This is a genomic window from Ferrigenium sp. UT5, from assembly GCF_045866295.1.
GTDB lineage: Bacteria > Pseudomonadota > Gammaproteobacteria > Burkholderiales > Gallionellaceae > Sideroxyarcus.
Genome location: NZ_BAAFRY010000019.1, coordinates 1 through 50,187, shown reverse-complemented (window position 1 = coordinate 50,187; position 50,187 = coordinate 1). Strand labels below are relative to the sequence as shown.

The 50,187-nt window shown below is 60.3% G+C and carries 54 protein-coding genes, 1 tRNA gene and 1 pseudogene; 40 read left to right on the top strand and 16 right to left on the bottom strand.

Annotated elements, in window-relative coordinates; genetic code table 11:
• Positions 1 to 523 precede the first annotated feature (523 nt).
• From ACKTSJ_RS08545 to ACKTSJ_RS08440, 22 genes are all read left to right on the top strand, one after another.
• Positions 524 to 1,180: a 4Fe-4S dicluster domain-containing protein gene (locus ACKTSJ_RS08545; RefSeq protein WP_407899295.1), complete on the top strand. Its 657-nt coding sequence runs from the start codon at positions 524 to 526 to the stop codon at positions 1,178 to 1,180.
• A gap of 11 nt (positions 1,181 to 1,191) precedes the next feature.
• Positions 1,192 to 2,049, top strand: coding sequence for an NrfD/PsrC family molybdoenzyme membrane anchor subunit (nrfD, locus tag ACKTSJ_RS08540; RefSeq protein WP_407899293.1), 858 nt, complete (start codon positions 1,192 to 1,194; stop codon positions 2,047 to 2,049).
• A gap of 16 nt (positions 2,050 to 2,065) precedes the next feature.
• Positions 2,066 to 4,699 (top strand): molybdopterin-dependent oxidoreductase, encoded by a 2,634-nt coding sequence (locus ACKTSJ_RS08535; RefSeq protein ID WP_407899291.1) that lies wholly within the window; start codon positions 2,066 to 2,068, stop codon positions 4,697 to 4,699.
• Between the two features lie 127 nt (positions 4,700 to 4,826).
• A complete protein-coding gene (locus tag ACKTSJ_RS08530; RefSeq protein WP_407899289.1) occupies positions 4,827 to 5,672 on the top strand; it encodes a molecular chaperone in 846 nt (281 codons plus the stop codon).
• 1 nt (position 5,673) lies between these two features.
• Positions 5,674 to 6,069: a DUF309 domain-containing protein gene (locus tag ACKTSJ_RS08525; protein WP_407899288.1), complete on the top strand. Its 396-nt coding sequence runs from the start codon at positions 5,674 to 5,676 to the stop codon at positions 6,067 to 6,069.
• Complete coding sequence (locus ACKTSJ_RS08520; RefSeq protein ID WP_407899286.1) at positions 6,062 to 6,748, top strand: hypothetical protein; 687 nt, start codon at positions 6,062 to 6,064, stop codon at positions 6,746 to 6,748. The genes ACKTSJ_RS08525 and ACKTSJ_RS08520 overlap by 8 nt, the downstream gene beginning before the upstream one ends.
• Positions 6,745 to 7,191: a hypothetical protein gene (locus tag ACKTSJ_RS08515; RefSeq protein WP_407899284.1), complete on the top strand. Its 447-nt coding sequence runs from the start codon at positions 6,745 to 6,747 to the stop codon at positions 7,189 to 7,191. Before ACKTSJ_RS08520 ends, ACKTSJ_RS08515 begins: the two co-directional genes overlap by 4 nt.
• On the top strand, positions 7,191 to 8,315 hold the full coding sequence (locus ACKTSJ_RS08510) for a 4Fe-4S dicluster domain-containing protein (protein WP_407899282.1): 1,125 nt from the start codon (positions 7,191 to 7,193) through the stop codon (positions 8,313 to 8,315). Before ACKTSJ_RS08515 ends, ACKTSJ_RS08510 begins: the two co-directional genes overlap by 1 nt.
• 13 nt (positions 8,316 to 8,328) lie before the next feature.
• Positions 8,329 to 8,733 carry a hypothetical protein gene (locus tag ACKTSJ_RS08505; protein WP_407899280.1) on the top strand — a complete coding sequence of 135 codons (405 nt, stop codon included), beginning with the start codon at positions 8,329 to 8,331 and terminating at the stop codon, positions 8,731 to 8,733.
• Positions 8,734 to 8,743: 10 nt separating this feature from the next.
• A complete protein-coding gene (moaC, locus tag ACKTSJ_RS08500; RefSeq protein ID WP_407899278.1) occupies positions 8,744 to 9,247 on the top strand; it encodes a cyclic pyranopterin monophosphate synthase MoaC in 504 nt (167 codons plus the stop codon).
• On the top strand, positions 9,244 to 9,483 hold the full coding sequence (locus tag ACKTSJ_RS08495) for a MoaD/ThiS family protein (RefSeq protein ID WP_407899276.1): 240 nt from the start codon (positions 9,244 to 9,246) through the stop codon (positions 9,481 to 9,483). The genes moaC and ACKTSJ_RS08495 overlap by 4 nt, the downstream gene beginning before the upstream one ends.
• Positions 9,484 to 9,909, top strand: a complete 426-nt coding sequence (locus ACKTSJ_RS08490) for a molybdenum cofactor biosynthesis protein MoaE (protein ID WP_407899274.1) — start codon at positions 9,484 to 9,486, stop codon at positions 9,907 to 9,909.
• Positions 9,906 to 10,397 carry a molybdopterin-guanine dinucleotide biosynthesis protein B gene (gene mobB, locus ACKTSJ_RS08485; protein WP_407899272.1) on the top strand — a complete coding sequence of 164 codons (492 nt, stop codon included), beginning with the start codon at positions 9,906 to 9,908 and terminating at the stop codon, positions 10,395 to 10,397. Before ACKTSJ_RS08490 ends, mobB begins: the two co-directional genes overlap by 4 nt.
• Positions 10,394 to 10,978 (top strand): molybdenum cofactor guanylyltransferase, encoded by a 585-nt coding sequence (locus ACKTSJ_RS08480; protein ID WP_407899270.1) that lies wholly within the window; start codon positions 10,394 to 10,396, stop codon positions 10,976 to 10,978. Before mobB ends, ACKTSJ_RS08480 begins: the two co-directional genes overlap by 4 nt.
• A gap of 48 nt (positions 10,979 to 11,026) precedes the next feature.
• Entirely contained in the window at positions 11,027 to 12,265 is a 1,239-nt protein-coding gene (glp, locus tag ACKTSJ_RS08475) for a gephyrin-like molybdotransferase Glp (RefSeq protein ID WP_407899268.1), read from the top strand.
• Between the two features lie 20 nt (positions 12,266 to 12,285).
• Positions 12,286 to 12,816, top strand: coding sequence for a hemerythrin domain-containing protein (locus ACKTSJ_RS08470; protein ID WP_407899266.1), 531 nt, complete (start codon positions 12,286 to 12,288; stop codon positions 12,814 to 12,816).
• Positions 12,817 to 12,947: 131 nt separating this feature from the next.
• The gene (mog, locus tag ACKTSJ_RS08465; protein ID WP_407899264.1) at positions 12,948 to 13,493 is read left to right on the top strand and encodes a molybdopterin adenylyltransferase; all 546 of its coding nucleotides are present in this window, start codon (positions 12,948 to 12,950) and stop codon (positions 13,491 to 13,493) included.
• Positions 13,494 to 14,164: 671 nt separating this feature from the next.
• The gene (gene argS / locus ACKTSJ_RS08460; RefSeq protein WP_407899262.1) at positions 14,165 to 15,841 is read left to right on the top strand and encodes an arginine--tRNA ligase; all 1,677 of its coding nucleotides are present in this window, start codon (positions 14,165 to 14,167) and stop codon (positions 15,839 to 15,841) included.
• A gap of 18 nt (positions 15,842 to 15,859) precedes the next feature.
• Positions 15,860 to 16,432 (top strand): SPOR domain-containing protein, encoded by a 573-nt coding sequence (locus ACKTSJ_RS08455; protein ID WP_407899260.1) that lies wholly within the window; start codon positions 15,860 to 15,862, stop codon positions 16,430 to 16,432.
• A gap of 13 nt (positions 16,433 to 16,445) precedes the next feature.
• Positions 16,446 to 17,075, top strand: coding sequence for a thiol:disulfide interchange protein DsbA/DsbL (locus ACKTSJ_RS08450; protein ID WP_407899258.1), 630 nt, complete (start codon positions 16,446 to 16,448; stop codon positions 17,073 to 17,075).
• On the top strand, positions 17,075 to 17,833 hold the full coding sequence (locus tag ACKTSJ_RS08445; protein ID WP_407899256.1) for an SDR family oxidoreductase: 759 nt from the start codon (positions 17,075 to 17,077) through the stop codon (positions 17,831 to 17,833). The genes ACKTSJ_RS08450 and ACKTSJ_RS08445 overlap by 1 nt, the downstream gene beginning before the upstream one ends.
• Positions 17,833 to 18,555, top strand: coding sequence for a methyltransferase domain-containing protein (locus ACKTSJ_RS08440; RefSeq protein WP_407899255.1), 723 nt, complete (start codon positions 17,833 to 17,835; stop codon positions 18,553 to 18,555). The genes ACKTSJ_RS08445 and ACKTSJ_RS08440 overlap by 1 nt, the downstream gene beginning before the upstream one ends.
• 9 nt (positions 18,556 to 18,564) lie before the next feature.
• Here ACKTSJ_RS08440 and ACKTSJ_RS08435 read toward each other — a convergent pair whose 3' ends face one another.
• Genes ACKTSJ_RS08435 through gatC form a run of 7 tightly spaced genes read right to left on the bottom strand, consistent with a single transcriptional unit; the run spans position 18,565 to position 24,548 of the window.
• Positions 18,565 to 19,434: a DNA ligase gene (locus ACKTSJ_RS08435; RefSeq protein WP_407899253.1), complete on the bottom strand. Its 870-nt coding sequence runs from the start codon at positions 19,432 to 19,434 to the stop codon at positions 18,565 to 18,567.
• 52 nt (positions 19,435 to 19,486) lie between these two features.
• Positions 19,487 to 20,938 carry an Asp-tRNA(Asn)/Glu-tRNA(Gln) amidotransferase subunit GatB gene (gene gatB, locus ACKTSJ_RS08430; protein ID WP_407899251.1) on the bottom strand — a complete coding sequence of 484 codons (1,452 nt, stop codon included), beginning with the start codon at positions 20,936 to 20,938 and terminating at the stop codon, positions 19,487 to 19,489.
• 1 nt (position 20,939) lies between these two features.
• Positions 20,940 to 21,683, bottom strand: coding sequence for a PmeII family type II restriction endonuclease (locus tag ACKTSJ_RS08425; RefSeq protein WP_407899249.1), 744 nt, complete (start codon positions 21,681 to 21,683; stop codon positions 20,940 to 20,942).
• The gene (locus ACKTSJ_RS08420) at positions 21,673 to 22,533 is read right to left on the bottom strand and encodes a DNA-methyltransferase (protein ID WP_407899247.1); all 861 of its coding nucleotides are present in this window, start codon (positions 22,531 to 22,533) and stop codon (positions 21,673 to 21,675) included. Before ACKTSJ_RS08420 ends, ACKTSJ_RS08425 begins: the two co-directional genes overlap by 11 nt.
• Positions 22,530 to 22,796 carry a hypothetical protein gene (locus ACKTSJ_RS08415; RefSeq protein WP_407899245.1) on the bottom strand — a complete coding sequence of 89 codons (267 nt, stop codon included), beginning with the start codon at positions 22,794 to 22,796 and terminating at the stop codon, positions 22,530 to 22,532. The genes ACKTSJ_RS08420 and ACKTSJ_RS08415 overlap by 4 nt, the downstream gene beginning before the upstream one ends.
• Positions 22,797 to 22,801: 5 nt before the next feature.
• Entirely contained in the window at positions 22,802 to 24,256 is a 1,455-nt protein-coding gene (gene gatA / locus ACKTSJ_RS08410; RefSeq protein WP_407899243.1) for an Asp-tRNA(Asn)/Glu-tRNA(Gln) amidotransferase subunit GatA, read from the bottom strand.
• Positions 24,257 to 24,260: 4 nt separating this feature from the next.
• Positions 24,261 to 24,548, bottom strand: a complete 288-nt coding sequence (gene gatC / locus ACKTSJ_RS08405; RefSeq protein WP_407899242.1) for an Asp-tRNA(Asn)/Glu-tRNA(Gln) amidotransferase subunit GatC — start codon at positions 24,546 to 24,548, stop codon at positions 24,261 to 24,263.
• Between the two features lie 82 nt (positions 24,549 to 24,630).
• On the opposite strand from gatC, the gene ACKTSJ_RS08400 reads away from it, so the two are divergent.
• The 7 genes from ACKTSJ_RS08400 to ACKTSJ_RS08370 all read left to right on the top strand — a co-directional run bounded on the left by ACKTSJ_RS08400 (position 24,631) and on the right by ACKTSJ_RS08370 (position 31,624).
• Positions 24,631 to 25,674, top strand: a complete 1,044-nt coding sequence (locus tag ACKTSJ_RS08400) for a rod shape-determining protein (RefSeq protein WP_407899240.1) — start codon at positions 24,631 to 24,633, stop codon at positions 25,672 to 25,674.
• 7 nt (positions 25,675 to 25,681) lie between these two features.
• Positions 25,682 to 26,599 carry a rod shape-determining protein MreC gene (gene mreC, locus ACKTSJ_RS08395; RefSeq protein WP_407899238.1) on the top strand — a complete coding sequence of 306 codons (918 nt, stop codon included), beginning with the start codon at positions 25,682 to 25,684 and terminating at the stop codon, positions 26,597 to 26,599.
• The gene (gene mreD / locus ACKTSJ_RS08390; protein ID WP_407899236.1) at positions 26,596 to 27,114 is read left to right on the top strand and encodes a rod shape-determining protein MreD; all 519 of its coding nucleotides are present in this window, start codon (positions 26,596 to 26,598) and stop codon (positions 27,112 to 27,114) included. Before mreC ends, mreD begins: the two co-directional genes overlap by 4 nt.
• Positions 27,111 to 28,997: a penicillin-binding protein 2 gene (gene mrdA, locus ACKTSJ_RS08385; RefSeq protein WP_407899234.1), complete on the top strand. Its 1,887-nt coding sequence runs from the start codon at positions 27,111 to 27,113 to the stop codon at positions 28,995 to 28,997. Before mreD ends, mrdA begins: the two co-directional genes overlap by 4 nt.
• A 171-nt stretch (positions 28,998 to 29,168) precedes the next feature.
• Positions 29,169 to 30,266 (top strand): rod shape-determining protein RodA, encoded by a 1,098-nt coding sequence (gene rodA, locus ACKTSJ_RS08380; protein WP_407899232.1) that lies wholly within the window; start codon positions 29,169 to 29,171, stop codon positions 30,264 to 30,266.
• 10 nt (positions 30,267 to 30,276) lie between these two features.
• Complete coding sequence (locus tag ACKTSJ_RS08375) at positions 30,277 to 31,164, top strand: septal ring lytic transglycosylase RlpA family protein (protein ID WP_407899230.1); 888 nt, start codon at positions 30,277 to 30,279, stop codon at positions 31,162 to 31,164.
• Between the two features lie 124 nt (positions 31,165 to 31,288).
• The gene (locus ACKTSJ_RS08370) at positions 31,289 to 31,624 is read left to right on the top strand and encodes a rhodanese-like domain-containing protein (protein ID WP_407899228.1); all 336 of its coding nucleotides are present in this window, start codon (positions 31,289 to 31,291) and stop codon (positions 31,622 to 31,624) included.
• A gap of 3 nt (positions 31,625 to 31,627) precedes the next feature.
• Here the strand turns inward: ACKTSJ_RS08370 and ACKTSJ_RS08365 are convergent, their stop codons facing one another.
• Genes ACKTSJ_RS08365 through ACKTSJ_RS08345 form a run of 5 tightly spaced genes read right to left on the bottom strand, consistent with a single transcriptional unit; the run spans position 31,628 to position 35,764 of the window.
• Entirely contained in the window at positions 31,628 to 32,968 is a 1,341-nt protein-coding gene (locus tag ACKTSJ_RS08365) for a class I SAM-dependent rRNA methyltransferase (protein ID WP_407899226.1), read from the bottom strand.
• Positions 32,965 to 33,861, bottom strand: a complete 897-nt coding sequence (xerC, locus tag ACKTSJ_RS08360) for a tyrosine recombinase XerC (RefSeq protein WP_407899224.1) — start codon at positions 33,859 to 33,861, stop codon at positions 32,965 to 32,967. Before xerC ends, ACKTSJ_RS08365 begins: the two co-directional genes overlap by 4 nt.
• On the bottom strand, positions 33,854 to 34,474 hold the full coding sequence (locus ACKTSJ_RS08355) for a DUF484 family protein (RefSeq protein ID WP_407899222.1): 621 nt from the start codon (positions 34,472 to 34,474) through the stop codon (positions 33,854 to 33,856). The genes xerC and ACKTSJ_RS08355 overlap by 8 nt, the downstream gene beginning before the upstream one ends.
• An 11-nt stretch (positions 34,475 to 34,485) precedes the next feature.
• Positions 34,486 to 35,316 (bottom strand): diaminopimelate epimerase, encoded by an 831-nt coding sequence (gene dapF / locus ACKTSJ_RS08350; RefSeq protein ID WP_407899220.1) that lies wholly within the window; start codon positions 35,314 to 35,316, stop codon positions 34,486 to 34,488.
• Positions 35,317 to 35,341: 25 nt separating this feature from the next.
• Positions 35,342 to 35,764, bottom strand: coding sequence for a CoA-binding protein (locus tag ACKTSJ_RS08345; RefSeq protein ID WP_407899219.1), 423 nt, complete (start codon positions 35,762 to 35,764; stop codon positions 35,342 to 35,344).
• A 67-nt stretch (positions 35,765 to 35,831) separates the two neighbouring features.
• Between ACKTSJ_RS08345 and ACKTSJ_RS08340 the strand changes: the two genes are divergently transcribed.
• The 5 genes from ACKTSJ_RS08340 (at position 35,832) to ACKTSJ_RS08320 (ending at position 41,048) form a co-directional block, all read left to right on the top strand.
• A complete protein-coding gene (locus tag ACKTSJ_RS08340; RefSeq protein WP_407899217.1) occupies positions 35,832 to 37,733 on the top strand; it encodes a DUF294 nucleotidyltransferase-like domain-containing protein in 1,902 nt (633 codons plus the stop codon).
• Between the two features lie 5 nt (positions 37,734 to 37,738).
• A complete protein-coding gene (locus ACKTSJ_RS08335) occupies positions 37,739 to 38,434 on the top strand; it encodes a PolC-type DNA polymerase III (RefSeq protein ID WP_407899298.1) in 696 nt (231 codons plus the stop codon).
• Between the two features lie 120 nt (positions 38,435 to 38,554).
• Positions 38,555 to 38,809 carry a DUF4212 domain-containing protein gene (locus ACKTSJ_RS08330; protein WP_407899215.1) on the top strand — a complete coding sequence of 85 codons (255 nt, stop codon included), beginning with the start codon at positions 38,555 to 38,557 and terminating at the stop codon, positions 38,807 to 38,809.
• Positions 38,810 to 38,818: 9 nt separating this feature from the next.
• On the top strand, positions 38,819 to 40,627 hold the full coding sequence (locus tag ACKTSJ_RS08325) for a sodium:solute symporter family protein (protein WP_407899213.1): 1,809 nt from the start codon (positions 38,819 to 38,821) through the stop codon (positions 40,625 to 40,627).
• A 64-nt stretch (positions 40,628 to 40,691) separates the two neighbouring features.
• The gene (locus tag ACKTSJ_RS08320; protein ID WP_407899211.1) at positions 40,692 to 41,048 is read left to right on the top strand and encodes a hypothetical protein; all 357 of its coding nucleotides are present in this window, start codon (positions 40,692 to 40,694) and stop codon (positions 41,046 to 41,048) included.
• A 14-nt stretch (positions 41,049 to 41,062) separates the two neighbouring features.
• Here the strand turns inward: ACKTSJ_RS08320 and ACKTSJ_RS08315 are convergent, their stop codons facing one another.
• Together ACKTSJ_RS08315 and ACKTSJ_RS08310 are read right to left on the bottom strand one after the other, a co-directional pair.
• The gene (locus ACKTSJ_RS08315) at positions 41,063 to 42,475 is read right to left on the bottom strand and encodes an ATP-binding protein (protein WP_407899209.1); all 1,413 of its coding nucleotides are present in this window, start codon (positions 42,473 to 42,475) and stop codon (positions 41,063 to 41,065) included.
• A gap of 24 nt (positions 42,476 to 42,499) precedes the next feature.
• Positions 42,500 to 43,183: a response regulator gene (locus ACKTSJ_RS08310; RefSeq protein ID WP_407899297.1), complete on the bottom strand. Its 684-nt coding sequence runs from the start codon at positions 43,181 to 43,183 to the stop codon at positions 42,500 to 42,502.
• 143 nt (positions 43,184 to 43,326) lie between these two features.
• Here ACKTSJ_RS08310 and ACKTSJ_RS08305 point away from each other — a divergent pair, with 143 nt between their 5' ends.
• From ACKTSJ_RS08305 to ACKTSJ_RS08285, 5 genes are all read left to right on the top strand, one after another.
• Positions 43,327 to 43,587 carry a DUF4212 domain-containing protein gene (locus ACKTSJ_RS08305; protein ID WP_407899207.1) on the top strand — a complete coding sequence of 87 codons (261 nt, stop codon included), beginning with the start codon at positions 43,327 to 43,329 and terminating at the stop codon, positions 43,585 to 43,587.
• Positions 43,587 to 44,321, top strand: a complete 735-nt coding sequence (locus ACKTSJ_RS08300) for a VC_2705 family sodium/solute symporter (RefSeq protein WP_407899205.1) — start codon at positions 43,587 to 43,589, stop codon at positions 44,319 to 44,321. The genes ACKTSJ_RS08305 and ACKTSJ_RS08300 overlap by 1 nt, the downstream gene beginning before the upstream one ends.
• A gap of 18 nt (positions 44,322 to 44,339) precedes the next feature.
• On the top strand, positions 44,340 to 45,671 hold the full coding sequence (locus tag ACKTSJ_RS08295; RefSeq protein WP_407899204.1) for a VC_2705 family sodium/solute symporter: 1,332 nt from the start codon (positions 44,340 to 44,342) through the stop codon (positions 45,669 to 45,671).
• A gap of 13 nt (positions 45,672 to 45,684) precedes the next feature.
• Positions 45,685 to 46,002 carry a hypothetical protein gene (locus tag ACKTSJ_RS08290; protein ID WP_407899203.1) on the top strand — a complete coding sequence of 106 codons (318 nt, stop codon included), beginning with the start codon at positions 45,685 to 45,687 and terminating at the stop codon, positions 46,000 to 46,002.
• 47 nt (positions 46,003 to 46,049) lie between these two features.
• Positions 46,050 to 46,126: transfer RNA gene (locus ACKTSJ_RS08285), tRNA-Arg, on the top strand.
• 235 nt (positions 46,127 to 46,361) lie between these two features.
• Here ACKTSJ_RS08285 and glyA read toward each other — a convergent pair.
• Positions 46,362 to 46,604, bottom strand: a pseudogene (glyA, locus tag ACKTSJ_RS08280) (serine hydroxymethyltransferase); the annotation flags it as partial.
• 64 nt (positions 46,605 to 46,668) lie between these two features.
• Positions 46,669 to 48,963 (bottom strand): 5-methyltetrahydropteroyltriglutamate--homocysteine S-methyltransferase, encoded by a 2,295-nt coding sequence (gene metE, locus ACKTSJ_RS08275; RefSeq protein WP_407899201.1) that lies wholly within the window; start codon positions 48,961 to 48,963, stop codon positions 46,669 to 46,671.
• 110 nt (positions 48,964 to 49,073) lie between these two features.
• On the opposite strand from metE, the gene ACKTSJ_RS08270 reads away from it, so the two are divergent.
• A complete protein-coding gene (locus tag ACKTSJ_RS08270; protein WP_407899199.1) occupies positions 49,074 to 49,976 on the top strand; it encodes a LysR family transcriptional regulator in 903 nt (300 codons plus the stop codon).
• Positions 49,977 to 50,187: the final 211 nt, after the last annotated feature.

Here is a 50,187-nt window from a genome sequence, read left to right as displayed (position 1 = left end):
GTGCGTATGGACTGCGCGATGAAGAATATCTGCGGCTGAAAATACTCACGTCCATGCTCCCGAGGCTCTAAAAAACATGAAATTTACCCACACTCTTTCACGAAGACCCAAAGTGAATTTCTAGAGATTCCCATCAGTCTGTTTCCGGTGCTCGCTTGGGATGAATCTGCTGTGCAATAACTATACCATCTGATCGAAACGCCCTGATTGCCTTGTGATTCGCAGTCAGCTCCATTTTTTGGTGCAGAGGTTTAAGTGGAGTAACCTAACGGTAACGTTCGATGTTACCGGATGGACTTACTGGGGGTGGGGTATTGCTGTGGGGCCTGCCGATTTTGTGGTTTAAGCGGGAGGTTAAAGTTGTGGCATGAATCCTGCTGAACAGATGGGGCGCTACGAAGCATGATTGCGTAGCTTCAAGGGTGGGGGAGTCCGGTTTCCGGGCTTGTTCAATTAGTCTTTCAGGGAGAGTTAGATGAGTGAATTGCGACTTTCAAATATAGAAACAAGAGGTAAGCCGGGCTTGAAGCGGTATGCCATGGTCATCGACCTGCGTCGCTGCATAGGCTGCGATGCCTGCATGACGGCGTGCAAGGCCGAGTTCGATGTGCCCTTGGGCGTGTTCCGTACCTGGGTGCCTTACAAGGTGATCGGAAAATATCCCAAGGTGCGCAAGATGTTCCTGCCGCGCCTGTGCAACCACTGCGACGATCCGCCGTGCGTGCGCGCGTGTCCGGTCGAGGCGACCTACAAGGTGGAAGACGGCGGTTTCGTGTTGCAACGCTATGACCGCTGCATCGGCTGCAAGGCCTGCATGGCATCCTGCCCCTACAACGCGCGCTTCATGCTGCCCAAGCATCGTACCTACACCGATATCACCCGCGTCGTGGACAAGTGCACCTTCTGTCACCATCGCGTCACGCAAGATCTGGTGCCGGCCTGCGTGCAGACCTGTGTCGGTCGTTCCCGCATCTTTGGCGACCTCAATGATCCGAACAGCGAAGTGTCCTATCTGGTCAGTACCCTGCCCACGCAGGTATTGCGCCCGGAAGAAGGCACCAAGCCGCACGTGTTCTACATCGGGGCCGACCGCGGCCATACCGAGATCGGTCGCAAGATTTACGATCCGCAAAGCGTCGTCGAGCTGGAGCGGAATGCGTATCTGAACAATCACAGTTAAGGAGAACCGACATGGGTGACTGGAATGCATTTCATTTGATGCCTTGGTCAGGGGCATATGCGATTTACTTTTTTCTGATCGGTATTTCTGCTGCGATGTATTTTTTTTCCGCGCTGTCGTGGTATCGGCCGGAATTTAAGGAAATGCGTCTGACATCTTTGTATATTTCGTTCGCATTGTTGGGCATCGGTGGGGTTTTGTTGATTGAGGATTTGAGCCAGCCATTGCGCTTTCTCAATATGCTCAACCCGGCATACCTTCACTTCACCTCGCCGTTGGCATGGGGGAGTCTGGCACTGTGCTCATTTGGCCTCGTATCGGTGACTTACCTTTATGTGATCTACAAGAAGCAGGATGAGGCGCTGGCGAAGAAGCTGGCGGTGATCGGCGCCTTGATTGCCTTGGGCTTGCCGATCTATACCGGTTTCGACCTGAGTGCCCACCAGAACCGTCCGGTGTGGAACACGCCGCTGATGCCGGTGCTGTTCGTGGCCTTGTCGTTGCTGTCGGCCGCTGCACTGGCCGCATTCATTGCCAAAGGTGAAGCGTTGTTGGTCATGCTGCGCAGCATCATGTTGTGGACGGCGGTCGCGGTCGCGGCGATGCTGGTCTCCATGCTGGGCACGACCGCCTACGGCGGTGTGACGTCGGAACTGACCTTCATGTTCATGACGACCGGAAGCCTGGGCATGATCTTCATCGGCCTGGGAATCCTGGTGGGGACGGTGGCGCCCATCGGCGTACTGTTGACCAATATGGGAAAACAACAGGGCGGCATGATGCTCGCCGGGGCGCTGTTGCTGGTGGGCGGATTGGCCTTGCGCTATTCCATCCTGATCGGCGGACAGATCGTCCAGACCTACTACTAATTCCAGGGAGAACGCAATGTTAGAAATGGATCGCAGAACATTCCTCAAGGCCAGCGCGGGGGCAACGGCGGTCGCCGCGGCGGCGCCCGGCATCCTCAATGCCATGGAGAACGAGCTGGGCGGGCGCGACATCGGCCCGGTCAGCATGAAGGATCGCCAGGCCATTCCCACCACCTGTCACGTGTGCAACATCCAGGACGGCGCCATCGCCTATGTCGAAGACGGCCGCATCGTCAAGCTGGAAGGCAACCCGGAACACGTCTCCACCCGCGGCCGCCTGTGCGCCAAGGGCAACGCCGGCATGTGGTACACCTACAACCCGGATCGCGTGCTGTATCCGCTCAAGCGCGTCGGCGCGCGCGGCGAAGGCAAGTGGAAGCGCATCACCTGGGACGAGGCGCTCAAGGAAGTGGCGGAAAAGGTCAACGCCGCGCTGAAGCAGGATCCGAACAGTGTCGTGCTGAAATACGGCCGCGACCGCACCGGCGGCGTTCTCGGCCGCTTCATGGACACCCTGGGATCGGGCAGCATCATCAACCATACGTCGGTGTGCGAATCTTCCAAGAAGATCGGCATGGAACCGACCTGGGGGCCGGACATCGAAACCCCCGATTTTGCGAACTCGAAATACATCCTCAACTTCGGTTCCAACGTCCTCGAGGCGGCGTATTTCCACAATCCGTATGCGCAGCGCGTGGCGGAAGGCGTGGCGGAGAACCATGCCAAGCTGGTGACGTTCGATGTGCGCCTGTCCAACACGGCGGGGCGTTCGGACGAGTGGGTGCCGGTGTTCCCCGGCACCGATGGCGCAGTGGCGCTGGCCATCGGCAATGTCATCCTGCGCGAGGATCTGCAGGACAGCGAGTTCATCGACACCTGGTGCAATGTGTCCACCACAGAGCTGAAAGCGCATTACAAGCAGTTCACGCCGGAGTGGGCGTCCAAGATTTCCGGCGTGCCGGTGGAGACCATCGAGCGCATCGCGCGCGAGTTCGCCACCACCAAGCCGGCCACGACCTACACCTATCGCGGACCGGCCAAGCACCTGTACGGGTCGTATCAGGAAAGGGCCTGCATGATGCTGTCCATCATGACCGGCAATGTGGAGAAGCGTGGCGGTTACTGCCTGCCGCGCGGCATGGGTTACAACCAGCCGCAGCCGCAGCCGCCCAAGCCGGCCAAGGCGAGCTACGTGAGCCACCATCATCACCCGAACTACCCGCTGGCCGGGCATGGCGTGTCGCACATGACACCGCTGGCCATCGCGGAAGGGCATCTGAAGTGCAATGTGTACTTCACCTACATGGACAACCCGGTCTATACCAATCCGGGCGCCCAGGCCTTGTGGGGTGAGATGTTCCGCAATGAAAAGCTGATCCCCTACTATGTTTCCATGAGCACGGTGATCGGCGAGGAAACCGCGCTGGCCGACCTGATTCTGCCGGACTGCATGTACCTGGAACGGTACGAGCCGGAATCCATGCCGAACTCGCTGTGGCCGTGGGTGGGTTTCCGCCAGCCGGTCATCAAGCCGCTCGGCGAGACGCGCGAGACGCGCATCATCCTGCGCGATCTTGTCCACACGCTGGATCCCGATGGCAAGCGCGGCATGAAGAAGTACTGGAACTTCAAGGATGGCGAGGACTACATGCGCCAGCAGTTCGACGACATTCCTGGCCTGAAAGAGGCGGGTGGTGTGAACTGGCTCAAGAAACACGGCGTGTGGCCGGTCTATGGCAAGCTCAATCCGCGTACCGGCAAGATCTCCGACAACACCGGCCGCGAGATCCAGGCAGAGTTCGGTCTGCACATGAAAGAAGTATCTGCGGGCGATATGGCGGGTGCGACGGTGAGCGGACACGGCACGATCATGAAGAACGGCAAGGCCATCGGTTTGCGCCGCAACGGCAAGAACTACGTGGGCTTCCCGACGCATGACCGCCTGATCAACATCCGCGTGGATGAGTGGGCGAAATATGGCTTCAACCCGATGCCGACCTTCAAGCAGATCCCGTGGCACAAGACCATGAAGGACGACGAGATGGTGCTGACCACCTTCAAGCTCAATGTTCATGTGCAGTCGCGCACGGCTTCCGTGAAGTGGCTGGCTGAGATCGCGCACAGCAATCCGGCCTGGATGAACCCTGAAACCGCTTCCGCCATCGGTGTCGTCACCGGCGATTTGGTGCGAGTGGAGAGCCCGGTCGGCTACATGGTGACCAAGGCCTATGTGACCGAAGGCATCCACCCCAAGGTCGTCGCCGTCTCGACCGGCTGCGGGCACTGGGAATATGGCCGTCTGGCGACGCTGACGCACAAGAGCAAGAAGGGCGGCGAATTCGGTGCACAGGACGATGCCGACTTGAACAACGTCTGGTGGGAAGACAAGGGCGTCCATCCGAACGTCGTCATCCCGGTGGTCGTTGATCCGATCGGCGGCTCGCAGGGCTGGTACGATACGGTGGTGAAGGTGACCAAGGCGGGCGCTGGCGACAAGTACGGTGACGTGCATGGCGACTGGGACAAGCACCTTGCGGCCTCCAGGGAAACCCTGCGTTACGCCTACACAGGTGACATGCATCGCAAGATGCACCCGGAAATGGCCTCCTGGGGTGGTCCGGCGTCCGTCAAGTCGGACGGACACCACTGACGCGTCCTGAATCCTTCGCTGCCGCACACAGTCGCGGCGGCGAAGGGGGAAAGTCGGTAGCACAGTAGCAGAGCGATGTAGCCCGGCACTTTCTTCCCTGCCGGGCTTTTTTTTGAGAGGATGCTTCATGACTTCAGCCATACAAGATCAGGCGCCTGCGGCATTGTCCGTGGCGGAGCAGATCGCCGAATACCGCGCGCGCGCCAACCTGCACCGCATGTTGGCGGGCGCCTTCCTGGAAGAACCGTCGCAGGCTTATCTGGCCGGCCTGCGCAGCGACGAGGCGGGCCAAACCCTGCAAGCCTTCGGGGTGGTCTTCGATGACGATTTCACCAAGGCGCCTTTGCCGGAATTGCAGGAAACCCTGGCCTGCGAATTCGCCGCACTGTTCCTGGTGTCGGGCGGCTGCCCGGCGGTCGAATCCCTGCGCATGACGGGACGTTTCCAGCAGCAGCCTTATTTCGAAACGCGCGATTTCTACGCGCGTTGCGGATTCGAACTGGCCAGCGCGCGCCATCCTGTGTTCTACGACCAGATGGGGGTGGAACTGTCGTTCATGGCGGCACTGTTGGAGCGCGCCGCCGATGCGCTGGAACAAAGCAACGAAGTGGGCCATGCGCAGCATCTGAAGGACCTCAAGCGCTTCTGGGTGCAACACACGGGGCGCTGGGTGCGCGGCTACAGCACCCTGTTGCAGCAGGCTACGGCCCATTCCTTCTTCCGTGAAATGGCCAAATTGCTGGCCGCCTATGCCGATTGGGAACTATCGCTGCTCGGGGTGAAGGTCGATGACGTGGATCAGGGTCGATTGAAAGTGCCGCAGGCCGAGATCGAATACGAATTCGATCCGGATGAGCCGGTGTGCAATGCGTGCGAGAAGGACAAGTCCGACACCACGGAGCTGGATGCGCTGTTGCAGACTGTGGACATCTCGCTGATCGAAAAACGGCTGCAGCAGAAGAAGGTGGTCTGACATGCATTACCTGTGGGACTGGGGCGAGTTGCAGCATTTGTGGAACAACGGCGATTTCGACGAAGTGCACGACTGGTTGAACGAGCGCTGGGCGACACTGGTCAGGAACAAGCAGGGGGCGGACAAGGATGCGGATGCGCGTTTCATGCAGGGTCTGGCCTTCGCGGCGATGGCCTTGCATTTCGTGCAGACCGCCAACCAGGAAGGTGCGCGCCTGCTGCTGGACGATGCCCTGATGGTGTTGCCGCAGTTTTCGCCCACCCACCTCGGCATCATGGTTGAGCCAGTGCTGGAAACCTTGCATAATCTGCGCCCCAAAATAGCGCTCTTGGGCGCGAATGATGAATTCCCCGAGCCGCACCTGGATTTCAACAAGCTGGTATTAGTGAATGATTGATGAGAAGCCGCAGGCCGAAACCCTGATTTTTGCCCAATGGGCTGATGCCCGGGCGGAAGACCTGCACTGCTTCCGCTGTCTTGAACCCGCTGATGCGGCAATTTTTCAGGTATTGCCCAATGCGGAAGCTGCCCGTGCGGAAGCTGTTTTAGCCGAGAATACATCACCCTTGCTGATCGGCGATGCGGCCGTAGCGGATGGCACTCTGATCGGTCGCCTTGCACAGGGTGCAGGCGCGGGACGCCTGGGCGTGTATGTGCGCGCGGGGCGGATGCCGGTCAGTTGGTCGCTGGACACCACTTCCAATGCCGATTTCCGTTGTGTGACGCCGTCATGGTGCAAACCGGGCTGGGAGGTGTTGCGCGCGGATGGGCGAGGGACGGGTACGGATGTTGCGTGGTGGTTGCAGGAGATGTTCTCGGCCGGCGCGGTGCGTGCGCTGATCCAGAAGGATATCGAAGACGAAGATCTGGATATGTGCGCCACCCTGAATCTGCAATTTCCCGGCAAATTATGGTTCGAGCCATCAGCCGGGTTCTCGGGGGATCTGGAGCCTTGGGTCAGATATGGCAAGGTGCGTCAACTGGTCTTGCCGGATAACGGAAAATACCCCGAGGCGGAACATGAACGTCTGCGCACGGTGGTGGCGGCGTTGGCAAAGGAGGAAGACGTGGTATGAAACGGCTCTTGTGTGGTGGGCTGCTGCTGACCCTTTCGGTTGCGGCTGCGGCGGCGGAAATGATCGGCGAACTGCGCCTGCAGTCCTTGCTGGATGAGCAGACGGACTATGTGTTGTTGGACGCCCGTTCGGATGCCGTGCGCAACACGGCACCGCTGCCGCTGGCCAAGCGTTATGCGCCGGGCATGTTCCTGCACAGCGATCTGGTGCTGGTGGTGGCGGATGACGACGCTGCTGCGCTGACGATTGCCAACAGCGTGCCTGTCGCGGCGGGACGCATAATCCATGCCGTGGCGGGCGGCGCCGAGGCCTGGCTGCGGGCGTCCCGGCAGTCCATGCAGGCGCCCAAGGCGGATTTCAATATTCCCAGCGGCACCTGCAAACCCGGCATCCCGCTGCACGAATTCAAGGAAGCGCCCGCGCCGCAACGGGAGAAGCGTTAGTGGGTCTGTCCATTCCGGCCTTTCGCGCCGAGCGTTGTGTACGCTATCGCTACGCATACAGCGCGTGCAGCCGCTGTGTGGATGTTTGTCCGCATGAGGCAATCCAGTTTTCCGGCGCCACGCAAGTCAACAATGACGTAAACGCAGACCATTACGACGGTGTGCGCATCGCGCCCGATGTGTGTCAGAGTTGTGCGCTGTGCGCGGCGGCCTGTCCCACCGAGGCGCTGGCGGTCAAGGGCGTGTCGGCAGAGGAGCTGTTGAGACAGGCGGGCAAGGCCGTTCGCTTTACCGTCTCGTGCGCGCCTGCGGCCGCGGCTGCCGATGCGGTGGTGCCGTGTTTGGGTGCGTTGAACGCGGCCATCCTCGCCGAATTCGCGCGGCGCGGGATTGCGCTGGTGTTGCGCGGGAGCGACCACTGCGTGCAATGCCCGCATGCCGCCGGCGGTGTGCCGATGATCGCCGCACAGCGCGCGGCATATGCCGATTTGCGCGCGCTGGCCGCGAGCGCTTGGGCAGAACCCGATTGGTGCGATGCCGATGAGGCGGCGCCCATCCTGGACGAGGATCACAATCCTGCACGGCGCGCCTTGTTCCGACGCGCCGTGGCGGAGGTTGAGGCGGTGGTGAGCGGCAGCAACGAGCAGGCTGCCCCGCCGTTGAAGGCGATACGCGCCGCCGCGCCATTCTTGCCAGAGCGCAAGAGCCTGCTCAATGGCTTGTTCCCGGAAGGTGCGGAAGACGTCTTGCGCGTGCCGCGCCAGGCGGCGATTGCCGCCGAAGACTGGCAGGTTGCGCACGGCTGCACCCATTGCGAAGCCTGCGCACGTGCTTGCCCAACGGGGGCCATCCAGCTGCTGGAAAGCAACACCGCTTGGCGGCTGGCGATCTTGAACGATCGTTGCGTGGCCTGTGAAGTGTGTGCGGAAGTGTGCCAACCCGGAGTGTTGCAGCACACAGCACAGGAGACGGTGATCGCGAACAAACAGAAAGGGCGTTTGCTGGTTGCAGTGGAAAAAAGCCGCTGCAGCCGCTGTGGACGCGTGTTCGTCAATGAGCAAGGCGGACAGACGTGTCCGATTTGCACCGGGGACGACGAGGATTTTGCCGAGATATTCGGTTGAACGGGAGTGGACTATGGAATGGGAATTTACCCCTGAAGAAGTCGTCAAGGGCGAGGTGGAATATGGCCTGGAGGATTTTCGCAAGGATCTGATGCAGGAAGTGCGGCACAACATGTCCGGCATGGAAAGCGTGATGCCGGAGCGGGTGTTCGAGGTAATCTATGACCTGTGCTACTGGGTGGCGACCGGCAATGAGTATGAGGATTTCCTTGACTCTGTGGACGATGAATCGTTCTTTCCGCAATTTCTGCGTTCCATCCGTGAACATCTGGAAACCAACATCGAGATGCTGGGTGCGATCCTGCAACGCCTGATCATGGATCGCGTGGACGATCAAAGCATGCCTCTGGAACTGGCGTTGAAGGAGGTGGATGCGCTGCAGCGCGAGATCGCAGCCCGTCCGCCGATGTTGAGTTGAGCCAGCAGCCATGAGCAATGACCTGACCCATTTTTCCGAATCCGGCCGGGCGCGCATGGTGGATGTCTCCACCAAGGCGGAAACAGTGCGCGTGGCGATTGCCAGCGGCGTGCTGCGCATGCAGGCTGCCACGCTGGAACGCATCCGCTCTGGCAAGATAGCCAAGGGCGATGTGCTGACGGTGGCCGATGTCGGCGCGGTGATGGCCGCCAAGCACACGCCGGACATCATCCCCATGTGCCATCCCATCATGCTGACCGGCGTGGACATCCAGTTCAGTGAAATCCTGGAGGCAGATGCGCAAGACTGCGTCGGCATCCGGGTGCTGGCCACCGCGACCTGCAGCGGGCAGACAGGGGTGGAGATGGAGGCGCTGACTGCGGCGAACGTGGCGCTGCTGACCATCTACGACATGTGCAAGGCCATCGATCGCGGCATGAGGATCGAGTGCGTGCAACTGGAAGAGAAGCGCGGCGGCAAGAGCGGTGTATGGAAACGGGGAGATGCAAAGTGATCAAGGTATTGTTCTTTGGTCCCATTGCCGCCGCTACTGGCGAACGCGAACTTGCGGTGCCCTATGCGGCAGGCATGACACTGGGCGGCCTGAAAGAAATGCTGGCCGCACAGCATCCCGAGGCGATGCGTCTGGCCACCATGCTGGCGGTGAACGGCGAGCATGCGCGCGATCTGGCATTGCCGCTCGCGGACAACAGCGAAGTGGCATTCATGGCAAAATTCTCGGGAGGCTGAATGAAAGAGGCGGTCAGAATTCAGACGGAAGACTTTTCGCAGGACGAGGAAATCGCCGCGCTCAAGGGAAGCTCCAGGCGCATGGGCGGCATCGGCACCTTTCTCGGTTGCGCGCGCGACTTCTCCGAAGGGCGCGCGGTCGAGCAGATCAGCTTCGATGCCTACGGCAGCATGGCACTGTCGGAAATGCAAAAACTGCGCACGGACGCGATAGAGAGATTTTGCCTGCTGGATGCGCGCATCGTGCATCGCGTCGGCACGGTCGGCGGCGGCGACAATATTGTGTTCATCGCGACGGGTGCCGAGCATCGCGTGGCCGCGCTGGAAGCCTGCCGCTGGATCATTGACGAACTGAAACAGCGCGTGCCGATCTGGAAGAAAGAAGTCACGCCACAGGGCGATAGCTGGGTCGTTCCTCACCCATGAATCCAAAAGTCATCAGCATCGTCGGCCATTCCGGCGCGGGCAAGACCACGCTGGTGGAAAAGCTCATTCGTGAAATCACCGCGCGCGGTGTGCGCGTCGCCACCATCAAACACGCCCATCACAAGGTGGAGCTGGACACGCCGGGCAAGGACAGCTATCGCTACAAGGAAGCGGGTGCAGTGATGAGCATGTTGCTGACGCGCGATGCGCTGCAACTGGTGGCGGATGCCCGGGAACAGCGCGAGCCGGAGCAACTGGCGCAACGTTTTCTGGGCGAAGCCGATCTGGTGCTGGCGGAAGGGTTTTCGTTGTGCGCCACGCCCAAGATCGAAGTGCTGCGCCGCGCGTGTGCCAAGCCGCCGCGTTGTGCCGTCGCAGATGGCCTGATCGCCATCGTTACCGATATGGATGAGGTCTATCCGCAACTGCCGCATTTTGGGCTGGGCGACATCGCGGGCATCAGCCAGTTCATTCTCGCCCGGCAATGATTGAAGATTGCACTGCACTGATACTGGCCGGCGGCGAATCACGCCGTATGGGGCAGGACAAGGCCAACCTGGTGCTGGACGGGCAGACGCTGCTGCAGCGCATGGTGAACATCGTGCAGCCGCTCTTCGCGGAGGTCATCGTCAGCGTGCGCCAGCCGCGCCGCGAAGTCGCACTGCCACAAGTCTGCGATAATCCCACACAGGCCGGGCCACTGGCCGGTCTGACTGCCGGGCTGGAACGCGCAAAGACACGCTGGGTGTTTGCCGTGGCCTGCGACATGCCGTTCATCACCCCCGCCTTGATCGAATATCTCGCGCGCCAACGCGCGGACTGGCAGGCGGTGGTACCCAGGGTGGGCGGTTATCCGCAACCCCTGGCGGCTTTCTACGCGGCAGCGTGTTTGCCTGCCGTGCATGACTGTCTGGAAGGCAATGGCAAGCACAGCCTGCGTGCTCTGCTCGACACCTTGCCGGTGCGTTATGTGAGTGAGGACGAGATGCGGGTAACAGATACTGAATTGGCCAGTTTCTTTGATCTGGATACGCCGCAAGATGTGAGGCAGGCGATGCGTCAAAGGTAGCTCGGGTTTCAACCCGACGTTTTTTGGGAATACACAGTAAGGAAAGCAATGGAACATCTGCATGTCAACGAGGCGCAGCGCGTCATCCTTGAATCGATCACGCAGTCTGGTGTTGAGACCGTCAAACTGGAGCAGTCATTGGGGCGCGTGCTGGCGGAGGACATTCGTGCCAACCGCGACCTGCCCCCCTACGACGTGTCGGCGATGGACGGCTTCGCGGTGCGGAGTACGGATATGGCACAGACACCCGCCGTACTGGAAATCATCGAGGACATCAAGGCAGGCGATCTGCCGACCAAGACCGTGTTGCCGGGGCAGTGTGCGCGCATCATGACCGGCGCGCCCGTGCCCGCCGGCGCGGATGCGGTGATCCGCGTCGAAGATACGCAGGCAGTCGCCGCCTCCCGCGTGCAGATCAATAAAGCCGTCCGATTCGGAAACGACGTGCGCCCGCAAGGCGAGAACATGAAGGATGGCGACGTGGTGCTGACGGCGGGAACAGAGATCACCCCGGGCGTGATCGGGGTGCTGGCGACCGTCAAGGCGGCGCAGATGAACGTCCACCGTCGTCCGCGTGTGGCGATCTTGTCCACCGGCAACGAGCTGGAAGCGATCGATGAACCCGTTGACCTGAACAAGATTCCCAACTCGAACAGTTATGCGCTGATGGCGCAGGTGCAAGCACTTGGCATAGAGCCTGTCCTGCTCGGTATCGCGCGCGACGATCCTCTTGAGCTGGAGCAATTTCTGAAGCGCGGACTGGAATACGACGTGTTGCTGGTTTCCGGCGGCACGTCGGTGGGCGTGCACGACTACGTGCGGCCCACCATCGAGAAACTGGGGGTGCAGATGAAGTTCTGGCGTGTGGCGATGAAGCCCGGACACCCGTTGGCATTCGGCCACACCGACCACACGCTGGTGTTCGGCCTGCCGGGCAATCCGGTCTCCAGCATGGTTTGCGTGGAAGAATTCGTTGCGCCCGCACTGCGCAAGATGATGGGCAACCGGGTGCTGTTCCGCCGCACCGTGAGCGCGCGCCTGGCGCACAACATCAAGCATCATGCGGGGCGAACCGAGTTCGTCCGCGTGCAACTGACGCGCGACGAAGCAGGCTACCTCGCCAGTTCCACGGGGACGCAAAGCAGCGGCGTGTTGCTGTCCATGGCGCTAGCCGATGGTCTATTGGTCGTGCCGGCGGACAGCACGGGGTTGGCGGCTGGCGCGCAGGCGACCGTGCAATTACTGGACGGAACCGCGTTCCAGGATGTGCCGGGTTTCCGCGTGTGAACGGTATTCGGAGAAACCCCATGGCGATGAATGAAGACAGTGCCGATTTCGGCCATCCCTTGCAATATCTCCATGCCTGCCACGGCAAGATCATGCAGCAGTGCGCTGCCTTGCGCGACCTGTCCGCGTATATGCAACAACACGGCGGCGATCCGCACGCACAACAGGCCGCGCAGAATATCCTTGGCTATTTCGAGACGGCCGGGGCGTTGCATCACCAGGATGAAGAGCAGGCGCTGTTTCCCGCACTGCAATCGGCGCTTACCGCCGAGACCGCCGAACCCATGGAATCCCTGATGGCGCGCGTGCTTGCAGAGCACGCTGAACTCGATGCGCTGTGGACGGAATTGCGGCCGCGCCTGCAATGCCTGGCGCAAGCCCAGCCAGCCGACTTGCCGGCTGCGCTGACGGAAAAATTCATCGAGGGTTATTTTGCGCACATCGCGCTGGAGGAACAGGAACTGCTGCCGCTGTCCGAGTATCTGCTCAAACCGGAACAGCTTGCCAGCCTGGGCGCGCGCATGGCCGCGCAGCGCAACGTAACAATCTAGCGGGCATGGAAAAGTGACCACCCCCGATGATAAAACTCGTCATGCCCGTCCCTCACCCCCGTCCCCCCTCTCCCAAAGTGAGAGGGGTACAGTTCGTCGCTACGCGAGTTTCACATTAACGGAGCAATACCATGTCAGCAGCAAAGATCGGTTTCGTCACCATCTCGGATCGTGCCAGTCGCGGCGAATATGAAGACAAGGGCGGCCCCGCCATGCGTGATTGGTTCACGCGGGTGCTGACCTCGCCCTGGGAAGCGGTGGTGCGGGTCATCCCGGATGAACAACCGTTGATCGAACAAACCCTGATCGAATTGTGCGATGTGGCGGGGTGCTCGCTGGTGGTGACCACGGGCGGCACCGGTCCTGCCTTACGCGATGTCACGCCGGAAGCGACCGAAGCGGTGTGCGAGAAGATGCTGCCGGGTTTCGGCGAACTGATGCGTACAGCCTCGCTAAAATTCGTGCCGACCGCCATTCTCTCGCGGCAGACGGCGGGGGTGCGTGGCAGGAGTCTGATTCTCAATCTGCCCGGGAAACCTTCCGCGATTGACGATTGTCTCAACGCCGTATTTCCCGCGATACCCTATTGCATTGATCTCATCGAAGGCGCGTATCTGGAGTCCGATGCGGAAAAATGCAAAGCCTTTCGCCCCGCGCATGCCAAGCCAAGAAGCTGACCCCGGCATACGAGATCACCAACGGGTCGTGCGGGTGAAGGATGAGAAGTCTGGGCAGTAACGATTAGGTTGCCGACGGCTGAATGATGAGTGTCCGCTAACGGCCATAAGTGGACATAAGCCCAGTAGCGTGGGCACAAAGTGCCCACGCTGTAGTTTTAGGTTTTGACTTTCCTTCCCCTGTGCGCCGCCGAGTAGCAGAGGCTGGTCAGGGGTAGTCCGACGAATATGTTTGAGCACGTGACCGCGTAGCGGGTCGTGCGAGTTTATGAGGAGGCCTGACCAGTCGAGCAACGCAGGGAACCCCGAAGGGGCGGCGCACCGGGGGCGACTTCTTTGGGTTGCCTTTCTTGGCAAGACAAGAAAGGTAACTAGTGTAGTGCTGCACTCTTAACGATACTTATTGCGAACCTTTGTGGGTCGGACTTCAGTCCGACATGTCGGGTTAAAACCCGACCCACAAGGGCTTCCCGCACCTTGGCATAAGTTCCAGATAGCGTGCAACACTACACTAGCTGTCGGGCTACCCCCGACGGTGTTGGTTTTGAATAAACAAACCAGCGGGCTTCGCCCATCCTTCGATACGGCTGCGCCTACTCAGGACGAACGGTCATAGGTGCCTCCAGCCCCCCCAATGCTATAATCCGCGCCTCTTTTGAAGGCGTAATGCAATGTCCGCAGTCCTGAATTTCAAAACCCATTTATCCGATCTGTTCGCGCAGGCTTTGCGTGCAGTGGCGCCCGAGCATGGCGATGCGACGGTTCTTGTTGAACGTCCCAAGCAGGCCGCGCACGGCGATTACGCCTGCAACCTGGCGATGCAACTGGCCAAGCCTTTGCGCAAATCGCCGCGCGACATTGCGCAGGCGCTGATCGCGGCGCTGCCGGAATCCGGGGTCATCGAGAAGGTGGAGATCGCGGGGGCGGGGTTCGTCAATGTGTTCATCACTACTGCGGCGAAACAGGATGTGGTGCACGGGGTGCTGATGGCGGGTGCGGGTTACGGCCATGTGCATGTCGGAGCCGGGCGCAAGGTGGGGGTGGAGTTTGTGTCGGCGAACCCGACCGGGCCGCTGCACGTCGGTCACGGGCGCGGTGCGGCGGTGGGCGATTGCCTGTGCAACGTGCTGCATGCGGCGGGCTGGAATGTGACGCGCGAGTTCTATTACAACGACGCGGGGGTGCAGATCGACAACCTGACCTTGTCGGTGCAACTGCGTTGCAAGGGCGTGACGCCGGACGATCCGGCGTGGCCCGAGTCCGGTTATCGCGGCGATTACATCCAGGATGTGGCCGATGCCTATATGGCGAAGGAGCCGGTCGAGGCGGATGACCAGCACACCATCGGCAAAGGCGACGCGGATGATGCCGAGGCGATCCGCCATTTTGCCGTGGCCTATCTGCGCCGTGAACAGGATCTGGACCTGCGCGCTTTTCAGGTGGAGTTCGATGTGTTCTCGCTGGAGTCGGCGCTCTATACCGACGGCAAGGTGGAAGAGGCGGTGCAGCGCCTGATTGCCAGCGGTCATACCTACGAGCAGGACGATGCGCTGTGGTTGCGCACCACGGATTTCGGGGACGACAAGGACCGCGTGATGCGGAAAAAGGACGGTGGCTACACCTACTTCGTGCCGGACGTGGCTTATCACCTGGACAAGTGGCGGCGCGGCTTCGAGCGCGTCATCAACGAGCAGGGTTCCGACCACCATTCCACCATCACCCGCGTGCGCGCCGGATTGCAGGCGCTGGATGCGGGCATTCCAAAGGGCTGGCCGGACTACGTGCTGCACCAGATGGTGACGGTGCTGAAGAACGGCGAAGAGGTGAAGATCTCCAAGCGTGCGGGCAGCTACGTCACGCTGCGCGACCTGATCGACGAAGTGGGTTGCGACGCCACGCGCTACTTCCTCGCCGCGCGCCATCCCGATTCGCAGCTGGTGTTCGACATCGATCTGGCGAAATCACAGAGCAACGACAATCCGGTGTATTACATCCAGTATGCCCATGCGCGTATCCATGCGGTGCTGACGCAGTGGGGCGGCGACCGCCAGGCCTTGCATCAGGCAGATGTGAGTGCACTGGAGAGCGATTCTGAAACGGTTTTGTTGCAGCGCCTGATCGATTTTCCGCAGGTGATCGAAGCGGCGGCAGAAGACCTTGCGCCGCATCTGGTTGCTTTTTACCTGAAGGAATTGGCGGCGGATTTTCATAGCTATTACAATGCCTCGCGCTTTCTGGTCGAGGACGAGAAGATCAGGCTGGCACGGCTGGCACTGATTGCGGCGGTGGCACAGGTATTGCGGAACGGATTGGCGCTGCTCGGTGTCACAGCGCCCGAGCAAATGTAGTTAGACGAAGGAATGAAGATGGCAACTGCGGGTGCAGGTCAAAAAAAATCCAAGACGGTCGCCGCGATGATCGTCGGCATCGTGCTTGGCGTGACGATTGCCGCAATCGTCGCCTGGTATACGACGCAGAAGAATCCGGCCACGTTCAAGGAGCCGCCGGTCGCGCGCGAGGCGGCCCGACCCTTGCCGCCACCGGTTGCCAATTTGCCTGCGCCGCGCGCGCCCGTGGTGAATCAACCCCAGGATTTCGAGTTCTACCGGGTGTTGCCCGACAAGGCTGAAAATCAGTCGAAAAAATCCCCGTTGCCCGCGCCCAAACCCAGCGTTGCTCCGAGTGTGAAGCCGGGTGATGCGACCCCCTATATCGTCCAGGCCGGTTCGTTCCAGAGCGCCGCTGATGCGGAAAAACTGAAAGCCCGGTTGGCCCTGGCCGGTCTGGAAGCGAGCGTGCAGAGCGTGGATCTGCCCGGCAAGGGAATCTGGCATCGCGTGCGGCTTGGCCCGTTCGCGGGCCTGACGGCGGCGAATGAAGCGATTGCTAATTTGAAGTCAAACGGGGTGGCCAATGCCGCCGCAATTCATGCGCAATAAAGAGGAGACGCAGATGAAGCTCATGCATAAGTTGATCGCGATAGTGTTGTTCCTGGTTGCCACGCACGTGCAGGCGGGCGTGGTCGAGGGCAGGGACTACACAGTGATGAGTCCGGCGCAGCCGACCAGCAGCGGGAGCAAGGTCGAAGTGCTGGAATTTTTCTTCTATGGCTGCCCGCATTGCTATCACTTGCATGGCCCCTTGAGTGTGTGGGAAAAGAAGATGCCCAAGGATGTGGAGCTGCAATCCGTACCGGTCATTTTCCGCGACACCTGGGAGCCGATGGCGCGTACCTTTTATGCGCTGGAAGCACTGGGTGAAGGTAAACGGTTGCACGATGATTTGTTCGACGCATGGAATGTGTCCAGGACCGATTTGAGCGACGAGCAAAAGATCACGGCGTTTGTCGCCAAACGCGGGGTGGATGCGGCGAAATTCGGCGCAGCCTACAACTCGTTCTCCCTTGCCGGCAAGGTCGCGCGCAGCAATCAGATGGTGCGCAGTTATGGCGTGCGCGGCACGCCAACTATCGCGGTGGACGGGAAGTACATCATCACCGGACTGGAACCGGCCGATACCATCCGCGTGCTGGACGAAGTGATTGAAATTGCACGCAAGGAGCGTCGCGCGGGCAAGCGTTGATGCGCGTCGTCATCACGGGCGCGTCGAGCGGCATCGGTCTTGCCCTGGCGCGCCATTATCTTCTGCGCGGCGCAATGGTCGCCGCCATCGCCCGCCGTGGCGAATTGCTGCAAGCGCTGGCGGCGGAATTCCCCGATAAAGTCTGTTGCTATGCGCTGGATGTGCGCGATGCGCCCGCCCTGCGCGCCGCCGCGGACGATTTCATGGCGCGCGCAGGCGTGCCGGATATTGTGATCGCCAATGCCGGCGTGAGCATCGGCACGCTGACCCAGTACGAGGATGACAACGACGTGTTCCAGCGCGTGATGGACATCAATGTGCTGGGTGCGGTGAAGACCTTTCAGCCCTTTCTGCAGCGGATGCGAGCCGTCGGTCGTGGCCGCCTGGCCGGCATTGCAAGCGTTGCTGGATTCCGCGGCTTGTCCGGTGCGGGGGCCTATTCTGCCTCCAAGGCGGCGCTGATCTCGTACATGGAAAGCCTGCGGCTGGAGATGCGCGACAGTGGCGTCAAGGTGGTTACCGTGTGTCCCGGCTACATCCGCACGCCGATGACCGATATCAACCCCTATCCGATGCCGTTTCTGCTGGAGGCCGACGACGCTGCGCGCCGCATCGCGCGGGTGATCCGGCGCGGCTATTCGTTGGCGGTGGTGCCGTGGCAGATGGCGCTGGTCGGACGCCTGCTCAAGGGGCTGCCGAACGGGCTGTACGACCGCCTGTTTGCGCATGCGCCGCGCAAGCCGAGGGCGCGGGGCTGATGGCGATTTATCGAAAATTCATCCGGGGCGGTGTGCCGGAATATCTGGCCCGCTATTACTGGTGGGCCTATCTGTGGGACAAGAGCATCTGGTTCTTCGACCATCAGCCCATCATCAACGCCATTCTGTTCGGGCAATACGATACCTTGCTCAACAAGACGCTGGCGCAGGTCGAACGCAAGCCCGGTGCCAGACTACTGCAACTCACCTGCGTCTATGGCAAGCTCACGCCATCGTTGTTGCACCATACCGACAATGAAGTGCATCTGTGCGATGTGGCGACAGGACAGTTGGCGTTGGCGCGCGGCAAGACCACTGAGGCCGCAGATCGTTGCCTGCTCGCCCGCATGAATGCCGAATCGCTGGGCTATGCCCAGGACACATTCGACCAGGTGATCCTGTTCTTTCTGTTCCATGAGATGCCGCCCCAGGCGCGACAGCATGTGTATGACGAGATCGCGCGCGTGGTGAAGCGCGGCGGCTCGGTACTCATCACCGAATACGGCAGCACCCCCGAACGTCATCTGCTTTATCGCTTTCCACTCACGCGCTGGGTATTGGGCAGGATGGAGCCGTTCCTGCCGGGATTCTGGCAAGAAGATGTTCAGGCAAAATTGAATGAGGCCTTGCTGAAACAGGGCAAGCGATTGGCGGGAGAACCGCAGGTCGAGCATTGCTTTGCCAATTTTTACCGGGTCATGCGCTTCGATCTGAACGCGTGACGCGACGCGTCAAGGTGCGCTGCAATCCCGGTCGCCGCGTGCCCGCAGGTAACGCGCAAACCTCGGGATGCCGGTCTTGGCGTTGATTCCATTGTAGCGATAGGTGATCCAGCAACCGAGCGCGGGCGGTGCCCGCCGCTCGGCATCGCTCAAGCCCGATCCGAGCCGGAAACGCTGTCCGGATTCTGCGCGCACTTCGAGCGCGCCGGTCATGCCGGCATATTTCCCCTGCCCCGGCAGATGGCCGACCACCTGCGCATCCGCATCCAGATAGGGTTTGTATTTGAGCAAGTCATCGGTGCGTTCGGCGCGGTAAAGCGCGCTGCCGCGATGCAGCATCAGACCTTCGCCGCCGCGCTTGACCACTCGCGCCAGGGCAGCCCGCAAGGCCGCGACATCCTTCACCTTGAACTGCTCGACATGCTGCACCCAGGGTTGGCGCAGGGATGCAACGATCCGCCCCAGTTCTGCATCGCGCTCGCTGAAATTGCCCGGATGCGCGGGCAGGTCAAACAGCATGAACTTGATCTCGTGCCAGGCGCGATCGTCCGGCTGAAGTTGGCGGACCGTGGAAACGGCCTGCGCGAAGTGTCCGCGTCCGGCCCATAGTTCACCATCGAGCGGTGTTGCGGGCCAGCCGGCGGTGAACCATTGCGGTGCTTGAATGTGCGCGCCGCCGCGCGTCAGCAACTGCTTGCCGTCCCAATAGCCGCGCATCCCGTCATACTTTTCACTGACCCAGTATTCGCCGAGCGGGATGTCGTCGCGGAAATGATTGGCCAGGGACAACGGGGGCGGAGCACCCTCGTCGGCTAAAAGCGCGGCTGAATGGGAAACAAAGCAAAAGGCCAACAGCAACGAAATCAGGCGAGTGCGCACGTTATCCTCCGCTGCAGCGAGAGACTGGCCCCCTATTGGGGACGCTGCCGATTTAGCCGGCGAGTTTTTGTTTCAAGATCTCGTTGAGTTGCGCCGGGTTGGCCTTGCCTTTGCTGGCCTTCATCGCCAGACCGACGAAGAAGCCGAACAGCTTGTCCTTGCCGGAACGATACTCGGCGACCTTGTCCGTGTTGGCAGCGATAATCTCGTCCACGATCTGCTCGATCGCGCCCGCATCCGAGACCTGCTTCAGGCCTTTGGCTTCGATGATGGCATCGGCTTCGCCACCCTCCGCCCACAGGGTGCGGAACACTTCCTTGGCACCGGAGTTGGACACCGTGCCGTCGGCGATGCGTTGCAGGATGCCGCCGAGTTGCCGGGCCGTGATCGGGCACTGTGCGATGTCGAGCCCGTCGCGGTTCAACTGCGCGCTGACTTCCCCGATCATCCAGTTGGCGCAGATCTTGGCTTGCGCGGGCACGACGTCCAGTGCCGCCTCGAAGAAATCTGCCATCTCGCGCGAAGCCGTGAGGAGGCTGGCATCGTAAGCCGACAGGCCCAGATCGTTCACATAACGCGCCTGTTTCGCCTGCGGCAATTCCGGCAAGGTGGCGCGCATCTGCGCGATCCACGCGGGCGAGATTTCCAGCGGCAACAGGTCGGGGTCGGGGAAGTAGCGGTAGTCGTGCGCGTCCTCCTTGCTGCGCATCATGCGCGTCTCGCCGCTGTCCGGGTCGAACAGGATGGTGGCCTGCTGCACCTTGCCGCCATTTTCGAGGGTATCGATCTGCCATTGCACTTCGTGGTCGATGGCCTGCTGCATGAACTTGAAGGAGTTCAGGTTCTTGATCTCGCGCCGGGTGCCCAGTTCGGCGCCGGGTTTGCGTACCGACACGTTCACGTCGCAGCGAAAAGATCCTTCCTGCATGTTGCCGTCGCTGATGCCGATCCACCGCACCAGCGTGTGCAACGATTTTGCATACGCCACCGCTTCGGCAGCGGAACACATGTCCGGCTCGGACACGATCTCCAGCAACGGCGTGCCGGCGCGGTTCAGGTCGATTCCGGTCATGCCGTGAAAATCGCCGTGCAGCGACTTGCCCGCGTCTTCTTCGAGGTGGGCGCGGGTGATGCGCACCGTCTTTTCGTAAGGTTTGGCGTTGCCGGACAGCGGCGCGACCTGGATGGTCAATGCGCCTTGCCCCACCACCGGCAGCTCGAACTGGCTGATCTGGTAACCCTTCGGAAGGTCTGGATAGAAATAGTTTTTGCGCGCAAACACCGAGCGAGGCGCGATGTGCGCGCCCGTTGCCAAGCCGAACTTGATCGCGCGTTCCACCGCGCCTTTGTTCAGCACGGGCAACACGCCTGGCAAGGCGATGCTCACCGCATCGGCCTGTGTGTTCGGCTCGGCGCCATACGTGGTGGAGGCGCCCGAAAATATCTTTGTGTTGGTCGAGAGCTGGGTGTGCACTTCCAGCCCGATGACGATTTCCCACTGCATGTTATTTACTCGGTTTCTTTAGTTGCGGCGCTGAGGAATTGAATCGGACAATTTTCTCCCATTCAATCTGTCCGTCAGCGGCACAAAATTCTTCAATAAATTCTTTGGTAAAGCGATTGATTACCTTGGCATACTCGATCTGGAAATCCTCATTTCTTTCCCTAGCCTTGTGCCCAATGGGTTCAATAAGTTCGAGATACAGTCCTGGTTTGTTGGTAATCAAAGTCCAGAAACGCTCACCACAGATTTTTAAATAATCGCCTTTATCCTCGACAGTCTCTTTTCCATAGCAACAGCCATTCACAGCAACAACATTGCGGACGCCACCTGTTTGTCTCAGCACAATTGTCGCCTTGCGAAAGTTGTCACGCATTTTCTTGATCTGGCTGCTGTTACCCCAATTGGGTCCAGACTTAACCGAAACGATATAGCGTACGCCGTCTAGCGTGAACTCAAGGTCTATTCCTTCTATGCCAGACTTCATACCACCAAACGCAAGTGAGCAAGCGTAAATCGCAACGTTTTCAAGGAATGCACCAAAAATAGTTTCTTCCTGTGATGATAGGTGCGCGTCCAGAATCCCTTTAACCAACTCGGATGCCGTGTTGACGTTCTTAGCCTTAAATAGATAGGGATTCTTCCGTTTAAGTACATTCTTCAGCTTTAGCCCGCTTAAACTTTCCAAGCGACGCTCGTGAAAAAGTGGAATATTTTTTTCAATGAAGCGTGCGATTTTAGTTTTCATGGGTCACCTTATATTTCGCTCGTTTTTGCAACAGTATGAGTTGACGATCTTCGAGTTTTTCACGTGCCATCTCGCAGTATTCGGGCAGCAAATCAATGCCGATTGCATTGCGCCCTAATTCTTTGGAAACTTCGATGCTGGTGCCTGATCCGGCAAACGGATCCAACACCCAATCGCCTTCGTCCGTGAATAGTTTGATGAACCATTCGGGCAGAGCGCGCGGGAAAGCCGCACTATGATTCTTGTTGCCGCACTCTGTTGCAAGGTGCAGCACGTTGGTAGGGTAGGCCATGGTGCGTTGTGCCCAGTTTGCAATGTTCTTGCCGAAACCACTGCCTACCTGGGAGTCATATCGCACGACATCATTTTTCCCAAGCGATTTTAGGCGTGTCTCCGCCCAGTCACCCATCGGTACCATTACCGATTCTTGATTCATTTTGAATTTTCGCGATTTGGTGAAATGCAAGCATCGTTCCCATGAGTCGCGAAAACGATTTGGCCATTTTCCGGGATAGCAGTTTCTTTTGTGCCAGATATACTCTTCCGTCCATAACCAACCTTGCTTACGCAGGGCAAGAATCAGTTCCAGCACATAAGTATGGCGTTCGCCATTTTCTGCCTTTTCCTTGATGTTCAGGACAAACGATCCTGCTGGTTTGAGTACGCGCAAAAATTGTTCAGAGCGAGGCAAAAACCAATCGACGTATTGCTCTGGTTTGATACCACCATAGGTTTTCGCACGGCGGTCTGCATAAGGTGGGGAAGTGATGATGAGGTCGAAGGTGCTGTCACCACACTTTTGCAATGCCTGTAAGCAATCCCCTTGAATTATTTCTGCCTTGAGCATCATGTGGCTTCCGCAACAAACCCATTCAACGCAGTGTAAACGCTCTCAGGCACTTCCTTATATCCACCCGCCTGAACGCAGACTTCACCGCTGTGAAAATAATAACAATCCCCATCTTTCTGGGAATAGTCGCCGTACCAATTTCGTGCGGTTTTTGTTAGTGCGTTGGAGGCTTCTTTCTCGGATGCCGCAGTGAAGCGCACGGGAACTTTATATTCATAATCGCCGTTGCGCTCTCCAAGTTGACCGATGAAATAGTGTGTCATTTTGTTTAGATTCCTTTCGGCATTAGTGTATGCCAGTCGGTCGCCAGTTGATATTGGTGCGCCACATTCAACATGCGCGCTTCGCCGAAATAGTTACCGATGATCTGCAGACCAACCGGCATGTCGTTGGCGCCGAAACCGCAGGGGATGGACATGCCGGGCAGGCCGGCGAGGTTCACCGCGATGGTGTAGATGTCGGACAAATACATCTGCACCGGATCGTCGCCTTTTTCGCCCAGCTTGAATGCGGTAGACGGCGAGGTGGGTCCCATGATGACATCGCATTGTTTGTAGGCTTCGGTAAAATCCTGCGCGATCAAGCGGCGGATTTTCTGCGCCTGCAAATAGTAGGCATCGTAGTAGCCGTGGCTCAACACGTAGGTGCCGATCATGATGCGGCGCTTTACTTCCTCGCCGAAGCCCTGCGCACGGCTCTTCTCGTACATGTCCGTCAGGTCGGTGTATTCCGGCGCACGGTAGCCGTAGCGCACGCCGTCGAAGCGCGATAGGTTGCTCGACGCTTCCGCCGGGGCGAGCACGTAGTACACCGGTACGGAGAGTTTCGAATTGGGCAGCGAAATATCGACGATTGTCGCGCCCAGTTTCTTGTATTCGGCGATGGCGGCTTCGACCGCCTTGGCCACGTCCGCGCCCATGCCTGCCGTGAAGAACTCCTTTGGCAGGCCGATGCGCAGGCCATTCAGCGGTTTCGCCAGATCGCGTGCGTAATCTTCCTTGTCGCGTTGCAGCGAGGTCGAATCGCGCTCGTCGAATCCGGCCATGGTGTTGAGCAACAGCGCCAGGTCTTCTGCGCTGCGTCCCATGGGCCCGGCCTGATCCAGGCTGGAGGCAAAGGCGATCATGCCGTAACGCGAACACACGCCGTAGGTCGGCTTCAGGCCGGAGATGCCGCACAGTGCCGCAGGCTGACGGATGGAGCCGCCGGTGTCGGTGCCGGTCGCCGCCGCGCACAGACGCGCAGCGACTGCGGCAGCGGTGCCGCCGGAAGAGCCGCCAGGCACACGCGCCGTGTCCCACGGGTTCTTTACCGGGCCGTAGTAGGAGGTCTCGTTGGACGAACCCATGGCGAACTCGTCCATGTTGGTCTTGCCGAGGTTGACTGCGCCCGCCCGGTTAAACAGTTCAATGACATGCGCGTCGTAGGGCGACACGAAGTTGTGCAGCATCTTCGAACCGCAGGTGGTGAGCCAGCCTTGGGCGCAGAAGATGTCTTTCTGTGCCAAGGGGATGCCGGTCAGCGCATCGGCCTGGTCCGCCGCGAGGCGCGCATCGGCGGCTTGCGCCTGTGCCAGCGACAGCTCCGGGTTCACGGTGATGAAGGCGTTGAGCTGCGGGTTCTGATGTGCGATGCGGTCGAGGTAGAGCCGCGTCAGTTCGACGCTGGAGATCTTTTTGGTGCGCAGGGCGGCGCCCAGTTGGGTCAGGCTGGAATGGATCATGGGGCTATTCGATAACTTGGGGGACGAGGTACAGACCGCCTTCGACCTGCGGGGCAATCGCCTGGAACAGCTCGCGCTGGTTGGTGTCGGTGACGACATCCTCGCGCAGGCGCTGCGCCAGGTCCTGGCTGTGCGACATGGGCTCCACGCCATCGGTGTTGACCGCCTGCATCTCGGCGATCAGGCCGAAAATGTCGGAGAGTTGGTGGCGTGCGGTTTCGACCGCTTTTTCGTCCATCGCCAGGCGGGCCAGACGGGCGACTTTTTCGACATCCTGGGTATTTAAAGACATGGCAAAGACTCTGTTCAAACAGGGCCGATAGGGTATCATACGCGGCCATTCGCGGCATCTCTTTCAGACTACAGGAATCAATATGTTCGGACTGTTCAACAATTACTTCTCCAATGACCTCGCGATCGACCTTGGCACCGCCAATACCTTGATCTGGCTGCGCGGACAGGGCATCGTGCTGAACGAGCCTTCCGTGGTGGCCATTCGCCAGGAAGGCGGGCCGAACGGCAAGAAGGTGATCCAGCAGGTCGGCCTCGCCGCCAAGCAGATGCTGGGGCGCACGCCGGGCAACATCACCGCCATCCGCCCGATGAAGGACGGCGTGATTGCCGACTTCACCGTGACCGAGCAGATGCTCAAGCAGTTCATCCGCCGCGTGCACAAGTCCAGCTTCTTCACCCCCAGCCCGCGCATCGTGATCTGCGTGCCCTGCGGCTCGACCCAGGTTGAGCGCCGCGCCATCCGCGAATCCGCATTCGGTGCCGGCGCGCGCCGCGTCGAGTTGATCGAGGAGCCGATGGCGGCGGCGATCGGCGCCGATCTGCCGGTGGAGGATGCGACCGGCTCGATGGTGGTGGACATCGGCGGCGGCACCACCGAAGTCGGAGTGATCTCGCTCGGCGGGGCGGTGTATTCCGGTTCGGTGCGCGTCGGCGGCGACAAGTTCGACGACGCCATCATCAATTACATTCGCCGCAACTACGGCATGCTGATCGGCGAGACCACCGCCGAGCAGATCAAGAAACAGATCGGCTCCGCGTTCCCCGGCAGCGAAGTGCGCGAGCTGGAAGTGAACGGCCGCAATCTGGCCGAAGGCGTGCCGCGCAGCTTCACCATCTCCAGCAACGAAATCCTCGAAGCCCTGACCGATCCGCTCAACAGCATCGTGTCTGCGGTCAAAACCGCGCTGGAACAGACCCCGCCCGAACTCGGCGCGGACATCGCCAGCAAGGGCATGGTGCTCACCGGCGGCGGTGCGCTGCTGCGCGACCTCGATCGCCTGCTGATGGAGGAAACCGGCCTGCCGGTGGTGATCGCCGACGACCCGCTGACCTGCGTGGTACGCGGTTCCGGCAAGGCGCTGGAGAGCATGGACAAATACACCAACATCTTCACCACAGATTGAATCAGTGGTGCTGGAAGACACGCGCTCGCTCCGTTTTTTCAATCGCGGCCCGAGCGCGGTCGCGCGGCTGATTTTTTTCTCGGTGCTCTCACTGTGCCTGCTGTTCGTGGACGCACACTACCGTTACCTTGAATCAACGCGCCAGGTCATTGCCGTCGTCATTTATCCTTTCCAGCGCCTGACCGCGCTGCCGGGCGATCTCTGGCACGGCGCTGCCGAGTACGTTTCCTTGCAGCGTCACCTGGTTGCGCACAACGAACAGTTGCGCCTGCAACACGATGCGGATGCGGCGCAGCTCAGGCAATTCGAGGCGATGCTGAACGAGAACGCGCAATTGCGCGGCCTGCTGGAAATAAAACAGCGCGCGGACTATACCGTGCAGGCGGCGCAGATCGTTTATCTGGAACGCGATATTTTCAAGCGCAAGTTGTTCGTGGATATCGGCGCCCAGTCCGGGGTGGAAGCGGGACGCGCAGTGGTCGATAACCAGGGGGTGGTGGGACAGGTCACGCGCACCTTTCCCTGGCTGTCCGAAGTCACGCTGGTGACGGACAAGGACAATGTTGTGCCGGTGCAGGTCGTGCGCAACGGTTTGCGCGCGGCGGTGTTCGGTTCCGGCAACATCAGCGAGATGGAATTGCGCTACCAGCCGGTCAACGCCGATGTCGAAGTGGGCGACGAGTTGGTGACCTCCGGCCTGGACGGTACCTATCCGCCCTTGTTGCCGGTGGCAAAAGTCGTCCGCATCGAGCGCGACCCGGCATACCCGTTCGCGCATATCGTTTGTGCGCCGCTGGCGGGCGTTGACCGCCATCGTACCTTGCTGATCGTGTCTGCAGTCCCGCCGTTGCCGGCGCGCCCGCCGGCGAATGCGGCAGAAGAAGGCGTGGGCAGAAAAAAATCCGGCAAGCGAGGTTACCGATGAGTTCTCACTTGACGACCGACCGCGAATTTTTGCTTCCCGCCCGCCGGCGTTTCATTTTGGCCACGTTCATCGTGGCCGTGCTGCTGGAGTGGCTGCCCTGGCAGGGCTGGGCTCTGATACTTCGCCCCGATTTCGTCGCGCTGACACTCCTTTACTGGTGCACCCACAAACCGCACCGGGTCGGGCTCGGTATCGCCTGGATCCTCGGCATTCTGGTCGATGTCGCCGACGCGAGCCTGTTTGGCCAGCATGCGCTGGCTTATACCGTGCTGGCGTTTGGCGGGGTGGTGTTGAACCGGCGCGTGCAGATGTTCAGCCTCAAGGAGCAGTCGGTGCATGTGTTCGGCCTGTTGCTGGTGAGCTATGCCGTCTATGCCCTGATCCACTGGCAGCTGCGCGGGTATGTGACGTGGGCATATTTCATCGGCAGCCTGACTTCTGCCCTGCTGTGGGCGCCGCTCACGTTGCTGATCCAGAGGCTGCGCAGTCCACGCCGGAACCCCAACGAACTATGAAGCGCAAGGTCGAGCTGAAGAACCATCAGCGCGAAATCCATTTCTTTCGCTTGCGTCTGTTCTTCGGCCTGGGTTTCGCCAGTCTGCTGATGCTGATCTTGCTGGCGCGCCTCTTCTATCTGCAGGTGCTGCAACACGGGCACTTCGACACCCTGGCGGAAAGCAACCGCATCTACGTCGTGCCCATCGTGCCGAACCGGGGCGTGATCACCGACCGCAACGGCGTGGTGCTGGCGCGCAACTATGCCGGTTACACGCTGGAGCTGACGCCCGAGAATATCCCCGACCTGAATGCCACCATCGAGGAGATCGGCAAGCTGGTCGAGATCAAACCCAAGGACCTGCGGCGCTTCAAAAAACTGATGGCGGAGCGGCGCTCCTTGCAGACCCTGCCGCTGCGTACCCGGCTGACGGACGACGAGGTGGCGCGCTTTGCCGCGCAGCGCTACCGTTTCCCCGGGGTGGAACTGAAGGCGCGCCTGTTTCGGGAATATCCCTATTACGAGATGACTTCGCACCTGCTCGGCTACATCGGGCGCGTCAACCAGCAGGAACTGGACGAGCTGGACAAGCAGGGACTCGCCACCAACTACATGGGCTCCGAATACATCGGCAAGACCGGCATCGAGCAGTATTACGAGAAGGTGCTGCACGGCACCACCGGTTTTGAGGAGGTCGAGGTGGATGCGGGGGGGCGGGCAGTGCGCATGGTGGCGCGAACCGCACCCGAGTCGGGCAAGAATCTGACCCTGACGCTCGATGCCAATTTGCAGGAAGTGGCGGTGCAGGCCTTCGGCGATTTTCGCGGCGCACTGGTCGCCATCGATCCGGCCAGCGGCGAGGTGCTGGCCTATGTCAGCAAACCGGGCTACGACCCCAATCTGTTCATCGACGGCATCGACAGCGAGAGCTGGGATGCGCTCAACAATTCCCCGGACGTGCCGCTCAACAACCGCGCCCTGCGCGGGCAATATCCGATGGGTTCCACCATCAAGCCCTTCATGGCTCTGACCGGTTTGCATTTTGGCGCGCGTTCGCCCGACTTCAGCATCAGCGATCCCGGTTACTACATGCTGCCCGGCAGCCGGCATCAGTACCGCGACTGGAAAGTGGGCGGGCATGGTCGCGTGGATATGTTCCGGTCCATCGTCGTGTCGTGCGATACCTACTATTACGGCTTGGCGACCGAGCTCGGCATCGACCGCATGGTTGATTTTCTGGGGCAGTTCGGTTTTGGCAAGCGCACCGGGATCGATCTGGAGGGCGAGGTGCCGGGGCTGTTGCCGTCGAGCGCGTGGAAGATGCAGCGCCACCAGCAGGTATGGTATCCCGGCGACACCGTGTCGGCAGGCATCGGCCAAGGTTACCAGTTGGCCACGCCCCTGCAGATGGCGCATGTGACCGCCACGCTGGCCAATGGGGGCATTGCGTATCGTCCGCATCTCACCAGGGAGGTTCAGGGAGGGGCGCCCGGCACGTCGCAGCCGGTGTTCGATCTGAAAATTCCGCCGCAGGATATCGCGCTGGTCAAGCGCGCCATGCAGGCCGTCACCCAACCTGGCGGCACCGCCGCCGGTTCGTTCTACGGCGCGAGCTATCCCGTGGCGGGCAAGACCGGCACGGCACAGGTCATTGCCATCAAGCAGGGCGAAAAATATGATGAGAAAAAAGTCTCGGAATACAACCGCGACCATGCCTGGTTCATCGCTTTCGCGCCGGCTGACCAGCCGCGTATCGCGCTGGCGGTGCTGGCGGAGAATGGCGGACACGGCAGCTCAACCGCAGCGCCGATTGCGCGCAAGGTGTTCGATTACTATCTGCTGGGCAAGCGACCGCAGCCATTAAGAAAGGCCGCCGTGAAAGAGGCGGCGGAGGGGGATTGATGAACCTGAGAAGCGCAATTGAGCCACGAATGATCACTGATGAAACACGGATGAACGACGGTTTGCCTGTCAATTGTGCGCACACCATTCAGGTGAGCCCCAACTTTCGTGTGACGCACGGTTTTATCTGTGTAAATCCGTGTTCATCTGTGGCTAACAAGGGTTTTTAGGATGAATCTGCGCCAACTCAAACAGCGTTTCGTGCTGCACCTTGACCCGCTCCTGTTGTCGGGGCTGGGCGCATTGTTGCTGGTCAGCCTGCTGATCCTGTACAGCGCCAGCGACGGAAACGGGATGCGTGTGCTGGCGCAGCTGGGCAATATCGCGGCCGGTTTCGTCGCGCTGTGCATCATCGCCAACATGCCATTGCACTGGCTGATGCGGCTGGCCGTGCCTACGTATGTGCTGGGCATGGTGTTGCTGATCGGCGTTGCCCTGTTTGGCGAAATCAGCCACGGCGCGCGCCGCTGGTTAAATCTCGGCGTGGCAAACATCCAACCCTCCGAGCTGATGAAGATCGCCGTGCCGCTGATGATGGCCTGGTATTTTGAAAAGCACGAGGCGACGCTGACCTGGCGCAACCACCTGATCGCCGCCTTGTTGCTGGTGATGCCGGTAGCGCTGATCTTGCGCCAGCCCGATCTCGGCACCTCCATCCTGATCGCCGCCAGCGGCTTCTTTGTCCTGTTTCTCGCCGGTTTGAGCTGGCGCGTCATCATTGGCTTGCTGGTGACCGCCGCCGCCAGTGCGCCGTTCCTGTGGCATGCGCTGCACGATTACCAGCGCCAGCGCATCCTGATGCTGTTCGATCCGTCACAGGATGCGCTGGGCAAGGGCTATCACACCATCCAGGGCATGATCGCGGTGGGGTCCGGCGGGGTGCTGGGCAAAGGCTACCTGGAAGGGACGCAGACCCATCTGGATTTCCTGCCCGAGCGCACCACCGATTTCATCTTTGCCGTGTGGTCGGAAGAATTCGGTTTCCTCGGCAACCTGCTGCTGCTCGGTCTGTATGTGTTCGTCATCGGACGCGGCTTCGTCATCACCGCCAACGCTTCAACCTACTTCACGCGCCTGATGGCGGGCAGCATCACCCTGACCTTTTTCATTTACACTTTCGTCAACATCGGCATGGTCACCGGCATTCTGCCGGTGGTCGGCGTGCCGCTGCCGCTGGTGAGCTATGGCGGCACGTCACTGCTGACCCTGATGCTCGGCTTCGGCGTGCTGATGAGCATCCATACCCACCAGCGTCTGGTCAAAACCTGAAAGGACATCCATGAAGCACCTGCTGATTCCGCTGACCCTCATCCTGTTGAGCGCCTGTGCCAGCGCACCCAAGGAAACGGACCAGAGTGCCGCCGCACAAAAACCGGTTGCCACACAGGGCGGAGGATACCTGGCCGGCGACGGGCCGGGGGCCGACGCGCCGGCCAACCTGGACAGCCTGCCCGATGCCGTTCCCAAGGCTGAACCGCTGCACCGCTATGCCAACCGGCCCTATTCCGCCTTGGGCAAGACCTATACCCCGCTGGCTGCGCCGGGTAACTACAGGGAACGCGGCTCTGCCTCCTGGTATGGCAGGAAATTTCACGGCCAGCGCACCTCCATCGGCGAAACCTATGACATGTACGGCATGACGGCGGCGCATCCCACGCTGCCCGTGCCGAGTTACGCCCGCGTGACCAACCTGGCCAACGGCAAGTCGGTGGTGGTGCGTGTCAATGATCGCGGCCCGTTCCTGCATGACCGTATCATGGACCTGTCCTACGCCGCCGCCTGGAAGCTGGGTTATGTCAATCAGGGCAGCGCCGAAGTCGAAGTGGAAAGCCTGTCCGTCGACGGCAACGCGCCGGTCGCGACGGCAGTTGCGCCGGCCCCAGTGGAAACCGTTGCGGCCACCACGGTGATGCCGGTCATGGCGTCTGACAGAACGGGTAAAGTGTATTTGCAGTTGGGCGCATTCCGGGAAAAACAGGGTGCGGAAAGCTTCCTCGCCAAAATGCGCGCCGAACTCGGCGACAGCGGCAAGGACATTGTGTTGCAGCAGAAAAAAGGGCTGACGCGCGTGCACATCGGGCCGTATGCCAGTGCGGATGAAGCGCGCCGTACCGCCAACATTCTGGCCGCCCGGCTGGGCTTCAAACCCTTCGTGAGCCTGCATTAACGGAAACGTTGCAGGCCGGGTGCGACACGCGCTCGCCGCTACCCGCTCCCGGGATTGCGGTAACGCCCTTGTTGAAGAATTAGAATATACTAATATACAAGCATCATCACTCAAGGAGTCAGCCATGTTTGGAATAAGCGTCAAGGAAGTCGATGCGAACCAGTTCGCACAATGGGTCGGCGACGACGGCCACAAGCTACGCGTGATCGACGTGCGTCAGATGGAAGAGATTGCGCAGGGCACCGTGCCCAAGGCTGAAGCCTTGCCGCTGCACACCCTGCCGATGAAGGTGAACGAACTGGACAAGGGCGAGAAGCTGGTCATGGTCTGCCGCAGCGGCGCGCGTTCGGCGCAGGCCTGTCTGTATTTGCAGCAGCAAGGATTCAGCAACGTGTTCAACCTGCGCGGCGGCATGATCGCCTGGGTGCAGAGCGGCTTCCAGCCTCAACGACTGGGCTGATATTTAACCCGCCACCCGCAACACCAACCCTTTCAGATAGGCCCCTTCGGGGAAGCTCAGCAGCACCGGATGATCCGCTGCTGCGTGCAGCTTCTTCACAATCTGCGCATCCACTCCGGCATCCAGCGCCGCACCGGCGATGATCTTCTGGAACAGCTCGTCATTGATGCCGCCGGAGCAGGAGTAGGTGAACAGCAGACCGCCCGGACGCAGCAGCTTGAAGCCCAGCAGGTTGATGTCCTTGTAGGCGCGCGAGGCTTTTTCGGCGAAGGCGGCGGTGGGGGCGAACTTGGGCGGGTCCAGAACGATCAGATCGAATTTTCGGTTCTGGTCGCGCAGCTTGCGCAGCCCCTCGAACACGTCGGCGCACCACCATTCACATTTTTTTCCATCCCCTCCGTTCAGCGCCACATTGCGTCGTGCCAGCTCCAGCGCGGCTTCCGAGGCGTCGATCGAGAGCACTGACTTTGCCCCGCCGCGCAATGCATAGAGAGAGAAGCCGCCGGTGTAGCAGAAGCAGTTGAGTACCTCGCGGTCGGCGGCCAGCGTGCCGGTGAAAGCGCGGTTGTCGCGCTGGTCCAGATAGAAGCCGGTCTTCTGTCCGCCCGCCACGTCCACCGCGAAACGCAGGCCGTGTTCCGTTACTGCCACGTTTTCCGGCAAGGCCCCGCGCAGCACGCCGCAGCGCTTGGGCAAGCCTTCCCGTTCGCGCCCGTCGGAGTCGGAGCGCTCGTAGATGCAGGCGGGGGCGCACAGTTCCTGTAGCGTATCGGCCAGCGTGTCGCGCCAGCGCTCCGCCCCGGCGCTGCCGAGCTGCATCACCAGTACGTCGCCATACCGGTCCACGATCAGGCCGGGCAGTCCGTCCGACTCGCCATGCACCAGGCGCATGCCGTCGCTGTTTTGCCCGAGGGACAAGGCGCGGCGCATTTCCAGTGCGGCGCCTATCCTGCGGCGGAAGAAATCGCTGTCCGGGGTTTCCCGTTCATCCCAAGACCAGGCGCGCGCGGTGATCTGCGAGTTGGGGTTGTAGGCAGCCCACGCCAGGAAACTCCCTTCCGCATCGCGTACCGCCACGGTGTCGCCGGGGGCGGGTGCACCGTCGAGGCATTCGACCGCGCCGGAGAACACCCAGGGATGGCGCCGCAACAGCGACTTTTCGCGGCCCGCCTTGAGGAAGAGGGCGGGTTGGGCGGAGGGATTGCCGGGCCGGGGTTCTGAAGGGGCTTGGGGCGTGCGCGTCGCGGTCTGTTGCTGGCCGTGTTGCATGCGCTTGCGGAAATCCCTGCCGCCTTGCGAGGGTCGATGCGGGGTCGAGGGAGATCTGTTTTTTTCTTTGCTCATGATTTCTTTTTCGCGCGCGGATGCGCGCTGTCGTAGATTTTGGCGAGGTACTGGAAATCGAGGTGGGTATAGACCTGCGTGGTGGAAATGCTGGCATGTCCCAGCATCTCCTGCACCGCGCGCAAGTCGCCGGACGATTGCAGCACGTGCGTGGCGAAAGAGTGGCGCAGCAAGTGCGGATGCACCCCGCTGGCGATGCCTTGCGTGATGCCGCGCTGATGCAGTTGCCGTTGCACGGTGCGCGGGCTGATGCGCTTGCCGTTCTTGCCGACGAAGAGGGCGTTTTCCCCCGGTTGGGCGAGCGGTTCGCGCACGGCGAGCCAGGCTTGCAGGGCGAGGATCGCGTGACTGCCCATCGGCACGATACGGGTCTTGCCGCCCTTCCCGGTCACGCTCAATTCCTGCGAGGCGAGGCTGTTGCGCATGGCTGTGCAATCCAATCCGACCAACTCCGCCAGGCGCAGACCGGAAGAATAGAGCAGCTCTAACATGGCTTTGTCGCGCACATCCAGCGCGCTAACCACCGGCATCTCCACCAGTTGCACGGCTTCATCCGGCGAGAGCGTGTGCGGCAGCGCCTTGGGCGATTTCGGCGCGCGCAGGCCGACGCAGGGATTGCTCTTGCAGCCGTGGTCGCGCATCAGGTAGCGGTAGAAACCGCGCCAGGCCGAGAGCAGGCGTGCCAGAGAACGTCCCGACAATCCGCCGCCGTGCAACTGCGCGATAAAGCGCCGGATGTGGTGGCTTTTCAGGTCGGGCAGCGCCGTGGTGGCGGCGAGCGCGAACAAACGGCGGATATCGCGTGCGTAGTTCTCGGCGGTGAGCGGGGAATAGTTGCGCTCGTTGCGCAGATAGGCAAGATAGCCCGTCAGCGTGGCAGGATCGTCAGACATGTAATCTGAACGCACTGCCCAGTGTTTCGGCGATGCGTTGCAGGAACAGCGTGCCCATCTCGGGATAGAAACGCGCCTTGTCTTCGCTGGCGAGGACAAGGAGGCCGATGGTCTGGCCGTTGGCGCGCAGGGGCAGATAAGCGAAGGAACGCAGATGCGTGCCAGTCTCGCCGAACCAGGTCAGGGTGTCGGCGATGGCATGGTGCGTGCAAACGGGTTGCGCGTGTTCGTCGGCAAAGGCCAGTGTTTCGGCGCCGGGCGGTTCGTCGCGCCACAGATGCAGGGCGCTGTGCGGCACGTCGAAGATGTCGCGCAGATTGTGCGTTACCAGCGATTGCAGCGCGGCGCGGTCGTAGGGGCCGAACAACGCGCAGTTGAACTGGTGGACCTTGAGCTGGAGCGCGTCATTCTCGCGGGCAAACGCCAGCAGCTCGCGCAACTGCTTTTCCAGCGCCTTGACCCGCTCGCGCAACGTGAGCAACTGTCGTTCAGACAGTGAGATGGTGCGGCCGCCGTGCGGATGCGGCAGATTGATGTCGGCCAGAATCGCCGCATGGTCTGCAAAGAATTGCGGGTGTTCCACCAGATAGTTTGCGACGTCTTCTGCCTTCATTTTTTGCGCCTCTATAGATTGATCTCGCCTTCGAATACCGTCACGGCTGGGCCGGTCAGCAGCACCGGCGCCTGCGCGCCTGCCCAGTGGATGGTGAGTGCTCCGCCGCGCGTGGCAACATGCACCGTTTCATCCAGCAGGCCGCGGCGGATGCCGGCCGCCACGGCGGCGCAGGCGCCGGTGCCGCAGGACAGGGTTTCGCCGGTGCCGCGTTCATACACGCGCAACTTGATGTGTGCGCGATCCACGATCTGCATGAAACCCGCGTTCACCCGTTTGGGGAAGCGCGCATGGCGCTCGATGAGCGGGCCCTGGATTTCCACGGGCGCAGTCTCCGCGTCATCCACCACTTGCACCGCATGCGGATTGCCCATCGAGACGGCGGTAATCTGCACGGTCTGGCCGGCGACCTCCAGCGGCTGCATGACCGCCTCGCTCTCGCTGGCAAAGGGAATCTGCGCCGGCGCAAAGATCGGCGCGCCCATGTTCACGGTGACGCGGCCATCGTCCTCCAGTCGGGGCGAGATCAGGCCGCTTTTGGTTTCGACCACGATTTCCTTCTTGCCGGTGAGCTTCTTCTCGTGCACGAAACGCACGAAGCAGCGTGCGCCATTGCCGCATTGCTCGACTTCGCCGCCGTCGGCATTAAAGATGCGATAGCGAAAGTCGGCATCGTCGCGCCGGGATTTTTCGACCAACAACAGCTGGTCGCAACCGACGCCGAAGTGGCGGTCGGCCATGAAGCGGATCTGCTCGGGCGATAACGCCACGGTCTGGCGCACGCCGTCAATGACCACGAAATCATTGCCGGCGCCGTGCATTTTGGTGAATTTTAGGGGCATGATGGGCTTTCGAAGATGGCGGCAATTATACGTCGGCACAGAGTTGGCGGTGGTCGCGCAACATGCAGCGGTCCATCACCACCGTGATGCCCGCCTGTTGGGCGCGCAGTGCGGCTTCTTCGTGCACCACGCTGTCCTGCAGCCACAGCTTCCTGATGCCCAGCCTGATGCAGCTATCCACGATGGCCGGCACGTGCTCTGCGGCACGAAATACATCGACGATATCCACCGGAAAGGGAACGGATTCGAGATCGGCATAAGCCGGTTCCCCCAGCACCTCACGCACCAGGGGGCGCACGGGGATGATGCGATGCCCGAACTGTTGCAATGCCCGGGCAACCTGAAAACTGGGACGCGCCGGATTGGGCGACAGACCGATGACCGCGACCGTGTGCGACTCGCGCAGCAATTTACAGATGTCATCCGGGCTGGGATTGGTGAAGGGCATGTCAGGTTGGCGCAAGATGAGAGCGCTTATAATAAACCAACGACGTGCAGAATTGAGAGGCAATACCTTGAGCGCAATCCACCCCTCCGAGCTGTCCTTCATCACCCGGCATGCGCCATTTGACAGTATGGAGCTGGAGCATGTGATGTGGATGCTGGAGCGCATGCAGCTCGCTTACTATGCCCAAGGTGAAATCATCGCCTCGCCCGAACAGGGCGAGGCAACCCGGATGTGGGTGATCAAACAGGGCCTGGTCATGGGTGAGCAGAGTGTCGCCAAGGCCTCGGATAACGACACCTGGCTGGAACTGATGGCGGGGGAATGTTTTCCGCTGGGGGCTTTGCTGGCGCGGCGGCGCGTGGCCAGCATTTACCGGGCAGGCAGCGACACCTTCTGCTATGAACTGTCCGCTGCAGACTTCCATATCCTGCTTGGGATGAGCGCGCCCTTCCGCGATTTCTGCACACGCCGCATCGCCAATCTGCTGGAACACTCGAAACAAGTCATCCAGGCGGAATTCAGCCACTCCAGCGCGGAGCAGCAATCCCTGGCCAGCCCGTTGTCGGCCATCGTCCGGCGGGCGCCGGTCACCTGTGCGCCCGAAACCACGGTGCAAGCGGCGCTGGAAATCATGCGCGAACAACGTATCGGCTCGATGGTGGCGGCAGACGGGCAGGGACGCCCGCTCGGCATCCTGACCCTGCACGATGTGCTGGAGCGGGTCGCCATCCCGCAGGTTGATACCGGGCAACCGGTCATCAACATCATGAGCACCGAACTGTCCAGCCTACCACCGCAGGCGCTGGCGCATGAGGCGGCGTTGCTCATGGCGCGGCGCGGCTTTCGCCATGTGCTGGTGGTCGAGGAGCAGAAACTGATCGGGCTGGTGTCCGAAAAAGATCTGTTCGCCCTGCAACGGGTCGGCCTGCGCCAGATCGGTTCGACCATCCGCCACGCCGATTCACCCGAGGTGTTGCAGCAGGCCGCTGCCGACATCCGGCGCATGGCACACAACATGATGGCGCAGGGGGTGGCGCCGGAACAGTTGACCCAGTTCATTTCGACCTTCAATGACCTGCTCACCGCGCGCGTGGTCGAGCTGGAATGTGCCGCAGTCTGTCCTGCAGGCGATCCCTTGCATGAAAACATCTGCTGGATGGCACTCGGTTCGGAAGGCCGTCTGGAACAGACGCTGAAGACCGACCAGGACAATGCCATCATCTTCAAGGTGCCGGCGGGACTGACCGCCGATCAGGTGCGCGAAAAATTGCTGCCGTTGGCGAGAAAGATCAATGAAACCCTGGATTTGTGCGGTTTCCCCCTGTGCAAGGGCGAGATCATGGCGAGCAATCGAAAATGGTGTCTGTCGGAGACGGAATGGCAGGAAGTATTTACAAAATGGGTGGACAGCGGCGCGCCGGAAGCGCTGCTCCATGCGTCCATATTTTTCGATTTTCGCGCGCTGTATGGCAACGAAAGCCTGGCCGAACACTTGCGCGCCTGGCTGACCGGCTATGTGCGCAGCAATCAGCGGTTCCTGCACCAGATGGCGGCGAATGCCTTGCGCAATCGTCCGCCGCTCGGCGTGGTGCGCGATTTCGTGGTGGGCAAGGGCAACACGCTTGATCTGAAAACGAATGGCATCACCCCGTTTGTCGATGCGGCGCGCATCTTCAGTCTGGCGTCCGGGGTCGGCAAAACCAACACCGTGCAGCGCTTGCGTGCCAGCGCGGCCGCCCTGCATGTCCCGCCGAACGAGGTGGAAGCGTGGATCAATGCGTTCCTCTTCATCCAGTTGTTGCGCCTGCGCCATCACTACGAAGCCAGTGCGTTGGAGGGCGGCGCGGAACGGCTGGATAACCGCCTCGATCCGGCACAGTTGAACGAACTGGACCGGCGCATCCTGAAGGAGGCTTTTCGCCAGGCGCGCAAGGTGCAGGCCAAGCTGGCGCTGGACTATCAATTGTGAAAAAAATGGTGCAACGCTGGTTCGCCGCGCCCGCCCGGCTGACCGAGCAGCAAAAAGGGCGATTGCAGGCATGGCGTGAACTGCCGCCCGCCGTCCTTTCCTCGCCTTTCGACAAGGAACGCTATGTCGTGGTCGATGTGGAGACGACAGGGCTGAACCTGATGACGGATACGCTGATTTCGATCGGGGCGGTGGCGGTCGTGGGCGGCCGCATCGCGTTTGCAGACAGCTTTGCCATCGTGCTGCAGCAGGAGCAGGCCAGCCGCAAGGAAAACATTCTGATTCACGGCATCTCGGGTTCGGTGCAGCGCGCCGGCATTCCGGCAGCGGATGCGCTGCTGGATTTTCTCGCGTATCTGGGCAAGTCGCCGCTGGTTGCCTTTCATGTGGCCTTCGACGAAACCATGATCCGGCGCGCCATGCGCCAGTATCTCAATCTGACCTTCAAACATCCGTGGCTGGATCTGGCCTACCTGATGCCGGCGCTGTATCCGGCACTGGCACGCAGCCACCGCGTGCTGGATGACTGGGCGCGCCGCTTCGAAATTCACAACGCCGCACGCCATGACGCAAGCGCCGATGCCATGGTCACCGCACAGTTGCTGCAAGTGTCCCTGACGCAGGCGCGGCGCAAACAGGCCGCGCATTTTGCCGCTTTGCGCGAACTGGAAAAAGCGCAGCGCTGGGCGCATCGCACGTAAGTTACCTGTAAGTTTCCTGCCGTAGTCTGATTCGCAGTTGTAGCGGGTCGATTGGTTGCCCGGCCCGGACGACCTGCGGATGCGGTGCTTCAACTTACACAATCAACATGGGAGAAAAGCATGGATAAAAGTGGCGAGGCCTATTGGAAGGCCACATTGGGATTGCTGACCAAGATCCTGGCAGTCTGGTTCCTGGTTTCATTCGGGGCGGGCATCCTGTTTGTGGACCTGTTCAACAAAATCAGTTTGGGCGGCTACCCGCTGGGATTCTGGTTCGCCCATCAAGGGTCTATGTATATCTTCGTGGCGCTGATTTTTATCTACGCCAAGAAGATGGGCGAGATCGATCGCAAATTCGACGTTCACGAAGAATAAGGGGATACCATGGATCTGCAAACAACAATCTATCTGGTGGTGGGGCTGAGCTTCTCGCTTTACATCGGCATCGCCTTCTGGGCGCGCGCGGGTTCGACCTCCGAATTTTATGTCGCCGGCGGTGGTGTGGGGCCGCGCATCAACGGCATGGCAACGGCAGCGGACTGGATGTCTGCGGCGTCGTTCATCTCCATGGCGGGGTTGATCTCCAACATGGGCTACGGCGGCGGTCTGTTCCTGATGGGCTGGACCGGCGGCTATGTCTTGCTGGCCTTGTTGCTGGCACCGTATCTGCGCAAGTTCGGCAAATTCACCGTGCCGCAATTCATCGGTGACCGCTACTATTCCAAGTCGGCTTCGACAGTCGCCGTGATCTGTCTGCTGACCGCATCGTTGACTTATGTGATCGGCCAGATGACTGGTGTGGGGGTTGCGTTCTCTCGCTTCCTCGGCGTGTCCAGCGAAACAGGGATCTATGTCGGCATGGGCATTGTGTTCTTGTATGCGGTGCTGGGCGGCATGAAGGGCATCACCTATACGCAAGTGGTGCAGTATGTCGTGCTGATCTTCGCTTACACCGTGCCGGCGATCTTCATCTCCATGCACCTGACCGGCAATCCGATCCCGCAACTGGGTCTGGGTTCTGATCTGGTCGGCACCGATGTCTCGCTGCTGCAAAAACTCGACAGCATCGTGGTCGATCTCGGTTTTGGTCAGTACACCACGACCACGGCCGGCAGCACGCTCAACATGTTCGTGTACACCTTCTCGCTGATGATCGGTACGGCGGGTCTGCCGCACGTCATCATGAGATTCTTTACCGTGCCTACGGTTGCCGCCGCGCGTTCTTCCGCAGGCTGGGCGCTGGTCTTCATCGCGATTCTGTACACCACCGCCCCCGCAGTGGCGGCGATGGCAAAGTACAACCTGATCTCCACGGTGAACACCGCGGTCGCGACGAACGGGGATCTGTACGCACCGGAAGCCAGCCTGGAAGCAGCCAAGCAACCGGACTGGATGAACCGTTGGGAAAAGACCGGCTTGCTGAAGTTCGAAGACAAGAACGGTGACGGCCGCATCCAGTATTACAACGACAAGACCAAGAACCAGGCTGTGCTGGACAAGGCCGCAGCAGCGGGCTGGAAGGGCAACGAGCTGTCGGTGAATGCCGACATCATCGTGCTGGCCAACCCCGAGATCGCGTTGCTGCCGAACTGGGTGATCGCCCTGGTGGCTGCCGGGGGCCTGGCTGCCGCGCTGTCCACTGCGGCCGGTCTGTTGCTGGCGATTTCTTCCGCCATCTCGCATGACCTGGTGAAAGGTGTGTTCAATCCGAACATCAGCGAAAAAGGCGAGTTGATGGCGGGCAAGATCGCCATGTCGCTCTCCATTATCGTTGCCGGTTATCTGGGCCTGAATCCGCCGGGCTTCGCGGCGGGAACGGTAGCGCTGGCATTCGGTATCGCGGCCAGCTCCCTGTTCCCCGCAATCATGATGGGCATCTTCAGCAAGAAGATGAACAAGGAAGGCGCGATTGCCGGTATGTTGGCCGGTCTGCTCATCACCCTGTTCTACGTGTTCGCGCACAAGGGCTTGTTCTTCATCAAGGGCACGGACTACCTCGATCTGATCGGGGGCCCCAACAGCTTCTTCGGCATCACCCCGGAAGCCTTTGGCGGCGTCGGCGCGATGATCAACTTCATGGTGGCATTCGTGGTGGACAAATTCACCAAGGAACCGCCGGAACATATCCAGCATCTGGTGGAAAGCGTGCGTACGCCGCGCGGTTCCAAGGCGGTGGATGGCGCTCACGCATAATTGCTGCGGTCTGCGGTAACATCGACCCCGCCGTATCCCGGCGGGGTTTTTTCTTGGAGTCCTTATGGTTTTTGATATCAGTGTGGCGATGACCTGGGTGTTGTTTCTATCCCTGTTCCCGATGGCATTCATCTGGTTGCGCAGGGCATGGCGCATCGCAATGCAGCATGACTTTTCCGAGGTGGCCTTGAAAAAAGGCGTGGCACCGGATAATCCCGGCAAGTTTGCCCCCTATGCGGCCGCCATCAATCTGCTGGCGGGCGTCATTGTGGTCGTCGTCATTGTGGGCGTGGTCACCGCCCGTTTCGATTACGCGACCTGGAGTGCCACGGCGGGCATCACCATCTGGCTCAAGCTGATCGCGGATTTCATCCTGAGCCGGCATGCCCATCCGTTCCTGCTGAAAAACAACAAACCCTGACGGGCCTTTCGCGGTCAGTTGGCCGGCCTGGCCGGGAGCGCACTGAAGATCACGCAAATGCGGGTGCCCACGCCGTGGCGGCCCGAAGCCAGCTCCAGTTTTGCGCCATGCCGTTTGGTGATTTCGTCCACGATCGACAAGCCGAGTCCGCTCCCGCTTTCGCCGTTGCCGAGAATGCGATAGAAGCGTTCGAATACCCGTTCGCGGTGTTCCGGGGTGATGCCGGGGCCATTGTCTTCAACACAGAGACTTGCTTTGCCGTGCGCCAGGCTGACACTGATCGTGATATGACCGCCGGCCGGCGTGTAGCGCACCGCGTTGTCGGACAAATTGTTCAGCAGATCAAGCAAGCTATTGGCATCGCCGCTGATCGTCACCGGCGTGCCGGCACTTTCAAAGCCGAGATCGATGTTCTTTTCCAGGGCCAGCGGCACCCAGGTGAGCGCCACTTCCTGCGCCAATTGGTTGAGGTCGAGCGGCAGGAAGCTGTCCGTGCGTCCGCCGCCCGGTTCGTTGCGCGCCAGTGCCAGCAGTTGGTTGACCAGCCGCGTACCGTGGCGGGTGCTGGTCAGAATGCGTTCGAGCGCGTGCTGCTTGAGCGCAATCTCATCGGAGCGCAAGGCGAGTTCTGTCTGCGTCTTCAGTCCGGCAAACGGGGTGCGCAGCTGGTGGGCGGCATCCGCGAGAAAACGTTTTTGCGCGGCCATCACCTGTTGCAGGCGTTCCAGCAGATTGTTCACGGCATCGATCAGGGGGCCGACTTCGGCGGGTGCTTTGCTGCCGTCGAGGCGCGACAGATCGTCGCGCCGCCGTTCCAGCACTTCGCGCCGCAGGCGTTCCAGGGGGCGCAGCCCCTGCTTCAGCCCGTACCAGACCACAGCCAAGGCGATCAGGGTCAGCAGCAACTGCGGGATAACGATGTTCGCCAGGATGCCGCGGATCAGCGCCTGGCGCTGCTCGGTGGTTTCCGACACATGCAACTGGAATACGCCGTCGCGCGAAGCAAACGTCAGGCTGACCATGCGCGTTTTTTTTCCTTCACGTTCGCTGTTGCTGAAGAGCGGCCCGGGGCGTCCGCGCCGATAGGACAACGGGCGCAGGGTATTGCCGGTGCCCGCAAGTTTTCGCCCCTTGCTATCCGTGACCGTGTACAGCACGCGATCCGGCATGCCGGGATCGGAACCGTCCGGCAGTACGGGAATAATGTCCAATTGCTCATTGCCGCTGCCGAGTTTGAGCTGGGCCGCGATCTCGTGTGCACGCTGCAGCAGGACCAGATCGTAAGGCTGGTTGGCATAATTAATGGTGGCGAAGTAACCGACGACGGTGCTGACGATCCACAGCAAATACAGCGAAATCAGCAGGCGCTGCATGAGGTAGCTGCGCAGGGAGCGGACTGGAGATTCCTGGGTGCGCGGCATGCTCATGCAGACGTGGGAGGGGCTGTGGGCCTAGCTGGAAGCCGGCTTTAGCATGTCGATGACATAACCCAGGCCGCGGATGGTGCGGATGGTCACGCCCGCCGGCTCGACCTTTTTGCGCAGACGATGGATATAAACTTCGATCGCATTGCTGCTCGCTTCCTCGGCGTAACTGTAGATGCGCTCCAGCATCTGCTCCTTGCTCACCACCCAGCCGGTGCGCAACATCAGCGCTTCGAGCACGCTCAATTCGCGCGTGGTCAGTTCGAGCGGCTCGCCGTCGATCGTGGTGCGCCGGGCGACACTGTCGAACACCAGCGTGCCGCAGGTATAAACCGGATTGACCCCGCATTGGCCGCGCCGGAGCAGCGCGCGCACCCGCGCTTCAAGTTCCGGCAGGCTGAAGGGTTTGATCATGTAGTCGTCCGCACCCAGGTCGAGCCCGCGCACGCGGTCTCCCTCGGCATCGCGTGCGGTCAGAATGATCACGGGGACCTGGTGGTTGTGCTCGCGCAGACTTCGTAGCACACTGAATCCGTCCACTTTCGGCAGGCCCAGATCGAGAATCACCAGATCAAAAGGTTGCTCACCGCTTAAAATCAGGCGCGCGGCGTTACCGTCCTTGACGCAGTCAACGGCATAGCCGGACTGGCGCATGGAGTGGCACAATCCGTCAGCGAGCACTTCGTCGTCTTCGGCGATCAGGATGCGCATGGCAGTCGTGGATAAAATGATTTCCGGGTTGGGATCGGCGTACTGGATTTGACGCTTGCGCCCCATTCTATGGGGTTGCGCCAATTTTTCAAAGCCGGGCAACCGGAATCGCAACGAAACATCGGGCAGGGAAGGGGGAAATTGTGCAGCTTGGCGAAAAACACCGGCGCTACTGGCGCGGTAATTTGCGGCTTACCGGGGGATTGCTGCTCATCTGGTTCGTGGCCACGTTTGGGGTCAGCTGGTTTGCACGCGAACTGCAGTCACTGACGTTCTTCGGTTTTCCGCTGCCGTTCTTCATGGCGGCACAAGGTGCGTTGCTGATTTATGTGATTCTGGTGGGTTACTACGCCTGGCGCATGGATAGACGGGACCGCGAATTCGGCGTGCAGGAAGAGGCGTGATGGCCTATCCCGCACAAGCGCAGTTCGTTTCCCAGCTCAAACGCTACTATTCGCTTTACACGGGCGGCGTGATTGGTTTCGTCGTGCTGCTGTCCATCCTGGAGCAGATGGGCGTGCCGAACAAGGTGCTGGGCTACATCTTTCTGGGTGTCACCGTAGCCCTCTATGCCGGTATCGGTATTTTGTCGCGGACCTCGGACGTCGCGGAATATTACGTGGCGGGGCGGCGGGTGCCCGCCCTGTTCAACGGCATGGCCACGGCGGCCGACTGGATGTCTGCCGCCAGCTTCATCGGTCTGGCTGGCACGTTGTATGTGTCGGGCTACGACGGCCTGGCGTTCGTCATGGGGTGGACGGGTGGTTTTTGCCTCGTGGCCCTGTTCCTTGCCCCCTACCTGCGCAAATTCGGACAGTTCACCATTCCGGATTTTCTCGGCGCCCGCTATGGCGGCGATGTACCGCGCATGATCGGCGTATTCGCCGCCATCCTTTGCTCGTTCACCTACGTGATCGCCCAGATTTACGGGCTTGGACTGATTGTCAGCCGGTTTACGGGACTGGATTTCGGCGTCGGCGTGTTCGTGGGCTTGGGGAGCATCCTGTTTTGCTCGTTTCTCGGCGGCATGCGTGCCGTGACCTGGACTCAGGTCTCGCAGTACGTCATTTTGATCGTCGCCTACATGATTCCGGTGATCTGGCTGTCGGTCAAACATACTGGCAATCCGGTTCCGTAGATCGCCTACGGCTATGTCTTGCAGCAGGTCACCGCGCGCGAGCAGGTATTGAATGACCCGGCCACGCCGGAGGGTGAGCGCGAGGCAGAAGTGCGGGCCTTGTTCAGCCAGCAACAGGTTCAGCATGAAAATGCGCTGCGCGCGCTGGAGGCCGGCGGAGCGGGTTATCTGGCGCAGGAGCGCGCAAATCTGCAGGCGGCGGTGAACGGACTCAAGGCAAACCGGTCCCCTCCCGAAACATTAAGTGCAGCCGAAAATCGGCTGGCAGCCTTTCCTGCCGATGTGTCTTCTGCGCGTATCGCCTGGCAGCAGGCTGCCGAAGCGGAACGTGTCCGCGCGGCGCCGATCTCCCCGCATGCGGAGCCGTTCGCGGCGCCGGACGAGGCGGCCCGCGACATCAAGCGCAAGAATTTTCTGGCGTTGGTGTTGTGCCTGATGGTGGGAACTGCGGCACTCCCCCATATCCTGATGCGTTTCTACACGACCACCTCGGTGAAGGAAGCACGCATGTCGGTGTTTTGGTCGCTGATCTTCATTTCTTTGCTCTATATCACGGCACCGGCACTGGCGGTATTGGCCAAATATGACGTCTATACCCTGCTGGTGGGTTCCAGCTTCTCCGAACTGCCGAGCTGGGTATCGGCCTGGGCCGCAGTGGACAAGACGTTGATGAGCATTACCGACATGAATCATGATGGCATCGTGCAACTGGCCGAAATCACGTTGGGCGGCGATCTGGTCGTGCTGGCGACGCCGGAGATCGCGGGATTGCCGTACGTTGTCACCGCTCTGGTGGCGGCGGGCGGGCTGGCGGCCGCGCTGTCCACGGCGGACGGGTTGATGCTGACCATCGCCAACGCACTGTCGCATGACGTCTATTACAAGATGATCAATCCGGCTGCACCGACTTCGCGTCGCCTCGCAATTTCCAAGGGGCTGTTGTTGCTGGTTGCGATCTGTGGGGCGTACATCACCTCGCTCAAGCCGGGCGACATTCTCTTTCTGGTTGGCGCGGCATTCTCGCTCGCTGCCTCCGCTTTCTTCCCCGCCCTGGTCTTGGGGATCTTCTGGAAACGCGCCAACCGAACCGGAGCCGTGCTCGGCATGGTTGGCGGACTGGGGGTGTGCATGTACTACATGTATCGCACCTATCCATTCTTTGGCGTCAACGGCGCGCTCTGGTGGGACATCAATCCGATCTCGGCGGGCATCTTCGGCATGCCGGTAGGCTTCCTCGCGGTCATTCTGGGCAGTTTGCTGACGCGCGCGCCGGCAATGCAGATCCAGGCAATGGTTGATCATGTGCGCTATCCGCGCCTGGCGTCCGACACCGAGCTTGAAAAAACCTGAACGGGCGCCCGTTGTGTACTCCTCCCCCGAATTTTTTCTTGTCATCGTGCTGAAGGCGCTGGTTGAAATCGCCGCTTTGTCTCTGCTTGCGCAAGCCGTTCTGGGGGTGATGGCGGGGCGGGCGCGGCAGACGAATATCGTCTATCGCCTGTTGCAAACCATCACCTTGCCGGTGTTCAGGCTGGCGCGCAAACTCTGTCCGGGTCTGATTGCCGACGACTATCTGGGATTGGTCGCTTTTTTGCTGCTGTTCTGGAGTTGGCTCCTGCTGCTGTATGCCAAGGCCTACGTTTGTCATGCGCAGCACCTGGCCTGTTTTGCCGCGCCATAGTTGGACTGCAAAGGCAAAAGCCGTTATCCTGCGCACCGCTGCAAAACGCGCTCGTAGCTCAGCTGGATAGAGTATCGGTTTCCGAAGCCGAGGGTCGTGGGTTCGACTCCCGCCGAGCGCACCAAATTCAGACTTATGGCCATGCGACTTTAGGTCAATAAATTCTAGTCAAAACTTGCCGTGACATACGAGGGGCCTCGTCACGCCTACCAAACTATCGTGGATACGCAGGAACGCGAAGGGCTGTATGCAATGCCGTGTGCGGCCAAGCGGTGAAGGGTGTTCGTGACATGCACCGCCTATCCAAGTCAGCCGGAAAACCTTGTAAGCTGGCACGCACATAAGCTATTGCAACAAATGTCGATGGCGAGTTGCTCGACGATATCGACGTAATCGCAGCCACCGTAGTAACGCTTGCCGGGATAGCCTTCGGCATACTTGTTGGTGAGTTGGGAGCCCTGCACGGCCATCACGGCTGGCGAGGTGTAGTTTTCGGAGGCGATCAGCTCGATGTGAGCTTCCTGCCGCCGGTTTTCTTGTTGGATAGCAGCGTAGATTTCAGGGTCGATCTGGTCGACGGCATATTGGGCGCGTTCAAACATGGGTAATCTTTTATGTAAAAATCCCGGCAGTGTGCCGGGACGGTTGTTGTGGAAGTGAAGTAAATCAGGCCACCATGGCACGCAGGGTTTTGGCCGCAGCGACCATGTTGGTCAGCGCCGGGATCACCTCGTTCCACTGGCGGGTCTTCAGGCCGCAATCTGGGTTGACCCACAGGCGTTCGGCGGGCACGCGCTCGGCGGCCTTCTTCATCAGCTCGACCATATGCTGCACGGTCGGGATGTTGGGCGAATGGATGTCATACACGCCGGGGCCGATCTCGTTCGGATACTTGAAATGGTCGAACGCATCCAGCAGCTCCATGTCGGAGCGCGATGTCTCGATGGTGATGACATCGGCATCCATGTCGGCAATGGCGGCGATGATGTCGTTGAACTCCGAGTAGCACATATGGGTGTGAATCTGCGTTTCATCTTTCACACCGTTCGCTGTAATGCGAAAGGATTCCACCGCCCAGTCCAAATAGTTGCTCCATTGCGCCTTGCGTAGCGGCAGACCTTCGCGCAGTGCAGCCTCATCGATCTGAATCACGCGCACACCGGCTCTTTCCAAATCCAGCACTTCTTCGCGGATGGCGAGAGCCAGCTGCTTGCAGGACACCGAACGCGGCTGGTCGTCGCGCACGAACGACCAGTTGAGAATGGTCACCGGCCCGGTCAGCATGCCCTTCATGGGCTTGTTGGTGAGCGACTGCGCGTACTTGATCCACTCCACCGTCATCGCCTTGGGGCGGCTGATGTCGCCAAACAGGATGGGCGGCTTCACGCAACGCGAACCATAAGACTGCACCCAGCCGAATTCGCTGAAGGCGTAGCCGTCGAGCTGCTCGCCGAAATACTCCACCATGTCGTTGCGCTCGGCTTCGCCGTGCACGAACACATCCAGTCCCAATACCTCCTGCTCGTGCACGCTGCGGGCAATCTCGGCCTGCATCGCGGTCTTGTAGGTCGCCTCACTGATCTCGCCCGCCTTGAACTGGCGGCGCGCCAAACGGATTTCTGCCGTCTGCGGAAAGGAGCCGATGGTGGTAGTGGGAAACTTTGGCAGCTTCAGCAGCTCGGCCTGCTTGGCGGCACGCTGGGTATATGGACTCTGGCGTTGACCAAGTTTCGCGTCGATCTTGGCCAGAGTAGCTTTTACCACTGGGTTATTGACACGCGGCGAGTTGCGGCGGGATTCGATCGCGGTACGGTTGGCGGCGAGTTCGGCCTTCACGGCGTCGCGCCCCTGATTCAGCGCGGCAGCGAGCACACCGAGCTCTTCCAGCTTTTGTTTGGCAAACGCCAGCCAGGATTTGATCTCGTCATCCAGTTTCTGCTCGCTGCCTAAATCCACCGGCACATGCAGCAACGAGCACGACGGCGCAATCCACAGACGATCACCCAACTGTTTCGCAAGCGGTTCCAGCCAAGCCAGTGTCTCATTCAGGTCAGTCTTCCAGATGTTGCGCCCGTTAATGACACCCAGCGACAGCACCTTGTGCGAAGGCAACAGGTTCAGCAACGGCTGGATGTCGTCTCGACCGTTGATGGCATCCACATGCAGCCCCGCTACCGGCAAATTGGCAGCCAAGTATCTGTTCTCAAGCAACTGGCCAAAATAGGTGGCCAACAACAGCTTGATACGGCAGCTCTTCAGGTGGTGGTAAGCGATGTTGAAGGCATGCAGCCATTCCGCATTGAGTTCGGTGACGAGAATGGGCTCGTCGATCTGCACCCATTCCACGCCCTGTGCAGCCAGCGTGTCCAGCAATTCTCCATACACGGGAAGCAATCGCGGCAGCAGCGCGAGACGGTCGGAATCGTCCTTGGATTTTCCGATGGCGAGATAAGTCACCGGGCCGACGATGACTGGTTTGGCTGTTATGCCTTGGGCTCTGGCTTCCGCCAGTTGCGCCAAGAGGCGCGAGGCATCCAGCCTGAACTGGGTGTCGGCAGTGAATTCGGGGACAATGTAGTGGTAGTTGGTGTCAAACCACTTGGTCATTTCGCCCGCCGCAACTCCACTGCAGCATGACGCGCGATCTTCCGCCGATTGGGCCGAACGTCCACGTGCCACGCGGAAAGTGTTGTCCAGCGCATCGCCTTGGAAGCCGCGCACACGTTCAGGCAGATTGCCCAGAGTAAAACTCATGTCCAACACCTGGTCGTAGAAGCTAAAATCGCCAACCGGCACGAAATCGAGGCCAGACTGATCCTGCCAGTGACGCTGGCGCAGTTCCGAGCCTTTAGCCTTCAATTCGTCGCGAGAGGATTGCCCCTTCCAGTAGGATTCGAGAGCGAATTTCAGTTCGCGCTTGGCTCCGATGCGCGGAAAGCCGAGGTTATGAGTGATTGCCATGGTTTATGCCTTAAAGAAATGAACAGGGGCGCATGATAGGCAACTCATCCCATGAGTAAAAATGGTATTATTTCACGTATCAATTACTATCATTCATGCATCAATTTTTCATGGGCACTCTCGAACGAATTCATCTCGAAATCATCCGTGCCGTCGAGCAGCGCGGCTCGTTGACCGCCGCAGCAGAAAAGCTGCATCTCACCCAGTCCGCGCTCAGCCACACCGTGCGCAAGCTGGAGGATCAGCTCGGTCTCGCCATCTGGTATCGAGAAGGGCGTAGCCTGCGTCCGACTCAGGCGGGAGAGTATCTGTTGGCTGCTGCCAACCGGCTGTTGCCGCAGCTCACCCATACCGAGGAACGATTGGGGCAATTCGCGCAGGGTGAGCGTGGTAGCCTGCGCATCGGCATGGAATGCCACCCTTGCTACCAGTGGCTGCTGAAGGTTGTCTCGCCGTACCTCGCGCAATGGCCAGACGTGGATGTGGATGTGAAACAGAAATTTCAGTTCGGCGGCATCGGCGCGTTGTTCGGATATGAAATCGATATGCTGGTGACCCCCGACCCGCTCTACAAACCCGGCCTTACATTCGAACCCGTGTTCGACTACGAGCAGGTGCTGGTCGTCGGCCCGCAACACCCCCTGCGCGGAGCCGAATACGTGCTGCCTAGGCAGCTATCGGATGAGACGCTCATCACCTACCCGGTCGCCATCGAGCGACTCGATATCTTCAATCATTTCCTGACCCCAGCCGGTATCGCGCCTAAGCGCCACAAGATCATCGAGACCACCGACATCATGCTGCAAATGGTCGCCAGCGGACGCGGTGTCGCCGCTCTACCGCGCTGGCTGGTGGAGGAGCAGTCCACCAAGTTCGATGTCGCGCCAGTGAAGCTAGGATCAAAAGGTGTGGACAAGCAAATCTTTCTGGGATTTCGCGAGGTGGATGCGGACATAGACTACCTCCGCGCTTTCGTCGATCTGGCGCGCACCCATCGCGATAAGCGACAGTGAACGACGTGTATCCGGTCAATTTCAAACGTACCGTACTCACCGGCCGCAGTCAGGGTCGCGATCCAGTCATCACCCTGATCCAGCAGCAGGTGGAGGAACGACTGTTGGTACGCGTTGAAAATTCCCCACTTTTCCTAGTGTCTGCGCGCTGAAAATTACCCAGGTGATTAACCTCCTCCGTTCCGATTTTCGGACTGGAGAAACCAAGGAG

Excerpts from the sequence above, each read along its gene's own strand:
- nrfD (WP_407899293.1), top strand. The coding sequence starts at position 1,192 with ATGGGTGACTGGAATGCATTTCATTTGATGCCTTGGTCAGGGGCATAT.
- ACKTSJ_RS08535 (WP_407899291.1), top strand. The coding sequence starts at position 2,066 with ATGTTAGAAATGGATCGCAGAACATTCCTCAAGGCCAGCGCGGGGGCA.
- ACKTSJ_RS08530 (WP_407899289.1), top strand. The coding sequence starts at position 4,827 with ATGACTTCAGCCATACAAGATCAGGCGCCTGCGGCATTGTCCGTGGCG.
- ACKTSJ_RS08525 (WP_407899288.1), top strand. The coding sequence starts at position 5,674 with ATGCATTACCTGTGGGACTGGGGCGAGTTGCAGCATTTGTGGAACAAC.
- ACKTSJ_RS08520 (WP_407899286.1), top strand. The coding sequence starts at position 6,062 with ATGATTGATGAGAAGCCGCAGGCCGAAACCCTGATTTTTGCCCAATGG.
- ACKTSJ_RS08515 (WP_407899284.1), top strand. The coding sequence starts at position 6,745 with ATGAAACGGCTCTTGTGTGGTGGGCTGCTGCTGACCCTTTCGGTTGCG.
- ACKTSJ_RS08505 (WP_407899280.1), top strand. The coding sequence starts at position 8,329 with ATGGAATGGGAATTTACCCCTGAAGAAGTCGTCAAGGGCGAGGTGGAA.
- moaC (WP_407899278.1), top strand. The coding sequence starts at position 8,744 with ATGAGCAATGACCTGACCCATTTTTCCGAATCCGGCCGGGCGCGCATG.
- ACKTSJ_RS08490 (WP_407899274.1), top strand. The coding sequence starts at position 9,484 with ATGAAAGAGGCGGTCAGAATTCAGACGGAAGACTTTTCGCAGGACGAG.
- mobB (WP_407899272.1), top strand. The coding sequence starts at position 9,906 with ATGAATCCAAAAGTCATCAGCATCGTCGGCCATTCCGGCGCGGGCAAG.
- ACKTSJ_RS08480 (WP_407899270.1), top strand. The coding sequence starts at position 10,394 with ATGATTGAAGATTGCACTGCACTGATACTGGCCGGCGGCGAATCACGC.
- glp (WP_407899268.1), top strand. The coding sequence starts at position 11,027 with ATGGAACATCTGCATGTCAACGAGGCGCAGCGCGTCATCCTTGAATCG.
- ACKTSJ_RS08470 (WP_407899266.1), top strand. The coding sequence starts at position 12,286 with ATGGCGATGAATGAAGACAGTGCCGATTTCGGCCATCCCTTGCAATAT.
- mog (WP_407899264.1), top strand. The coding sequence starts at position 12,948 with ATGTCAGCAGCAAAGATCGGTTTCGTCACCATCTCGGATCGTGCCAGT.
- argS (WP_407899262.1), top strand. The coding sequence starts at position 14,165 with ATGTCCGCAGTCCTGAATTTCAAAACCCATTTATCCGATCTGTTCGCG.
- ACKTSJ_RS08455 (WP_407899260.1), top strand. The coding sequence starts at position 15,860 with ATGGCAACTGCGGGTGCAGGTCAAAAAAAATCCAAGACGGTCGCCGCG.
- ACKTSJ_RS08450 (WP_407899258.1), top strand. The coding sequence starts at position 16,446 with ATGAAGCTCATGCATAAGTTGATCGCGATAGTGTTGTTCCTGGTTGCC.
- ACKTSJ_RS08445 (WP_407899256.1), top strand. The coding sequence starts at position 17,075 with ATGCGCGTCGTCATCACGGGCGCGTCGAGCGGCATCGGTCTTGCCCTG.
- ACKTSJ_RS08440 (WP_407899255.1), top strand. The coding sequence starts at position 17,833 with ATGGCGATTTATCGAAAATTCATCCGGGGCGGTGTGCCGGAATATCTG.
- gatB (WP_407899251.1), bottom strand. The coding sequence starts at position 20,938 with ATGCAGTGGGAAATCGTCATCGGGCTGGAAGTGCACACCCAGCTCTCG.
- ACKTSJ_RS08425 (WP_407899249.1), bottom strand. The coding sequence starts at position 21,683 with ATGAAAACTAAAATCGCACGCTTCATTGAAAAAAATATTCCACTTTTT.
- ACKTSJ_RS08420 (WP_407899247.1), bottom strand. The coding sequence starts at position 22,533 with ATGATGCTCAAGGCAGAAATAATTCAAGGGGATTGCTTACAGGCATTG.
- ACKTSJ_RS08415 (WP_407899245.1), bottom strand. The coding sequence starts at position 22,796 with ATGACACACTATTTCATCGGTCAACTTGGAGAGCGCAACGGCGATTAT.
- gatA (WP_407899243.1), bottom strand. The coding sequence starts at position 24,256 with ATGATCCATTCCAGCCTGACCCAACTGGGCGCCGCCCTGCGCACCAAA.
- gatC (WP_407899242.1), bottom strand. The coding sequence starts at position 24,548 with ATGTCTTTAAATACCCAGGATGTCGAAAAAGTCGCCCGTCTGGCCCGC.
- ACKTSJ_RS08400 (WP_407899240.1), top strand. The coding sequence starts at position 24,631 with ATGTTCGGACTGTTCAACAATTACTTCTCCAATGACCTCGCGATCGAC.
- mreD (WP_407899236.1), top strand. The coding sequence starts at position 26,596 with ATGAGTTCTCACTTGACGACCGACCGCGAATTTTTGCTTCCCGCCCGC.
- mrdA (WP_407899234.1), top strand. The coding sequence starts at position 27,111 with ATGAAGCGCAAGGTCGAGCTGAAGAACCATCAGCGCGAAATCCATTTC.
- rodA (WP_407899232.1), top strand. The coding sequence starts at position 29,169 with ATGAATCTGCGCCAACTCAAACAGCGTTTCGTGCTGCACCTTGACCCG.
- ACKTSJ_RS08375 (WP_407899230.1), top strand. The coding sequence starts at position 30,277 with ATGAAGCACCTGCTGATTCCGCTGACCCTCATCCTGTTGAGCGCCTGT.
- ACKTSJ_RS08370 (WP_407899228.1), top strand. The coding sequence starts at position 31,289 with ATGTTTGGAATAAGCGTCAAGGAAGTCGATGCGAACCAGTTCGCACAA.
- ACKTSJ_RS08365 (WP_407899226.1), bottom strand. The coding sequence starts at position 32,968 with ATGAGCAAAGAAAAAAACAGATCTCCCTCGACCCCGCATCGACCCTCG.
- xerC (WP_407899224.1), bottom strand. The coding sequence starts at position 33,861 with ATGTCTGACGATCCTGCCACGCTGACGGGCTATCTTGCCTATCTGCGC.
- ACKTSJ_RS08355 (WP_407899222.1), bottom strand. The coding sequence starts at position 34,474 with ATGAAGGCAGAAGACGTCGCAAACTATCTGGTGGAACACCCGCAATTC.
- dapF (WP_407899220.1), bottom strand. The coding sequence starts at position 35,316 with ATGCCCCTAAAATTCACCAAAATGCACGGCGCCGGCAATGATTTCGTG.
- ACKTSJ_RS08345 (WP_407899219.1), bottom strand. The coding sequence starts at position 35,764 with ATGCCCTTCACCAATCCCAGCCCGGATGACATCTGTAAATTGCTGCGC.
- ACKTSJ_RS08335 (WP_407899298.1), top strand. The coding sequence starts at position 37,739 with ATGGTGCAACGCTGGTTCGCCGCGCCCGCCCGGCTGACCGAGCAGCAA.
- ACKTSJ_RS08330 (WP_407899215.1), top strand. The coding sequence starts at position 38,555 with ATGGATAAAAGTGGCGAGGCCTATTGGAAGGCCACATTGGGATTGCTG.
- ACKTSJ_RS08325 (WP_407899213.1), top strand. The coding sequence starts at position 38,819 with ATGGATCTGCAAACAACAATCTATCTGGTGGTGGGGCTGAGCTTCTCG.
- ACKTSJ_RS08320 (WP_407899211.1), top strand. The coding sequence starts at position 40,692 with ATGGTTTTTGATATCAGTGTGGCGATGACCTGGGTGTTGTTTCTATCC.
- ACKTSJ_RS08315 (WP_407899209.1), bottom strand. The coding sequence starts at position 42,475 with ATGAGCATGCCGCGCACCCAGGAATCTCCAGTCCGCTCCCTGCGCAGC.
- ACKTSJ_RS08310 (WP_407899297.1), bottom strand. The coding sequence starts at position 43,183 with ATGCGCATCCTGATCGCCGAAGACGACGAAGTGCTCGCTGACGGATTG.
- ACKTSJ_RS08300 (WP_407899205.1), top strand. The coding sequence starts at position 43,587 with ATGGCCTATCCCGCACAAGCGCAGTTCGTTTCCCAGCTCAAACGCTAC.
- metE (WP_407899201.1), bottom strand. The coding sequence starts at position 48,963 with ATGGCAATCACTCATAACCTCGGCTTTCCGCGCATCGGAGCCAAGCGC.
- ACKTSJ_RS08270 (WP_407899199.1), top strand. The coding sequence starts at position 49,074 with ATGGGCACTCTCGAACGAATTCATCTCGAAATCATCCGTGCCGTCGAG.